Consider the following 57,671-nt stretch of genomic DNA (forward strand, 5'->3'; position numbering starts at 1 on the left):
GACAATGTTTGAATTTCACATCGTATCGATACTGTACGTTATCAGGTTCTTTATTGGGCCGACCGTCTAAATAAACAATCTTATCTTTAATCTGAAGTGTTTGTCCGGGCAGTCCGACGCAGCGTTTTACGTAGTTTTCCCTTCTGTCTACCGGACGAGACAGGATTTCCCCGAAATCTTCCGGATGTTCTTTTATATATTGTATACCGGTATGATAATAGAAATCATACGCCTGAAGCTGTTGCTCCGGTGTCAATTTCGAAAGGTCTACAGGCTGAGAAATACTCTGACCAATGGGATATGCCAGTTGGTATAATCCTTCCGCTTGTGCTTTAGCTGCCACACTGTCGCCTGCCGGGAAATTGAATACCACAATATCGTTCAGCTTTACTTCACCCAGTCCTTCCACACGCTTATAGTCCCAATGCGGATAATCGAGATACGATTTGCAATTTAGGATTGGCAACGTATGTTGTGTCAACGGCATGTGAAGCGGTGTTTGCGGAATACGTGCTCCATAACTCATCTTGCTGACAAACAAGTAATCGCCCACCAGCAACGATTTTTCGAGCGAAGAAGATGGAATCACATAGTTTTGAAAGAAGTAAAGGTTGACAAAATAAACAGCCACCAATGCGAACACAATGGCGTCAACCCATCCCATAACAGTGAGCACTGTTTTATTTTTCGATTTCTTCCACCACGTCCACGGAATTTTTTTCGTGATATAAGCATCGAAGATAAACGGAACAACAATCAGCCCCAACCAGCTTTTCAACCAAAGTAGGAATAACAGGTAAAGCACCATTACGATGCTTAACTTTATCCACTGTTTACGCGAAGCTTCTATCTTCATATCTTAAAAATGAAATAAGTCATTCATCCCTAAAAAACCTGTGTGCGTAGCGGTGTATTCTGCTGCCAACACAGCTCCCAACGCAAATCCTTTTCGGTTTTTCGCATCGTGAGTAATCACTATCGAATCGGCTTCCGATTCGTATTTTATAGTATGGATTCCGGGGACTTCTCCGCGACGGATAGCACTCACCGGCAATTCGTTGGGAGCACACTGGGTTGTACCGCTCACCGTACCGTCGGGGGCAGTCAGCGTACCCATCACCCATTTGTCTTTTCGGTCGATATTCTCCAGAATTCCCTCGGCAAGTGTGATAGCCGTGCCGCTGGGGGCATCCAGTTTATGTACGTGGTGAGTTTCTACCATCGACACCTCGTAGTTCGGGAAATCGTTCATAATCTTTGCCAGATACTTGTTTACGGCAGAGAAAATGGCAACACCCAAGCTGAAGTTAGATGCCCAAAACAGCGTTTTCCCTTCCATCTCACACAAACGGCGCATTTCATCGCCATGCTCGCCCATCCATCCGGTGCTGCCCGAAACCACTTTCACGCCCTGACGGAAAGCTTCCATGCAGTTACCGTATGCCACAGAGGGAGCCGTAAACTCGATTGCCACGTCTGCCGAACGGAATGCATCTGAGTCGAAGTCCTGACGGTTATTTATGTCAATCACACAAACAATCTCATGCCCGCGGGAAAGCGCAATCTGTTCGATTTCCTTCCCCATTTTTCCATATCCAATCAATGCTATTTTCATAATCTGTCGCTAAATTTAATCGCAAAGATAACGTTTTTCGCTATTAATCATTACTTTTGACAAACATTTACATCTTCATTAACAATGGAACAGCTCTTACATTATGCGTGGAAACATAAAATGTTCCCGCTTAATCCTCTTTATACTACCGACGGGCAGTTGGTGGAAATTATCGACCCGGGGTTGCCGAATCCGAATTCGGGACCGGATTTTTTCAATGCAAAAATCAAGCTGAACGGCATTCTATGGGTGGGAAACATTGAAATTCACGAACGGGCTTCAGACTGGCAACGCCATAATCACCAAACTGACAAGGCTTACGATTCGGTGATTCTGCATGTGGTGTCCTGCACCGACTCTCCTACTTTCCGTACAGACGGCAAACCGATACCGCAACTGGAGTTTCATTACCCGCCTCAGTTATCGGACAATTATAATGAGTTGCTTCAAACCACTCATTATCCGGCGTGTTACCGTCTGATACCTCACCTTCCACCGCTCATGGTCCACAGTTTTCTATCCAGCCTGCAAACCGAACGCTTCGAACAGAAGACCGAACAGATTTACCAACGGTTAAACATCTGTAACCAGAATTGGGAAGATGCTTTTTTCGTCACGCTTGCCCGAAATTTCGGCTTCGGCGTAAACAATGATGCTTTCGAACTTTGGGCAAAAACCATACCTTTGCAAGCCGTGGGGAAACATCGCGACAGTTTGTTTCAGATAGAGGCTTTCTTTTTCGGACAAGCCGGATTACTCGAAGACCCGCCGAGGGATGAATATACAGCGCAACTCATCAAAGAATATCAATTTTTGAGCCACAAATTTAACTTGCACCTCACCGAAAGCTGCCGCTGGAAACTGCTGCGTATGCGTCCGGGAAATTTTCCGCACGTCCGCATCGCCCAATTAGCTTGCCTGTACCACCGCTCGCAAGGATTATTTTCCCGATTAATGGAGATGCAAACGCTGAAAGAATTGCGGGATATGCTGAAAGGGGGTACTTCGATTTACTGGTTAACTCATTATGTGTTTGGCGAAACTTCGCCTTCGCGCCCTAAGACACTCAGCCAGTCATCCGTCGATTTAATCATTATCAATACGGTGATTCCGTTTCTGTATGCTTACGGAAAATATAAAGGAGACGAACGCCTGTATAACCGGGCTTCGGCTTTGTTGGAAGAATTGAAACCCGAAAATAATTACATCATCCGGCTATGGAAAGAATGTGGCTTGGAGGCTGCCCATGCAGGAGACAGTCAAGCGCTCATCCAACTGAAAAAGAATTACTGCGACCCGAAGAAATGTCTTTATTGCCGCATCGGATACGAGTATTTTAAAAGCAAAGTCCCACAAAACGGCTGACGAACAGAGTTGTTCTCGATAAACTTCACTAACTTTGCATCCGAAATCAACTTACTAACAATGAACTATTCAATAAAAGACTTTGAAATCATGGCTCCGGTCGGTTCGCGCGAGTCGTTGGCTGCCGCCATCCATGCCGGAGCAGACTCTATCTATTTCGGCATCGAGAGCCTGAACATGCGTGCCCGCTCGGCAAGCACATTTACTATCGACGATTTAAAAGAAATAGCCCAAACATGCGCCGAAAACGACGTAAAAAGCTATCTCACCATCAATACGATTATCTACGATGAAGACATTGAGCTGATGCGCAAGATTGTAGACGCAGCCAAAGAAGCGAATATCAGCGCAGTAATTGCTGCCGACGTAGCTGTAATGGCTTACTGCAACCAAGTGGGTCAGGAAGTGCATCTGTCTACGCAGCTGAACATCAGCAATGCCGAAGCACTGAAATTTTATGCACGCTTTGCCGACGTGGTGGTACTGGCGCGTGAGCTGAACCTGAAACAGGTTCGTGCCATCTACGACACCATCCAGCGTGAACAAATCAAAGGTCCGATGGGCGAGCCGGTACGCATCGAAATGTTCTGCCACGGAGCGTTGTGCATGGCAGTATCCGGCAAATGCTACCTCAGCCTCAACGAGCTGAACGCCTCTGCCAACCGGGGTGCCTGTATGCAGGTGTGCCGCCGTTCATACATCGTAAAAGATAAAGAGAGCGACATCGAATTAGAAGTGGATAACAAATACATCATGTCGCCCAAAGACCTGAAAACCATCCGTTTCATGGACGAGATGATTGAAGCAGGCGTTCGGGTGTTCAAGATAGAAGGACGCGCACGCGGGCCTGAGTACGTAAAAACCGTGGTAGAATGTTACAAAGAAGCCATCCGGTCGTATCTCGACGGAACTTTCACCGAAGAAAAGAAAGACAACTGGGATACGCGCCTGAAAACGGTATTCAACCGCGGATTCTGGAACGGCTATTATTTGGGGCAACGCCTCGGCGAGTGGAGCAAGAACTACGGTTCGGAAGCCACGGAACGCAAGGTATATGCCGGACGGGGCATCAAATATTTTTCAAACATCGGCGTTGCAGAATTTCTAATCGAAGCCACCGAAATCAAAGTAGGCGACAAACTGTTGATAACAGGTCCTACTACGGGTGCCATGTACGTAACATTAGAAGAAGCACGGGTAAACCTGAAGCCCGTAGATGTGGTAAAGAAAGGAGTGCACGTTTCCTTCAAAGTACCATCGCGTATTCGTCCCAGCGACAAGCTGTATCGGGTAGTACCTGCCGAGGAGCTGAAACACAAATAAACCCAGCTTTTCTCTTTTCTTTTCCAACCGAATCTGACAACCGCCGGATTTCTACCGCAAGAGTTACCTTACGCAAGCCGTAATCTTACCTAACTTATGAGGCTATTTCAACGTAAATTGAAACAGTCTCATAATCCATTGATAAACAAACAGATAGACATCCAAAATTATTTACCCAAACGCTACCGCTTGCGTTCTTATCTTTATGCGGATAAGTGACTCAATTCTATTCGGAGCGTTGGTCAACGCTCCGAATAGAATTTTTTAGCCCTTCCGCAAGCCATTTACAGGCAAGGAACACGCTCGAATTTTGTGTCCGGAAAATTCTTCTTCAGATAGGTACGAATATAGTCTTCCGTATCGGTTTGGATAACTTTGTCTTCTTCCTGCGGATACAGATTGTACATTACTGCATCAAGGCGGATTCCGCGACGCTGTATCGCCTCAAGGCTGAGCAATGTGTGGTTGATACTGCCCAACCTGCCTGAAGTGACCAGTATCAGCGGGTAGTTTTTCCGGGCAACGTAGTCGATGGTAAGCAAATCGCGCGTCAGCGGAACCATCAGTCCGCCTGCCCCCTCCAGCAATACGGCATCGTATTGTGTCAATAACTCTTCGGAAGCACGCTCTATCTTCGCAAAGTCGATAGCCCGACGGTCTATCTCGGCAGCCAGATGCGGCGAACAAGGATAGGTAAAGATTTCGGGCATGGTAAGGTGTTGATAATCTGCCTCCAACAGTCCGGTTCCCATAATCCGGCGGTGAAGTTCGATGTCTTCCGAGATTTCCACATTCCCGGTCTGGATAAATTTCTGAGTAATGGTACGGATGCCCTGCCGGTTCCATTCCCGTGCCAGATACCCCGTAGCATAACTTTTGCCGATATTGGTATCGATACCACTTACAAAATAAACAGTCTTTTTCATGATGCAATCTTTTTAGCAATGATATAAATAGGATGATAAGTAAGCCGGACGTTGCGGTCGGGCAGACGATAGGCAGCCGAATAACGGTCGCAGAAATCGGTCAACATTCCTTTGGTCCACCGCTGCGAACCTACTCCCGTTACGCCCGTAGCCTGCAAATGTTTCAAGACGTCTAATGGCGACGGGAAGGAAAGATGAATCAGCTCTTCGCTGACGTGCAGCAATTCATAGTGCGGGCGGAGGGTATCTTTCAGTTCCTCCAGCGAACGATACTCCAATGCGTTTCCCGTGATGGAAGCCACTTCGCAGAGATTCTGCTTGCCAAATGTGCTGAACGAAAAGTAACCGTTGTCCGTCAGTAAGTCGGAACACCGGTGGAAAAACCGTTCAGGCGAATCAAACCATTGGACAGCAGAACAAGAAGCTATCAGTCCCTGATTCCCGGGAAAATCCATCTGTTCCGCATCACCGGCACAAAAGCGAATCCGCTCATTCAATACGTCGGTCAGGCGGTTTTCCATCTCCGGACAAATGTCATTCAGCCACAGGCGGGAAGGATGCGTACGATGAAGCAACATCCGTGTAAAGACTCCCGTACCGCATCCCACTTCCAACACGTTGCGGTAAGCCGAACGGGGTACGTAGCGCACGATAAGCCGCGTCATCTGTTCGGCAATCCGGCGCTGGGCATCCGCCCGTTCCGAATAAGTGGAAGCCGCACGAGCGAAACGTCTGCGAATCAGTCCTTTGTCCATATCGCCTCCTTTCCACCGATGCAAGCGGCAAAGAAATCATCGTCATAATGCTCCATATCGCGCATCCTGACGGTTGCCTTTCCCAGCCAATAGCGTTGCTGATTGCCGGGCAGGAATATCTTATCGTTACCCCCTACCACAGCCTCATCCCAGCCAAACGCCGACTCCTGCGACTGTCTCACCATCGTTTGTAAAACGGATAACTCCTCGTGTAAACTTTCTACGCTCCGGTAAGGCTCGTGTGCCAAGAAGCGTTTTACCTCGGCTGCCGTTCCGCACATCCGCCTACGGAATCGCACCAACGTAGACTCCGAGAAGTTATTCAGCGTTCCTGCAAATACAGCTTCCGGGATGCCCAAGTTATCGTCTATCGGCAACGGCGTACCGTTTACCGCGATTCGCCGCTCCCACGGAAAGTTTTTCCCGCCAAATACTTGCGATGCAGCCCATACGCCCATTGACCATGCCAGCAGGCGAATGGAACGATAACCAGCCAGCAGTGTGTAATCGAACGTAAGCGACCGATAATCGAAACACAGTAGGTAGTCATATCCTTCGGCAACGGAAAGATTAAACAAGTGTTCGTCTGCTCCCCATCCGGCAAAAAACAACAAAAGGTGAGGATTATTTTCTTTTTTCAAAAATCGTTGTTCCATCGTTTTTAACGCAAACAGGTTATCAATTCATTCAATTCGCTTTCGTCTATGTCCGCCCGTAACGAGAAACGCAAGCGGGAAGTGCCTTCGGGGACTGTGGGCGGGCGGACGGGCAACACATAGAAGCCTTTCCGCCTCAACGCCTCCGCCTTCAGAATGGCATCCGCACTATCGCCCACAACAAGCGGCACGATATGGCTGCCGGAAACACACGGAATACCTTGTTCCGCCAATGCGTTCCGCAAACGCTGCCCCATCCTTGCAAGGTGCATACGCCGTTCTTTCCACAACGGCAAGCGTTCGAACATAAAACAAGTCCAAGCTACATTGACAGGCGGAAGCGCAGTGGTAAAGATAAACGTACGCATCCGATTCACCAAAAACTCGCGCAACTCTTTCCTGCAAACCACATAAGCTCCTACCGAAGCCATTGCCTTGCCGAATGTTCCGCATAAGAAATCAATGTCCGACACACAGTTCTGTTCTTCTGCTACACCTAAGCCTTTGTCTCCACGCACCCCGACGGCATGAGCTTCGTCTACATAAAGCATCACGTTAGGGTATGTTTTCTTGATTGCTACCAATCGGCGGAGGTCGGTCACATCGCCATCCATGCTGAAAATACTCTCTGTAACGATGATGATGCGCTCGTAGGCAGCATGATGCTTGCTTACCAATGCCTCCAACTGTCCGTAATCCTGATGCCGGTAGCGGATATACTCTGCCGAAACCAAGCGGATGCCATCAATCAGACTGGCGTGTACCAGCTTGTCGGCAAGTATCAGCGTATGGTTATCGCTCACAGCAGGCAGAATGCCGGTATTCAGGTGATAGCCACTGCTGAACGTCAACGCACTTTCCGTCTGAAACAAGCGTGCCAACAAACTTTCCAATCGTTCGCATACCGGATAATTCCCCGTCAGCAGGCGTGAGGAGGAGGAAGAGAATAAGAAATCCGCTTCATCCAACTGTTCCATGAACCGACGGCGCAAGTCTTTATCGGCAGCCAACCCCAAATAATCGTTGGAAGAAAGATTCAGTAACTTTTTGCCTCCGGCTATTATCCATTTGCCGGAATGTTCCATTTCGGGAAGCGTACGCAGATTGCCTTTAGCCTGCAAACGACTTAGCTCTTGTTCGTATCTGTTCATCATCCGATAGGTTTCTGTTCTTTTATTTCACGTATAATCTTCAACAGCGCAGAAGTCAGCTTGGTAAGCTGACTTTCGGAGATAATAAAAGGCGGCATGATGTAAACCAACCTGCCGAACGGACGTACCCATACGCCTTCTTCCACAAACCTGCGCTGCATCCATGCCATGTCCACCTCCTTGCGAGTTTCTATAACTCCGATAGCTCCCAATACACGTACGTCTGCCACTTGGGGAAGCTCCGCAGCCGGAGCCAGTTCGTTTTTCAGTTGCGTTTCTATCCGCTTTACATTCGCTTCCCACCCCGACGACAAGAGCAGTTCCACCGAAGCCCTTGCCACGGCACACGCCAGCGGATTCCCCATGAAGGTAGGCCCGTGCATAAAGGCATTCGGATAATTGTCTGAGATACGGCAAGCAACTTCATCGGTGGTCAGTACCGCCGAAAAGGTCATGTATCCGCCGGTCAATGCCTTACCGATACACATTATATCCGGCTCTACTCCCGCATGTTCCCATGCAAACAACTTGCCGGTTCGTCCGAATCCGGTGGCTATTTCATCGAATATCAGCAGCAAACCGTGTTCCCGGCACAGGCGGGCGGCTTCACGCAAGTATTGGGGATGGTAGAAACGCATCCCGCCGGCACCCTGCACGATGGGTTCAAGGATAAGTCCGGCAAGCTCGCCTTCGTAAGTCTCTATGGTTTCTTTCAGCGGAAGAACGTCTTGTTCGTTCCACTCTCCCCCGAAACGGCTCTGAGGCGAAGGCACGAAATGACGTACCGGCAAGGCTGTACCGAACAGACTGTGCATTCCGGTGACGGGGTCGCATACCGACATGGCATTCCATGTATCGCCGTGATAACCCGAGCGGATGGTTACAAAATTAGTACGTTTGGGACATCCTTTGGCGTACTGATACTGAACAGCCATCTTCAGAGCCACTTCGACTGCCACCGAACCGCTGTCGGCATAGAAGATTTTCCGCATAGAGGGCGGAACAATCCGGAGCAACAGTTTGCCCAGTTCGATGGCAGGGGCATGGGTCAACCCGCCAAACATGACGTGAGACACGCTTTTCAGTTGTTCTTCTATCGCATGATTCAGCACGGGGTGATTATAACCGTGTACGGCACACCACCATGACGACATGCCTTCGATGAGTTCCGTACCGTCATCGAGTGTGATGACGCAACCCTCCGCACGGCGCACTTTGTATGCAGGCAGCGGATGAGTGGCAGAAGTATAGGGATGCCACAGGTGTTCCCTGTCGAATGAATCGGTCATCTGTTCAAAGTTCATAGCCAGCTTGTTTTATTCGTATCACATCTTCTTCCACATTCGAGCCGAGCGTAGTCAGCAAATCGCCCACAATGGCAGCGTTCACCCCTACCCGCAGTGCGAGCCGGAGGGTTTCTTCATCCATCTGTGAACGCCCGCCGGCAAAGCGAAGGTAGGCATCCGGATTCACAAAGCGGAACATTGCCACCGTGCGAACAATCTCTTCGGAAGTCAGTGCGGGGGTATGTTCCAGCGGTGTGCCTGCTATGGGTTGCAGCAGGTTTATGGGAATGGATTTCACTTCCAGCTCACGCAGCATGAAAGCAAACTCCACGCGCTGTACGGCAGTCTCACCCATCCCGATGATTCCGCCGCAGCAAATATCCATTCCCGCCTCGCGTGCAGCCTTCAGGGTGGCCACTTTTTCCTCCTGAGTATGGGTCGTACAGAGCGTAGGGAAGAATGAAGGAGCGGTTTCCAGATTGCAGTGATAGCGTTCCACGCCTGCCCGGTGAAGCCGTTCCAACTGTTCTTTATCCGCCAAGCCCAACGAAGCGCACAGGCTTATCCCGGAATGTTCGCGCAGATGAGCGAAATGCCGGCACAGTACGTCTATTTCTTTTGCCGTGGGACGCCTGCCACTTGTAACCAGCGAGAAGCGGCGCACTCCCTGTTGCTCGTTATAACGGGCGTGGCGCAAACATTCTTCTACGGGTACGATACCGTAAGTTTCTGCATTCGTCCGGTAATGTCTTGACTGGGCACACCATTTGCAGTTCTCCGAACAATGCCCCGACTTGGCGTTAATGATGGAACATAGGTCGAATATCCGTGATGCACAGCGTTCGGTTACCTCGTGCGCCGCATCGCACAGTTCCGTGAAAGGTGCGTCTGCTATCAGCCAGCGTGCCTCGTCAAGCGATATGCTGCCGCCTGCACAAACTTTATCTTTCAGCTCTTTCAAACGATTCTCCATAACTTTTATTTTTAATGAATAAAAAAACGCAGGTTAACGCCTGCTTCACCAACCTTTTCCCGGTCAATAAAAGCCTGCATTAACCTGCGCTGAATCCCCGTAAACATGCCGTTATTACCGGCGTGCTTACGGATATGTTTTACCAATGAATACGCATATTCTTTCGCCGGACCGATTACCAACGTAACCTGCGGGCATAGTTCTCCCATCAACAGCCGGACATCCGTTTCCCCTGTATCGGGTTCTTCGCACCCCGTGTCGCTGCCAATGTACAACCCGCTTGCGCCCTGATTTTTTTCCGCATGGAACATGCCGCCCTTGTGCAGCGAAGCCTCGGCGATACTCTTCCCCACACAACCTATCGTGACATGCCGCTTCAAGCTGAGAAAAGCAGCATACGATTTGCGGCTCCATCGGCGGAACCGTATCGAACGGACGGTATAAAACGGCTGTTTCTTATACATGGTTACAAATTCGGTTGCGGCAAATGTATGAAAAATAATCCTATCGCCGGATATGGAAAGGGATTTATTTCATTTCATCAAACGATAATCCCCCCTCCCAACACGACATCGTTGCGGTAAAAGGCGGCTGCCTGACCGGAAGCGATAGAGGCAAGCGGTTCGTGAAGGAGGACGTGCAGTCTGCCGTCGTTAGTCTGCGTCACCGTACAGCGGTTGGCTTGCTTGCGGTAGCGTATTTTTACGATTACGTCGTCGCATCCCAACAGCGCGGCGGGGTTAACAATGTTCCAGTCGGTGAGATACATTTCTGTTTTTTCGAGCGACTGCAAGCGGTCGCTGACGATAACCTTGTTTTCTTGGGGAAGAATCTCTTTCACAAACAGAGCTTTGTTCAGATAGATGCCCAAACCGCGGCGTTGACCGATGGTGTAAAAAGGATAGCCCTCATGCTTGCCGAGGTAGTTCCCTTGCTCGTCGTAAAAACTGCCGGGAATGATTTCACTCGCCGGAACACGAGCTCTCAGAAACGTACGGTAATCCATCGGGCAGAAGCATACGCCCAAGCTGTCGCGCTTACGGGCTACTTTCAAGAAGCCTCGTTCGGCAGCCAACTCACGCACTCGTGTTTTCGTCAGTTCGCCCATCGGCAGCAACATCCGGCTCAGGATGGACTGGGGAAGTCCCCATAAAAAGAACGACTGGTCTTTATCGGGGTCTGCCCCCGCAGTGATGTGCCAGTAACCGTCGATAAGCCGCCGCCTTACGTAATGTCCCGTGGCAAACCGGGCAATGCCCTCGCGATCGGCTATTTGAGACAGCAAAGGCCACTTCAGGTAATTGTTGCACAATGTGCAAGGCACGGGGGTATGCCCTGCCATATACTCGCGAACGAAATAGCTGATGATGCGCTCGGCGAATACTTCGCGCACATCGTGTACCAAATGTCGAATCCCCAAACGGTTACAAAGGTCGCGCGCATCGTCGAGGTATTCCGTATCACCGTCTTTTTCATAAAACCGGAATGTAACGCCGGTCACCTCGTAGCCGGCATCCTGAAGCAGCAGAGCGGCAACCGAACTGTCTGTTCCGCCACTCATGCCCAATAAAACTGTTTTGTTTTCTGTCATCACGCGGCAAAGATAGCACTTTTCGGGAAAGAAAACAGTTTCGCCGCCTATCGAAATTTATAACCCACCTTGCCGAGTCGTAAAACCCAGCATGGTGGGTTATATAACCCGGCACGGTGAGTTATACGACCCGCCATGCCGGGTTATAAAATGTGTCGGCAAGGGGAAATCAATCCCATGCCGATGGAAAGAAAATTTTCCGGGAGGAAAAGTTTTATATAAAAAAAGCTGCCCCACCCTGATGGATGAGGCAGCCCGTATAAAATGTTATCAGATTAATTAAGAATTACTCCGCTGTCACTTGTCGATTACTCCGCTGTCACTTGTCGGATTCTGAGTCAATGTACTTCCGCTCGGATAAGAGTTGATAGCCGTCTGCGGGATGTAATAAGTCACACGGTAATCGGTAGCAGGTACGTCATCAATAGGATGCGGACCGGGATAGCGTCTGGTCAGCGTACCGCCGTTACGGAACACGTCATAGCTACGCTCTGCCTGATAAGCCATTTCCAACTGACGTTCCTTGTCCACCAAGTTAGCGGCATCAGCAGCAAAGGTTGCTTGGTCGTATCCGGCTTCTGCATTGATGGCACGTTCACGTATCATATTGACATCGGCTCTTGCTTCTTCAAGCAAGCCTTTCTTCACGTATGCCTCAGCGCGATTCAGGTACATTTCATCCAAACGGGAGATGATGGGTGAATGGAGTTGTGACTCCAATCCGTCTTCACGCGAACATTTGGTGATATAGAACATCGGATAACCGTTGTTCAAAGCAATCTGATAGTCGATTACACCGGTGTATGTTGCTCCGTTATAATTGATGGTGTAATACTCTTCTTCGGGAGTTCTGTCCGAAGAAAGCGTAATGGGATAAGTTTTATCCCCCTCACTACATTGCGTTTTGTTTGCATTGACCGGAAGCTGTACGTAAGTATATCCCGTACCGGTTGCATTGGGAGTGATGAAACGCAATACTTCGGTGTAATCTCCGTTATCGTCCGTAATATATTGCGGTTCGATAAATTTGGCACGTGCGTCTACGATTCCTGCATCACCATTTCTCCAGTCGTTACGTTTGGTTTCGTCTAACAATTCAAGGTATTTGGCACTGGCGTACATTTCGCCCCATCCCATACCCCCGATGTTGGAGTACATACCTCCGATACCATAATAGTAATCTGAACCGGGGAAGTCGGCTGCCAGACGCTTGATGACAAAGATTGCTTCGGAATAGTTTTCAGGCATTGTCCGGGCAGACTTCATATAGTCTTCACGGGAAACAAGATGGAAATCGGGCGATTCAATCACACGGTCGGCGTAATAGATTGCCGAATCAGCATATTCCCTGTTCGGATTTTCATAAGTTCCGCTCATGTACAGATATACGCGCGACAGCATGGCTTGGGCTGCTTCCTTAGAGGCATAGTCGGGACTTGAAAACGAAGTGGTAATCAATTTTTCTGCCGTACGCAAGTCATTAATGGCTTGCTGGTAGGTTTCTTTCACAGTAGAACGGTCCGGCAAAGACAAGTTCCCGATTTCGTCTTCGCTGGGAGTTCCATTAACGATAGGTACTCCGAGATTCTTGTCGGGTGCTTGGTAATACGGGCGTCCGAAAGCACGGCAGAGATAGAAATACATCATACCGCGCACGTAGTAACATTCTCCCAACTTGCTGTTAAATTCTGCATCGTCGGTCTCTTTCGCCATATTGATGATGTTTGAAGCCTGTGCAATCGCCTTGTATCCGTAGTCCCAGAAGTTCTGCAAACGGTAATTGTCCGGCGTACGCGAATAAGTGATAAATTCATAAAAAGCATCGGTAGAAGAGCCGCGAATCATCATGTTATCGCCGGCATATTCACCCAGACGGTGCATCGGGTCTGACCATGTTTTCAACTGTGCGTACATGCCATTAAGCATATTGTCAAATAGTACCTCTTGGTTGTCTGACACTTGGTCTGATTCCATGTAACTGTTAGGGAATCGGTCTATGTCGCAAGAAGTAAGCGCTCCTCCTGTGATAGCGAGGGATAAAAGTATGGTTGAAGTTATCTTTTTCATAAAATTGCGAATTAGAAGGTTAGATTAATACCGAACATGAATTTGCGTGTAGACGGATAAAGGTCTGCTCCTGCAGTACCGATTGATTTGTATGTACCGGTTGTTGAATCATAGTAAGCAGGAACTTCGGGGTCAATACCGGAGAATCCCGTAATGGTAAACACATTCTCGGCTGTAAAGTAGATGCGCATATTCTGAATGTAATACTTAGACAGGTCTAAGTTATAACCGATAGACAAAGAACGCAGTTTCAGGTAATCTCCATCTTCCAGATAACGGGTAGATGCCTTGTTTGAATTGCTTCTGTTACCGTAAGACGCAACAGGGTGTGTGGCAATATCGCCTTCTTTTTCCCAGCGTGACCATCCGTCTATCAGTTTCATCTGGTTACGGTCTGTATACGCACCGTCTGAATCGTATTCCTGACGTGAATAGTTATAGATTTTGCCACCAAGTGAAAATCCGAATGAAGCATTCAAATCTATGTTCTTCCAAACCAAAGAAGTATTGAATCCACCAAACAGCTTAGGCGATGTGGCATCTGTCATTACTTGTTTTGCTTCAGAGTAATTGCTGGTTGTTTCTCCACTGCCATCGTTCTTGTACCATAAAGGAGCTCCGTTTTTCGGGTCAACCCCTGCCCACTCACGCAAATAATATCTGTCGGTACTATAACCCACCTTCAATACCTTGTCGGCTGCTCCGGCTATTGTAGTATCATTTCCACCGCCGCCGATAATCATCATGTTCGGGTCATCGCCATACAGTTTTTCCAACTTGTTTTTGTTATAACCCATATTCAGGTCAAGGCTCCATAACCAGTCTTTGGTACGGATAATGTCACCTCCAATGGTTACTTCGATACCGGAGTTACGCATCTCTCCTACATTCTGCCAACGGCTGGTGATACCAGTCAGTCCGGAAACCGGGACTTGATATAAGATGTTAGAGGTGTATTTGTTGTAATAATCGAATACCAAGCGCAAACGGTTATCGAAGAAGTTGGCATCAATACCTACTCCGGTTGTATAAGTCTGCTCCCATGTCAAGTCTTTGTTACCTACTTGACTGATGAGGATGGCAGGAATACCGTTATAATTAGAAGATACGGAATACAAACCATATTGCGGATATTTAGAATACGGCACATTACCTACCGAACCGTAAGAGGCACGCAGCTTCAATACATCTACCCAATCAGCCTTGAACCATTTCTCACGGTTGATGTTCCATCCGGCACTGATTGAGAAGAAATTACCATACTTCTTGTCGTCACCGAAGTTAGAAGCACCGTCTCGACGGATAGATGCTTCGGCAAGATAACGGTTATCATAGTTGTAATTTACTTTGGCAAATACAGACTGTTTTGCCCATTCGGTAAGACTTCCTCCTACTGATTCGGGAGTGGCAGTGGCATCCAACACCTCAAATCCGGAAACGATACCGGTACCTTTGGCATTGATTACTTTGGATGAAGTATCCATAAACTCATAAGCCAACAATGCTTGTACGGAGTGTTTTCCAAACATCTTGTTGAAAGTCAGGTACTGGTTAGTGTAGCGCTGTATATAATTGGTTTGTTCTTCCTCTACACGTCCTTGCACTCCGGAAGCACTGTCTGTACGGGGGTCTGTATAGATAGACTGGAAATATCCCGTCCAACGATAGTTATTGACCGAAGTAAAAGTCAGCCAGTCGGTAAATCTGATATCAAAGTCGAAATTACCGGAAAATTCGTAGGTTTTCCGTGTAGTATGATTTCCGTAAGAAATGGAGTTCAGGTAATTCAAGTCAGAACTATCCACCCATCCACTGTATCGGTCGGGAACCAAATTACCCTCTTCATCATACGGACTATCCCACGGGAACATGGTATATTTGGCAGTATAGTCGTACTGAGAGTCATCTGTGTTTTTCATCGAACCTGAGATGTTCGGCTTTATGGTCAACCAAGAAAATGGTTTATAGTTAGAGCGGTAACGGAAACTATACCGGTCGTACTTATATCCCTTTACAGTTCCTTCTTCGCTATAATATCCCAATGAGAAATAAGAACTCATTTTGTCACTTCCTCCTGATAAAGAGATGTTATAGTCTTGAGTAAATCCTGCTTGTGAAGCCAATTCCCCCCAGTCGAAGTTGGAATTTCTCAAATCAGGATTCCAACGTGAGAATTTGATATCTTCTTGATTGGGAAAAGATGCATAATAATCGTATAGTTCTGCTCCGTTCATTACTTCCATCTTTCCGTTGGTCATTGTACTCACACCCAACTTAACAGAAGCGTTTATCTTCATTTTTTCACTTTTTCCCATCTTGGTTGTCACAATAATGACACCATTGGCACCCTGTGAACCGTAGATAGCAGTAGAAGCAGCATCTTTTAATATAGTCATGCTTTCAATATCCGACGGATTTAACACACCGGGGTCTTCGCCAACAATCACGCCGTCAATAACCCACAGCGGAGAGGTGCTGCCGCTCAGAGTGGCACGTCCACGAATCTGCACAGCCCCGTTAGAACCCGGTTGTCCTGATCCCGGCGCTACATATACTCCGGAAACCTTGCCATTCAACATGTTTTCAACGGTCGGCGTAGTAATATCTTTCAGCCTGTTGTCTTTCAACGTAGACATGGCACCCGTCAAACTCTCCTTTTTCTGTACACCATAACCTACCACGATAACTTCGTCCAGTGTTTCTGCATCTTCATGCAGTTGGACGGTTTGTTCGGTGGCTGTAGCCTTTATCTCTACGGTCTTATAACCTATAAAAGAAATTTGGAGGATGGAACCAACGGGAGCACTTAACTCGTATTTTCCGTCAATGTCTGTAATCGTTCCGGTTGCAGTTCCTTTAACAAGTACATTTACTCCGATAACAGGATCGCCTGTTTTGGCATCAATGACTTGTCCTTTCAATTTCTGCTCTTGTTGTTGAATTGTCAAGTTTGCACCAGCTGAGGAAGAGGTTGCAAAAGCAGGCAAAGACGTGCAGAATAAAGCACTCGCCAATAAAATGCAACTACTCTCTGAGAAACATGTTTTTAAACTCATAGTAAATCAGTGTTGATAATGGTTAATATTTTAATCGTCGCAAATATAATGTTTTTTATAAAACCTAAAATTTTAAGAATAAAATTATTACAGAAACGCTTTAAATTTTCCTTTTTCAAAGCCTGTCGTACAAATTTTTGCTCTGCCACAGTTTGAGAATTGTTTCCGGTCTGTTTTTCTGAATAGCGGGCTATCTGACGAGTGAAAACAGGAAAAAAGACAGGTAACAAACTAAAAAAAGGGCGGATGAAATCACTTTATCGGAAAATTTAAAACAGGCTCTTGCAGCTCAACACAAGAGGAAAATGAGAAATCCGATCAGCGCATGAAACATAGTCCGAATGGAAAGAACTTATCCGCATAAAATAAAGCACTAATGTCTGCGCGCCCCAATAGCCGGCTAAATTTAAACCGCGTATTTAAAAACACTTTCAAACAGTTGATTAGCTGAGCGGAAATTTCTATTTTTGCATCGTCAAACAGAAATTACGTAATTTAATTGAAATGAATCAACAATCTGAGCTTATCGCCAAAACCTTTCAGGGACTGGAAGAGGTGTTGGCACAAGAACTCACTGAATTAGGAGCCGACAACATTGAAATCGGACGCCGCATGGTTTCTTTTACCGGAGATAAAGAAATGATGTATCGCGCAAATTTTTGCTTACGCACGGCAATCCGCATCTTAAAACCTATCAAACATTTTACAGCTCAAAACGCAGACGAAGTATACGACGCGGTAAAAAGTATCGAATGGACGGACTTTCTCAACAACACCGACAGCTTTGCAGTAGATGCCGTAGTGTTCTCAGAAACGTTCCGACACTCTAAATTCGTAGCATACAAGGTGAAAGATGCCATCGTGGATTACTTCCGCGAACGTACGGGCAACCGTCCGTCGGTACGCATCAACAACCCGGATTTGGCGATTAACATACACATTGCTGAAAACCAGTGTACGCTTTCGCTGGACAGTTCGGGCGAATCGCTGCACCGGCGCGGATATCGCCAAGAGCAGGTAGAAGCTCCGCTAAACGAGGTACTGGCGGCAGGAATGATTCTGATGACGGGATGGCGCGGCGAATGCGACCTGATTGACCCGATGTGCGGGTCGGGTACTATCCCCATTGAGGCTGCCTTAATAGCCCGAAACATTGCTCCGGGGGTTTTCCGCAAAGAATTTGGATTCGAGAAGTGGAAAGACTTCGACCAAGAACTTTTCGACAACATTTATAATGATGACTCGAAGGAACGCGAATTTACACACAAGATTTACGGATACGACAATAACCCGAAAGCGAACGAAATAGCCACGCATAACGTAAAGGCGGCGGGAGTGAGCAAAGACGTTGTATTGCGTATCCAGCCGTTCCAGCAGTTTGAACAGCCGACCGAAAAGAGTATCATCATCACGAATCCGCCTTACGGTGAACGCATCTCGGCAAACGACTTGTTGGGTTTGTATCAGATGATAGGCGAACGGTTGAAACATGCTTTCGTGGGCAACGATGCTTGGATTTTGAGTTATCGCGATGAGTGTTTCGACCAAATCGGGCTGAAACCATCGGTGAAAGTGCCTCTGTTTAACGGTGCATTGGAGTGTCAGTTCCGTAAATATCAAATATTCGACGGCAAATACAAGGAATTCCGCACGGAACATGAGGGTGAAGAATTCAAGCCTAAGCGTGAAGAAGCATCGTTCCGTCCTCGCCGGCGCGGTGAAAAGGTGGAATACGGCAAACGGGAGCGCCGCGACGGATTCCGCAACGAACGCCGACGGGATGACTCACGCGGAGGACGCCGCAGGGATGATTCCCGCGAGGAACGCCGCAGAGATGATTCCCGTGAAGAACGCCGCAGGGATTTCCGTCCGTCATCGGAAGGACGCCGCCGCAAGCCCAATGTTCCGCAATACATACATCGGCGCAGACAGACGGATAAAAGCGATGAATAACAAACAACAATTAATCGGGTAAGGGCAGGCTCACGAGTCTGCCCGAATCTTCAAAAACATCAATCCAAACAACGAATCAAAATGAAACGTATATTCCAACTTTTCGTTTTATACTGTATGACTACATTTGCTTTATCTGCCCAAGAGAAAAGCCCGTACACGCTGGAAGACGTGATTCCGGGGGGAGCTAATTACTTTAATCTGACTCCGAAGAACATGCCGGGGCTGGACTGGTGGGGCGATGTATGTGTACGCGCCGACGTGGAAGACATAAAGACGGTAGACGTAAAGAGTGGCGAAGAAACCACGCTCGTTACGCTGGAAGAGGTGAATGATGCCTTGAAATCGAAAGGGCTAAAACCGCTTTACTCGCTGATGAGTGTGTATTTTCCGTGGGCGGAACAAAAAAAGATTTATTTCCGACACGACCGTCATTCTGTTGTATATGACTTCGGAAGCAAGGACATCAGTCTGTGTACGCAGCTCGGCAAAGAAAAAGAACCGGCAAACCCTGACTTCTGCCCGGCAAATAGCCATACGGCTTACACCATAGGAAACAGCCTGTTTGTTGACGGTACGCAAATCAATCCGAACGAAACGGAAGAAGGCGTGGTTTACGGTCAGTCGGTTCACCGCAACGAATTCGGTATCATGAAAGGCACGTTCTGGAGTCCCAAAGGAACATATCTTGCTTTCTACCGCATGGACCAAAGCATGGTGACGGATTATCCGCAAGTAAATACCTCTACGCGCATCGCCACGCTTGAGCCGGACAAATATCCGATGGCAGGTATGACGAGCCATAAAGTAACCGTAGGTATATATAATGTAAAGACAGCGAAAACTGTTTATCTGAAAGCAGGCGACCCGACTGACCGCTATTTTACCAACATCAGTTGGTCGCCCGACGAACAGAGCGTCTATGTTATCGAACTGAACCGCGACCAAAACCACGCACAACTGGTTCGCTACAACGCGGCAAGCGGAGAGAAAGAAGGTGTGTTATACGAAGAAGAGCATCCCAAATACGTAGAGCCTCAACATCCCATCGTATTCTTACCGTGGGACGACACGAAATTTATCTACTGGAGCCAGCGCGACGGTTTCCATCATCTGTATCTGATGGATACGAAAACAATTCTGTCGCCTGCCCAGCAAAGACGGGAAGGCTATGACGGTTCTGTAAGCGAATCGCTGAAAACTACTCAACTGACGCAAGGCGAATGGTTGGTGCAAGACATCGTTGGCTTCAATCCGGATAAGAAAGAAGTCATCATTGCAAGCACGGAGGTGTCTCCCCTGCAAACCAATATCTTTGCCGTAAACGTGAAGACGGGAAAACGTACGCCGGTGGGAAGAACAGACGGCACACACCGCGCCAAATTATCGGCAAGCGGAAAATACTTGATAGATAATTTCACCTCGTTTGAAGTGGCACGCGAAATCAGCATCCTGCCTACCAACGGGAAGAAAGGCGTTACGCTGCTGACTGCCACCGACCCGATGCGCGAACAGTTCAACCTGCCCGAAATCAGTGTAGGAACCATCAAAGCGGCAGACGGGACTACGGATTTATATTACCGCCTCATCAAACCGGTGAATTTCGACCCGAACAAGAAATATCCGGCAATAATCTATGTATACGGTGGCCCTCATGCCCAACTCATTCACAATACCCGCTTCTACGATGCACGCGGATGGGACTTATACATGGCTCAGGAAGGTTATGTAATGCTGACCGTAGACAGCAGGGGAAGCGATAACCGAGGTCTGCAATTTGAAAACTGTACTTTCCGTCATTTGGGAGTAGAAGAAATGAAAGACCAAGTAAAAGGTGTGGAGTTTCTGAAATCCCTATCATACGTAGATGGCGAACGCATCGGCGTACACGGATGGAGCTTCGGAGGATTCATGACTACCAATCTGATGCTTACCTATCCCGACATTTTTAAGGTAGGTGTGGCAGGAGGTCCTGTTATCGACTGGAAATTCTACGAAGTAATGTACGGCGAACGTTACATGGACACTCCGCAAACCAATCCCGAAGGTTACAAAGGCTCTGATTTGAAGCAGAAGGCAGGCAATCTGAAAGGACGGCTGGAAATCATTATCGGCGGAACAGATCCTACCTGCGTTCCCCAACATAGCTATACGTTCCTCCGTGCATGTATCGACGCAGGAACCCATCCCGACTTCTTTGTTTATCCGGAAGACGGACATAACATGGTAGGAAGAGACCGCGTACATTTGCACGAACACATTACGCGCTACTTTGAAGACCACTTAAAAAAGAAATAACAACAAGAAACTTTACTTTTAAACCAACATACTTATGAAACTTTTACTCTTAGGCTCAGGCGGACGCGAACATGCATTGGCATGGAAAATCGCACAAAGTCCGAAAATCGAGAAACTATACATCGCTCCGGGAAACGCCGGAACGCTTGAAGTGGGCGAAAATGTTGCTATCAAAGCCGATGACTTTGCCGCAATCAAACAGTTTGTTACGAGCAACGGCATCGACATGGTAGTGGTAGGACCGGAAGACCCGCTGGTAAAAGGTATCTACGATTATTTCAAAAACGATGAAGCGCTGAAGCATGTTCCCGTTATCGGTCCATCGAAAGCGGGCGCCGTACTGGAAGGAAGCAAAGAGTTTGCCAAAGGCTTCATGCAACGTCATAACATCCCCACAGCCGGATATAAAAGCGTAACGGCTGATAACTTGGAAGAAGGATTGGCATTTCTTGAAACTCTGGAAGCTCCTTACGTACTGAAAGCCGACGGGCTGTGCGCCGGAAAAGGTGTATTGATTCTGCCTACGCTTGAAGAAGCCAAGAAAGAACTGAAGGAAATGTTGGGCGGAATGTTCGGCAATGCCTCGGCAACCGTGGTTATTGAAGAGTTTTTAAGCGGTATAGAATGTTCTGTATTCGTATTGACCGACGGAAAAGACTATAAAATTCTTCCCGAAGCTAAGGATTACAAGCGCATTGGCGAGGGAGACAAAGGACTGAACACCGGCGGCATGGGTTCGGTTTCTCCGGTTCCGTTTGCCGATACCGAATGGATGAAAAAGGTAGAAAACCGCATCATCCGTCCCACAGTAGAAGGATTGGCTGCCGAGGGAATCGACTACAAAGGCTTTATCTTCTTCGGACTGATAAACGTGAAAGGCGAACCGATGGTCATCGAATATAATGTACGCATGGGAGACCCCGAAACAGAAAGCGTAATGCTCCGCATCAAGAGCGATTTGGTTGACCTTTTGGAAGGGGTTGCCGAAGGAAACCTTGCCGAAAAGACACTGGAAATCGACCCGCGCGCTGCTGTTTGCGTGATGTTGGTATCGGGCGGATACCCCGAAGCCTACGAAAAAGGATTCCCCATGACGGGCATTGAAGAGGCAAAAGCCGGAGGCAGCATCGTATTCCATGCCGGAACAGCCTTGAAAGACGGACAGGTAGTTACAGCCGGAGGACGTGTTATCGCCGTCAGCTCATACGGGTCGAACAAAGAAGAGGCATTGGCACAATCGTTTAACAACGCCGGAAAGATTCAGTTCGAAAAGAAATATTTCCGTTCAGACATCGGGTTCGACCTCTAACCCACTCTATTGATGATTGGAAGAAACAAATTTCAATACCGCATAGCAACGGGAAGAATCACGCTTCCCGCTGCTATCCTACTGGCTGTGATTGTCTGCCTGATAAATACCAAACAGCTGACAGACGGAATCACACTTGGCGTATGTGCGGTCATGGCGTATATGCTAATCGAAATGAATACGGCGTTTGCCCTGATACGTACACGTACCGCATTCCCTCCCGCCATGTTCATGCTTTTTTTCGCAGCCTGTCCTTTCCTTTATTCTTTCTCTACACAAACGTGGGTTCCCTTGCTCTTCTTGGCTGCGATATATAGCTTATTCCAAAGCTATGAATCGCGGTATGCCTCAACAACGATATTTCATGCTTTCCTTTGCATGAGCATCGGCAGCTTGTTTATGCCGCATATCATGTATTTCATCCCGCTATTCTACATCTTAATGGGCAGCCTGCGCTCGTTCAACTGGCGCACGTTTTTTGCCGGACTTATGGGGTTATGCGTGCCTTACCTCATGCTGCTTTGCTATCATCTTTACATTACACACACGCCAGAAGTAACCTACGCCCCCTTAGTGGAAGTGATACATTTCATGCCTGTCGATTATTCCGCACTCACACTATCACAAATCATCTCATGGGCAACAATCGCTGTAATAACCGCCGTAAGCAGTACCCAAAGTCTTACGCATACCTATCAGGATAAAGTACAAACCCGTATCCTGTTGCGCAGCCTGATTGCGATAGGCGGAGGCATCCTGCTGCTGACCGTTTTACAGCCTCAGCACCTGAATGCACTTCTTCCGATACTGCTCATTACGGGCAGCATCACCAGCGGACATTTGCTGGCACTTACATTCAACCGTTTCACCCGCATCTTCCTACCCGTAGTGCTCTCACTGTGGGGATTGCTTTTCTTATTCAACTTATGGACGCATTTATTCAATTCATGACCGACTGGGGATACTGGGGAATGTTCATATCCGCTTTCTTGGCGGGAACAATTCTTCCTTTCAGTTCCGAAGCCGTATTATTGGCATGTATCGGATTCGGACTCGACCCGGTAGGTTCTACACTCGCTACTACGGCAGGAAATGTTTTGGGAGGCCTGACTTGCTACTGGATAGGTCACCTCGGGAAAATGGAATGGATAGAGAAATATTTCAAAGTAGACCAAAAGCAAATGGAGCGTGCCAAGCGGTTTATCCACGGACGCGGTTCATGGATTGCTCTATTCTCTTTCCTTCCCGTTATCGGCGATGCCATCCTGATTGTTTTAGGTCTCATGCGAGCCAACGTCTGGATAGTAACCCTCTCGATGAGCATTGGCAAATTAGGACGTTACACCATCCTCGTGGCTACAGCTTTGGGCATTTATAAATTATTTTAGCCTCATGATACAAATCGAACAAACTGCCGACGGCAGCAATACGCTTTTCGTTCCCGAACTGAACGAACATTATCATTCCGTAAAAGGGGCACTCACCGAATCGGAACACATATTTATTAATATGGGGTTGAAACATTCCGCGGTTTCTGCCCCTCACGTACTCGAAATCGGATTCGGGACGGGACTAAACGCATTTCTCACACAGTTGGAAGCCGAACGAAGCAAACGCAGCATACGGTTTACAACCCTCGAACGCTATCCCCTTGCCGAAAGCGTCGTCCGCAGCCTGAACTATCCCGAACACATCGCGCCCGAACATGCCGCAAGTTATTATGCTCTCCACCAAGCCGAGTGGAACATCCCGGTTTCCATTTCTCCCCATTTCACACTTTGCAAAATAGAAACCGACTTCACGACTTATCATTTTGAAGACAATTACGATGTAATTTACTTCGACGCATTTGCTCCCGAAAAACAACCTGAAATGTGGAGTCAGCCTCTGTTCGAAACTCTATTCCGCCAGACCAACCGCGGAGGAATCCTAACCACCTATTGCGCCAAAGGAGTCGTGCGCCGTATGCTGCAATCCGCCGGATTTACAGTAGAGCGCTTGCCCGGTCCTCCGGGAGGAAAGCGGGAAATATTGCGTGCCGTCAAAGCATGAGGCTACCGTTAGTGTCGGCCAACACATGCGGTAGAACTGTCCGATTCTACCCATAGAACTTACCTGTTCTATGGGTAGCGTTTTTTCATACTTCCCCCAAAACCGGATAAAGCTGAAAACAAGCTCATTACGCATAAAAGCTGCAATTATCCTCTCTATTTTTTACCGGGCATCAATACAAAGAAATAAAACGACTACAAAAGAGGAATATCTCATCAAAATAGACGATTTTTCTATCAAAACGGACGATTTTGTCATAAAAAGCAACTGTATAAATTTAAATTTGCAAGTGCGTGAAAAACACATAATGCAAGTATAAATCACATTAAAAGCCTTACTTATGATGAAAACACAACTAAAACGAATGCTTTTCTGTCAAGCATTCATGAAAACCACTGCTTGCATCGTGCTTTCTGCCTGTACTCTCAGCGCAATGGCATATTCTGAAGAAAGCATGACTCAAGTCTCGGAAATTACTCAACAAAACAGAACAGTAAAAGGTAATGTAACAGACGCCAACGGTACACCGATTATCGGGGCAAACGTGATGGAAAAAGGTACTACAAACGGAACGATTACGGACATCGACGGAAATTTCAGCCTTAACGTATCGCCTAATGCCACACTGGTAATCAGCTATATCGGATATAAATCGCAGGAGGTATCGGCGGCAGAATTACAAGGTGGAAAACAAAAAATCACACTGAAAGAAGATTCAGAGATTATGGATGAAGTCATCGTGGTAGGATATGGTACGCAAAAGAAAGCCACGTTGACAGGTTCTGTATCACAAGTAGGAGGTGAGGATTTGAAAAAAGTTGCAGCGGCAAACCTGACCAATACACTTGCCGGAAAAACGGCCGGTATCATAGCCAATACCCGTTCGGGAGAACCGGGTGAAGACAATGCGGATATATTGATTCGCGGTAAAGGTACTTTGGGAAGCACTTCGCCGCTGATTGTTGTAGACGGTATTGCCGACCGCTCGTTCAGTCACCTGAATCCTGAAGACATTGAAAGCATTTCCGTACTGAAAGACGCATCGGCAGCCATTTACGGAGCGCGTGCGGCAAACGGTGTTATCTTGGTCACCACCAAACGCGGAAAGGAAGGGAAAATTTCGGTGAACTATAACGGAAGTTATTCAATCTCCCAGCCTACCAAAATCCCTGAAATGCTGAATGCATATCAATATGCTACGTATGTAAATGAGTATGATGCCGACCCGCGTCATGATCAGGCCGGTATTACATATTCCGATGAGGTGTTGCAACATTATCTGAACCATGATGACCCGATTAATTATCCGGATACAGACTGGTGGAACGAGGTTGCAAAAAACTGGGCGGGTAAAACGCAGCACAGCCTGTCTATCAGCGGAGGTACAGACAAAATTTCATTTTACACTTCCGCACAATATATGTGGCAGGACGCGATTTATAAGAACTCGGCACAAGATTACAAACAGTTCCAACTGATGTCTAATGTCGATGCCCAAATAAACAAGTCGATACGTTTTAGTTTAGACATATTGGGCAGACAGGAACAGCGCCAACGCGGAATTTATACTACTCCGTATTTGTTTACTTACTTCTTAAGTACCTTCCCCGGAAGTGCGCCTTATTACCCGAACGGACTGCCGCGAGTAGGCTATGACGGAGTAACCCGTAATGCGGCAATCATGGTAACCGATCAGCCGGGGTCGAATAACTATACGACGAATGTCATCAACATCAAGCCTTTACTGCATGTCGACCTTGACTTTATCACGAAAGGACTGTATGCCGAAGGATATGCCGCCATCGACTATACGTTTAGCGATGGCAAACAAATCAATCAGCCATACGACCTTTATTATTATGACAACGCTACACAAGAGTATCAGAACAGGCGTTCTGACACGGGACAAATCAGCCTGAACGACTGGGCTACCCGTTATTCGACCATCACCCTGAATGCCCGTATCGGTTACGAACGTACGTTTAACGACAGTCATAAAGTAAATGCTTTTGTAGCTTACGAACAGAGCAAATATAACTACCACACGCTGTCAGGATATCGTACTAACTTCTTGTCGAACACGCTGATGGATTTATTTGCCGGAAGCGACGTACCGGCTGATAAGGACAACAACGGTTCTTCAGACAAAACTGCACGTGTAAACTTCTTCGGACGTGTAAACTATTCGTACATGGACAAATATCTGGCAGAAGTAACCATGCGATACGATGGGTCTATGAACTTTGCCAAAGGACACCGCTGGGGCTTGTTCCCGTCATTCTCTTTGGGGTGGGTTATCTCTGAAGAAAAGTTCTTCGAACCGGTGAAACCTTACATCGATTTCCTTAAGCTCAAGGCTTCATGGGGACAGATGGGTAACGACAACATCACTGCTTACCAATATCTTTCACAATATGCGTTTGCAGACAGTGGAGCTTACTTCGGTACGGGCGATGCCGCTGCGGTTAACAAAGGTTTTTATCTAACCCGTACGGCCAATCCGCTGGTTACATGGGAAACAGCAAACACTACCAACCTCGGATTCTCGGCTTCGTTCTTGAACGGTAAATTTACATTGGATTTCGACTGGTTCAAATCCAAGCGTAGCGATATATTAATTACCCGTAGCGCATCTATACCGGCGTATACAGGATTGGTGCTCCCTGCCGAAAACTTAGGTAAGGTAAATAATTCGGGAGTAGAAATCGTGGCTTCTTATCACGACCGCGCCGGCGACTTCGAATGGGGAATTACCGGAAACTTTACATACGCAGAAAACAAAGTAGTTTACATGGACGAAGCTATTTCTACCCCCGAATGGCAACGGACAACGGGAAATCCGATAGACGGACTGGTATTGTACAAAGCATTGGGTATCTATCAGAATCAGGCACAAGTAGACAACACGCCTCACATGGACAATGCCGCGCCCGGCGACTTGATTTATCAGGATACAAACGGCGACGGAACAATTACATGGGATGACGCTATCCGTATCAACGCATCTGCAACGCCGAAAATTATCTACGGTTTCACACTGAACGGTTCATGGAAAGGCATCGACCTGAACATCTTCTTTCAAGGACAGGCTAAAGCCGTACAGTTAGTACAACCCACCATGAATATGGTAACAGACTTTTACGAAGGACGTTGGCGCACAGAAAACACTGCCGAAGAAAATCTGAACGCCCGCTGGCCGAAAGCCTTCATCAAACAGACTTACGGTGATACATGGAATGGAAGTGCTTCTACATGGTGGCTCCGCAACGCCGCTTTCCTCCGTCTGAAATCAATGGAAATCGGTTATACCCTACCTCAGTCGCTCACCTCGAAAATCGGTATCCAAAAGTGGCGTTTTTACGTAAACGGAAACAACTTGTTTACATTTGATAAAATGAAAATATGTGACCCCGAAGTCGGCACATCCAAAGATGAAAACGGATACGCAATCAACTCAAACGGTATCTTGGCATACCCGTTACAGCGTATGATTACTTTCGGTACTAACATTACTTTCTAAAAAAAACATCGACAACCATGAAAACAAAACATTACTTATATACATTGGCTTTGGCTTGCATGAGTTTGGGAAGCACATCGTGTACAGATATATTAGATGTCGAACCTCTCAACTCTTTCTCTGATGAAGCAATCTGGAGCGACCTCGCTCTTTCTGAAACTTACCTGAACGCACAATACGTCAACCTATGGGCAGAAACCATGAAAGGGACTCGTTTCGCTCATTTTACAGACGAGGTTTATCAAAAACATACCTACGGCTCTGAAAATGTAACACAAGGCCTGCTAAACTGCGATACATATAGTATCGGCTGGGATGAGACCATGTGGGACCCATGGGGAACATATTACGGCTATATCAAAAGCATTAACCTGTTCTTGGAACGCATTGATGAAGTGCCGGGAGATGAAGAATGGAAAAACTGGCAAAAAGGACAGGCTTTATTCCTCAGAGCTTGGAATTACCACATGTTATACAGTCTGTACGGACGTGTTCCTCTCATCGACCATACATTCGGTTTGAACGATCAGTTTGAAGAATCACGTGCCGATATGGATGATGTGGCTGCTTTCATTGTAAAAGATTGCGATGATGCTGCTTCTCTTCTCCCCGATGTTTATCCCGACAACAGCGATTTCGGACGGGCGACCAAAGGGGCTGCATTGGCTTTGAAATCAAGAGTGCTGCTTTATCAGGCAAGTCCGTTATTCGGTACGCCGTCTCCTGAAAAATGGCAAGCTGCGGCCGACGCTGCCCATGCCGTATTCGATTTAAACATATATCACTTACAGGATATCAATACGAGCAACGTAGTTACCGACCCCAAAACCGTAAGCGATGAATACGGGGCTTTGTTCCTTGATCCTGAGAATCCGGAAGTCATCTTCGAAAAACTATACGACCCTCAATACGGAGCAGGCGAGAATATGTCTTATCTCTATCAGGCTCCTTGCGGTATCGGCAACGGATTTCAAGGATGGGGGAACTTTAACCCAACGCAAGAAATTGCCGATTTCTTCCAGAACTCCGACGGCAGCGACTTCGTTCCGCAGGCAGAATATTGGGCAGCGGCAGGCGACATGCCCGATGCATGGAAAGGTCGTGAGCCTCGATTCTACGCTGCTTTCATCCTTGACGGAGATATGTGGGGGTACGGAGACGGCCGACGTGAAGTCGAAGTATTCCGTCCCGGCGAATCGGGTGTAACCGCCGGAAGAGACAGCGATCAGGGAGAATATTACTGGAATGCCAGCAATACGGGCTACTCTATGCGTAAATTCCTCGATCCGAACTATAACTCGGCAGGAACAACAATGCACACTACTCCGTGGTTCTTCATCCGCTTATCCGAAATCTATCTGAACTATGCCGAATGTCAAATCCAATTAGGTAATATAGAAGGAGCAGAAGGCGCACGAGAATACATCAACAAAGTACGTCGCCGCGTAGGTTTGCCCGAAATACAAGCAAGTGACGATATTTGGGACGCTTATTATTACGAACGCCAAGCCGAACTGGTATTCGAAGGACAACGATGGTTCGACCTTCGCCGTTGGAAACAAATGGAAGAATGTTATAGCCATCCTGTAACAGGTATCGTTATCTATAAATACGCCGATGGACACAAACAATATTATACAGGGAATACTGTTTCAACCCGTAACTTTGCAGGGGTAGCCGGAGCTGAAGCACATTACTGGCTTCCTGTTCCCCGCTACGAATTAAGACGCTCTCCGGCTATCGACGCTCAACCATACGAATAATTTAACCATACGAATTATTATGAAAACATTAATAAAATATATCAGCGCAATCATAGGAGGTACAGCGATACTCTCTTGTACGGATTATAGCGAACATGTTTCGTATAACGAACAGTATCCTTTGCCCGAGGGAAAAGAACTTTATCGTCCGTTAGAATATTCCGGTCAAGACTGGCGGGTAGATACGTTTGCCTACTGTTACAACCGAATGGCATGTACGGATAACTTGGCTATCTTTTGGGAAAAAGGATTCGGAGATGATTTGGCAAATCCGCCTCAATTAGAGGGAAACGACATGCACGTTGATTTAGAAAATCTCAAAAACAAACTCGAACAGTTTTATACTTTTTACAGAGATGACCTGAACTTTGTCAACGAAGGTTCTCTTAGCGAACGATACCGTATGATGGTGATGATTCAGTATTCACTCGAAGGTACGGCTTACGGCGGAACGTATGACAACACCATAGGGGCATTCTGGGCAGCTCCCAACCGCTTGCAGGACGAAAACCTGAACACGGTTGCCCATGAACTGGGACACAGTTTCCAGCTTCAGATGATTGCCGACGGAAGCTCATGCTGGGGTGACGGACAAGGAGCCGGATTCTATGAAATGACCTCGCAATGGATGCTATGGCAAGTTAATCCGAACTGGATAGCCGAAGAGCAATACCATTGGGACGCCTTCAAACAGGCTACGCACAAGGCTTTCTTACACGAAGAAAACATCTACCGCTCACCATACGTATTGGAATATTGGAGCGAAAAGAACGGGCAAACATTCATAGCCGACATGTATCGGCAAAGTTTATCTTACGAAGACCCGGTACAAACGTACCAGCGCATGAAGGGATATCAGGCAGGCGAGAATTATAAATTTGTGGATGAGATGTTTGATTGTTATTGTCACTTGGTAAATTTAGACTTCGAACGGGTATATGATGAAACACGTGCCTTTGCCAATTCTTTCGAAAATTTCAGTCCGTACATGGATATTCAGGATGACGGTTATTACCAAGTAAAAGCCGAACGCTGTCCGGAGAACTATGGTTTCAACGTCATCAAACTCAGTGTACCCGAAGCGGGCACAACAGTTACAGCCGACTTCAAAGGCTTACAAGGCGAAGATGTTGCGCCTAACGGATGTCCGGGATATGATAATGCGTGGTACTATATACCGTATTACCGATATGGGTTCGTAGGAGTTACGGAAGACGGAGAAACGGTTTTAGGAACTTCGGGAAGTACTGATTATTACAATCAAACGAGTACTGCTTCATGGACTGTTCCCTCAGACCAGAAACTGGCCTACTTATGGCTTGTAGTCACAGCAGGGCCTTCTACCGACCATTGGACTCTGAGCGCACTCCCAATGACACAATGGCCGTATAAAGTAAAACTGACTAATACATCCATTCAATAAATTCTGTATTTAAGGATTCGGGTATTAGTAAGTACCTTTTGGTAAAAACGAAGACTGTATCCGTCCAAGTAAAAGATAGTTTTATCTGAATTGGCGGATACAGTTGCTGTTTTAAAACCTCACACTAACTTCAAATCAATAAATATGAAACTAAAAACTTTGATCATAGGAATAGCTTTATTACTTGGATGCAATGTACACGCACAAATGTTCTTCGGAGAAGAAAAGGCAATCCCAGACTCCATTTTTAATTCGTTAGCTCAAACTCCTCCAATGGGATGGAACAGTTGGAATAAATTCGGTTGCAATGTCAGTGAAGATTTGATAAAAGAAATGGCCGATGCAATGGTTGAATCGGGCATGAAAGACGCGGGATATGAATACATCGTCATTGATGATTGCTGGCAGGTAGGACGTGACTCGACAGGCAACATCATCCCCGATCCGAAACATTTCCCTCACGGCATGAAAGCACTTGCAGATTACATTCATTCACGCGGACTTAAATTAGGAATATACTCCTGTGCCGGTTCTTACACCTGTCAAGGCCGTCCGGGAAGCCGAGGGTATCAATTTCAAGACGCACGCCAATATGCAGCATGGGGAATCGATTATTTAAAATATGACTGGTGCTCAAATGAAGGTCAAAACGCCCAAGCTGCTTATCAGACAATGAGCGATGCAATCAAACAAAGTGGTCGTCCTATCGTTTTCAGTATCTGCGAATGGGGAGAAAACCAACCGTGGAAATGGGGAAAAGGTATCGGACACATGTGGCGCGTTACTCCCGACATTCGCGATTGTTTCCAGTGCAAATTCGACTGGGGTGGTGTCGGTGTATTAGATATCATAGACATTATGGCAGACCTTTATCCATACGCCGGTCCCGGACATTGGAATGATGCCGAAATGTTAGAGATCGGAAACGGAGGTATGACAAAAGATGAATACATTACGCATTTTTCTATGTGGTGTATGTTAGCAACTCCTTTAATGGCAGGCAATGACTTACGGAAAATGAATGCTGAAACCAAAGAGATTCTAACCAACAAAGAAGTCATATCTGTCAACCAAGACAAATTGGGACAACAAGCACGCCGTTTTATGGACATGGGAGAAAAAGAAATTTGGGCGAAACCGCTTGCCAACGGTGAACTTGCTGTCTGCTTCTTGAATCGTACCGAAACCACATGGCATTTAAACTACGACTGGCACAAACAAACTATTTACTTTGCCGACCAAGTGAATATTCATAAGAAAGAATATACGATACGCGACCTTTGGAAACATCAAAACATCGGTACTACCCAAGCAAATACTGTATGCGATATTCCTCCCCACGGAGTGCTTATGGTACGATTATCCGAGAAATAAATACATTTATAGGAAAGTAACTACCATTGAACATTTATAGTGAAAACATCCGTATGCGTTGCTTAACGCATACGGATGTTTTAAGGAACTTATGGGCTTGCGTTTTGATGACTTTTACACAAAAGTGCAAAATGTTTATGATAAAATATAGTGACGTTATTTAATAATAGAACATGCGCACTTGCTATCTGGTCAAGAAGATTTCAATAAATGATATATAAAGAAAGCCGAGAGTTTTATGTATCTTTGCCCAAATACAATTTTTATATAATCATTAAAGCATGAGATACTTCTTACCTATAATAATACTCTGTCTGCTTTGTTTTACGGCATGTAACAGCAAGCAGAAACAGGCTGACGAGAAACCGGTTCTGACGGTTACTATCGAGCCTCTGCGATTTTTTACACAAGCTATTGCCGGAGATAAATATAAGGTGGTAAGCATGGTGCCGGCGGGAAGTAATCCTGAAACGTATGACCCTACTCCTCAACAGTTGATTGCGCTCTCCCAAAGTGCAGCTTATTTGCGTATCGGGTATATCGGTTTCGAACAGGCATGGATGGAACGTATCAAAACAAATGTGCCTAATATGCTTGTTTTTGATGCTTCAAAGAATGTCGAACTGATGCAAGGACACTCGCACGACAGTAAAATTGCCATAGAACCGCATATTTGGAATTCGACTCGCAATGCGCGGGTTATCGCCGGAAATATATGCCGGGCTTTATGCGAATTGGATACAGTACATACTTCTTACTATCAGGCGCGATTAGACAGTGTGATGCTTTGTATCGACCGCACTGACCAATCCATCAAGGCTTTGTTACCCCAAGCCGATAGTGCTTTTCTTATTTATCATCCGGCGTTGACCTATTTCGCCCGCGATTATGGATTGACGCAGATCTGCATAGAAGAAGAAGGGAAAGAGCCTTCTCCTGCACAGTTGCAACAGCTTATCCGTAAAGCTCGAAATGCCAGCGTGCGGATTATTTTCGTCCAACAGGAGTTTGACACTCGGAATGCTCAGGTCATCGCTAAAGAATTAGGAGCGCAGACTGTATCTATCAATCCACTCAGTTACGAATGGGAAAAAGAAATGGTAGGAGTAGCTCAAGCATTAGTTAAATAATTCAATCATGAACCGACCTATTATCCAACTAACCGGAATCTCTGCTGCATACGACCGCAAAACGGTATTGGAGCAAATTGACTTGACTGTTTATGAGTATGACTTTTTAGGCGTAATCGGTCCGAACGGAGGCGGAAAAACTACGCTGATGAAAGTTATCCTCGGACTGCTCAAACCGTCTGCCGGAGAGGTGTATTTCTTTCAGGAGGGAAAGAAAGTCCCTGAAATCAGCATGGGATATCTGCCGCAATACAATTCCATTGACAAGAAATTTCCTATCTCTGTGTACGAGGTGGTGCTTTCCGGACTTAACAAGCAGAAATCGTTGTTCCGACCGTTCACTAAAGAACAGCATGAACAGGTCCGCCGGATTATCTCACGCATGGGGCTGGAAGGGCTGGAAGAACGTCCTATCGGGCAACTCAGCGGCGGACAGCTCCAGCGGGCTTTACTGGGGCGTGCATTGGTGTCCGACCCTCAAGTAATCATACTCGACGAACCTAACACGTATATCGACAAGCGTTTCGAGGCTAAACTGTATGCACTGTTAGAAGAAATCAACCGCGAGCGGGCAATTATCCTTGTCAGCCACGACATTGGTTCGGTACTTCAAAACGTAAAGTCTATCGCTTGTGTAAACGGTACGTTGGATTATCATCCCGACACGGAAATCCCTACCGAATGGATTGAAGAACATTTCGGTTGTCCCATTGATTTATTAGGACATGGCAACCTGCCCCACCGGGTATTGAAATGTCATAACCATACATCTAACCTTAAAAACACAGAAGCATGAAAAACAAACTCTTTGCATCGGCTTTGCTCATTATCGCAATGCTTGCTCTGATGCCGCTACGGGCGCAAGTTTCTTTTGGCGATGCCCGTAAGTTCAACGACGGATGGCTGTTCTGCCTTTCCGATGATTCACTCAGTCTGCGCAACGATTATGATGACGGGAAGTGGCGCCGGCTTGACCTGCCACACGACTGGTCTATCGAGGCACAGCTCTCACCTTCGCTGGCAAGCTGTACGGGGTATCTTCCGGGTGGCATCGGATGGTATCGTAAACATTTCACGGTGACAGACCGTGCGGCTCGTCACTATATCTACTTTGAAGGCGTTTATAACCGGAGCGAGGTTTACTTGAACGGACACCTGTTAGGGAAACGTCCGAATGGGTATATCTCTTTTCTATACGACCTTACCCCTTACTTGCAGGAAGGCGATAACGTAATAGCCGTGCGCGTAGACCACAGCCGGTATGCCGATTCGCGCTGGTACACGGGGTCGGGTATTTACCGCGATGTTTGGATGATTTCCGCTCCGCAAACCCATTTCGCACAGTGGGGAGTGGCTTGGCAAGCTGCTTCGATTTCCGACCGGCGTGCCACCGTAACGGTAGACATGGAGGTAAAAAAGCATGAAACGGAAAAAGGAAGGCTGGAGGTATCGGCTACTTTATACGATGCAGAGGGGAAACAAGTTGCCCAACGCCGTTCACGCTTGTCGGACAATGCAAAAGGCATTACCAAACAGACTGTTTCGCTCAATGTGCCGAAACCACACCGCTGGAACTTAACCGACCCTTACCTTTATACATTGAAAACAGAAATCTACCGCAACGGTGAACGTATTGATGGCTGCGAGACAAATGTCGGACTGCGTACGCTTCAGTTTGATGCCAACAAGGGCTTTGCGCTGAACGGACAGTGGATGAAGGTGAAAGGGGTTTGCCTGCATCACGATGCGGGAGTGTTGGGTGCGGTAGTTCCTCCGGAGGTATGGGAACGCCGCCTTACAAACCTGAAAGCAATCGGTGTCAATGCTATCCGTATGAGCCATAATCCGCAAGCTCCTGTACTCTACGATTTATGCGACCGTCTAGGATTTTTAGTGATGGACGAGGCTTCTGACGAATGGGAGTTCCCGAAACGGAAATGGGTAAAAGGATGGAACGTGGGCGAACCAAGTTACGATGGCTCTTTCGACTTTTTCGAAGAATGGATAGAGCGCGACGTGACCGACATGGTACGGCGTGACCGCAACCATCCGTGCGTTTTCTTATGGAGTATAGGCAATGAGGTGGATTACCCGAACGACCCGTATTCACATCCGGTGCTGGACGGAACCACCATTAATCAGCCCATGTTCGGCGGATACAAACCTGAAGCTCCCAGTGCTATGCGTATCGGTGTCATTGCCAAACGACTTGCCGCATGTGTACGTGCCGTCGATACCTCGCGTCCTGTTACCGGAGCTTTGGCAGGCGTGGTCATGTCGAACCAAACGGAATATCCGGAAGCTGTAGACGTAGTGGGGTATAACTATACCGAAAACCGATATGACATCGACCACGCCACCTACCCCGACCGCGTTATCTATGGAAGCGAAACAGGTGTGGGCATCGAGGCTTGGCACGCCGTTCGTGATAAGGATTTCATCTTCGGCCAATTTCTCTGGACGGGGACGGATTATTTGGGCGAAGCCGGACGCTGGCCTTCACGCGGGCTATATACCGGGCTGCTCGACTTCGGCAGTTTCCCGAAACCGCGCGGTTATTTCCGTGCCTCGCTGTGGAGCGAACAACCGATGGCGTATATTGGTACATACCCCATCCGTAAAGGAGAAAACTGGTTGTCGATGGACGCATGGGATACTTGGAATTATGAACCGGGCGAGTTGATTCGCGTAGTTTGCTATACCAATGCTCCACAAGCCCGCCTCTTGTTAGACGGCAAAGAAGTGGGCGAAATGAAGCCTTACGATGACAAGACAGGTATCATTTTTTGGGACATTCCATACCGCCCCGGAACGCTATGGGTAGAAGGGTGTAACGCTAACGGTAGTGTTGCCTCGTCCTACCGCATAAGTTCATCAACGCATCCGTATGCGTTACGGGCACGTGCAGACCGCAGTAATCTTTCGGCAAATAAAGCCACTGCACACATCACGGTAGAGGTAGTAGACAAAGAGGGTACGGTAGTGAAACTCAGCGACAACGACATCACCTGCCGCATCGAAGGTCCTGCCCGACTGCTGGGATTGGAAGGCTCGAATAACAGTGACATGAGCGACTATACCGACAATCACCACCGGGTTTTCCGCGGACGTTTGCTGGCGTATATCCAGACCACGGGCGAAAAAGGAACCATCCGTGTATCTTTCTCTTCGCCTCTGCTGAAAGGAGCTGAGGTGGTGCTGACGGCAGAATAAGTGTTGTAAGATTCGGCAAGATTTCATATCTTTGTTCGTACCTTATTATCTCCGTTGCATGAAAAAGTACCTATTTTTTATCCTATACATCCTCTGGGTTACTGTATCGGGACGCGCTCAGCAAATGTCATATATGCAATTAGACCGCCTCCCGATGCAAACCGATGCCTCGACCATCGGTTGCATCCTGCAAGACAAAAGCGGGCTCATCTGGATGGGGTCAAATGCGGGGCTGTTCAGCTACGACGGGTATAATTTACAGCCGCACTTTGAATATGGAAAGAGTAACAACGTACGGATTTATTGCGGCGTAACGGCGGGAGATTCCATCTTCCTCGGAACAGATAACGGCTTGTTGGTTTACAATTACCGCACCGACCAGTACCTTACTCCGGACGTCGATTTTCCGGGCGATGTGCGCAGCCTCGTTTTCCATGAAAACGACCTGTGGATAGGTACATTGAACGGACTTTACCGATACAATTCCGAAACCCGCGAACTAAAAGCATTTACTCCGCATAACAGTCAACTCCCTCACGCTGCGGTTTACTCGCTGCTACACACTTCGGAAGGTGAGCTATACATCGGGACTTACGACGGATTTTGCAGGCTGGATGAAACGGGAAACAATTTTTACCTTATCGGCATCCCTGCCGCCCGCCGAGAGAAAAATTTCTTCGCCAATACGATGCTGGAAGATAAAGAGCGCAAGTGTTTATGGATAGGAACCGAAGGCGAGTTAATCTGTTACAAGCTAAGATACGGACAGACGGAAAGCATTTCGCTGTTTCAAGATAATTCCGTTAAATCATTAGTATTTGATGCCGACAAGAATCTGTTGATAGGAACAGATAACGGGTTATATATCTATAATCCTGCCACCGGGCGGCATACCCATTTGTTTCATGACTCACGAAACAACCGCTCGCTGTCGAACAACATCGTGTGGAGTATTTTTTCTGACAGAGATTCCAACATTTGGTTAGGCACTGACAACGGGGTTTCGCTTGCCCGCAACACGCATCCTTACCTTTTTATCCCGATTTGGCAACTGACTAACAGCGGCGAGGGTAACTTGTTTTACTCGGTTTATCGTGACCGCAAAGGCAACCATTGGCTGGGTGGCACAGACGGACTGTTGTTTGTTGAGCAAGGCTCAATAGACCACAACCCGAAAACGCGCTGGTATAAGATGAGCAAAAAAGACTATCCGCTTTCGCATAACCGCATCCGCCACATCTACGAAGACCGCACAGGTTATCTGTGGATTGCAACGGACGGTGGCATAGAACGGTACGATGAAGCCTCGAAACAATTCATTCCTTATACGATAGTAGACCGCACCCGCTCTTACAATGCGAACTGGGCATACTATATGTTTGAAGACCATGACGGAAATATGTGGATAAGCACCTGCTTAGGCGGATTATTCGTTATCCGGAAAGACAAACTGTTACATTCTGCGTCGGGTTACTGCATTGCCGATAAGAACTATACAACTCAAGACGGATTGAAAAGCATGTTCATCAATCAGGTAGTGGCAGACCATAACGGCAATGTCTGGATAATGCTATATAATAACGGTATTCAGAAGCTGGACACGAAAACCGGAAAATTCACGACCTTCCGCCTCCCAAGAACCAACGAGGAGGTAAGTACCGACTTTCTGATGGACGATAGCGAAGGTTACCTCTGGGCAGGTTGTCACAATAAGGTGTTACGCATCGACCCCGCCACAGATACAGTTACAGAAATATACCTCAATCAGGAAAACTGCAACATTCTTTCCATGACCGAAGTAGAAGACAATATCTGGATTTCTACCACCAAAGGGTTATGGAGCATCGGGAAAAACAGTATCAAGGTTTCCCGAATCCCCATCGGAGACCAAAGATTTACCTGCGTTTATTACGACAAGACCGACCGCCGCGTATTTTTGGGCGGTTACGATGGAATCGGGCTTTGTACGCCTGCTGTCATCAATGCCACAGAGAAGTTTCCTCCCATCCATCTCACGGCTCTATCTGCCAACAATCACAAAGTAAATACTGCGTTAAGCATCCGCTACGCCACATCTGTCGAGTTAAGCCACAATGAAAATAACTTGGCTTTTGAGTTCTCAGACTATTCGTATGCCAATATAAGGAAAAATACTTTCGTATATAAACTCGAAGGACTGGATAAGAATTGGCATCAGGTAGATGAGCGTTCGAACCGCATCCTTTATACCAACCTTCCTTACGGAACGTATAATCTGATGATACGCCACACCGAAGACACGGAAGAGGCAGCTTCCATGCTGTCGGTCACCATCCTTCCGCCGTGGTATCAAACCTTGTGGGCAAAAATCGCTTATTTTTTAATAGCCGGTGGGCTGGTAGGTTGGATTATCAATTTCTTCACCGTAAAAAACCGACTGAAACTGGAGCAATTAGAGAAACGTCAGATATTGGAACAGACGCAACAGAAACTGGACTTCCTGTCGAATATCTCGCATGACCTGAAAACTCCGGTCAGCATGATCGTTACTCCGATAAGCAAACTGTTGGTCGATGTAAAAGACCATCGGCAAAAATCTATGCTGGAGGTCGTTTACCGGAATGCAGTCAACTTAAACGATCTGATTCACAAGTTGCTTGAGTTTAATCGCATCAACCGGAAAGAAGATTCACTGCTCATCGTGTCGCGTATCGAACTGGTATCTTTCATCAAAAACATCTATACCACGTACAAAGAAGCAGACGTGGAAGAAAAATACCAATGGAACATCTCGTGTAACACCGACTCACTGTATATGGATATGGATGTAATCAAGCTGAAATCCATCTTGGGTAATCTCCTGTCGAATGCCACGAAATACACATCGCAAGGAGGAAGCATCGGCATAACCCTCGAATACGACAAGGATTTGCAAACAGTTGACATCCGGATTTCGGATACGGGAATAGGCATCACAGCAAACGAACTTCCTTATATTTTCCAACGTTTCTACCAGTCTCCACGTACCAAGAAGCAATACGAAGGAACCGGCATCGGACTTTATTTAGTAAAAACATACACAGAGCTACATCATGGCAAAATAAATGTAACGTCTGATGTTCATGCAGGGACGACCTTTACTCTGACGTTCCCCGTTGACAAGACCCTCAATCAACCAATCGCTGCAACCGAAGAATCAGACGCGCAACAGACAACAGACGACAACGCATCCAAACCGCTGGTACTGATTGTGGATGACAACCCGGAGATGCGTGACGTTATTCAAACCATTTTAGCAGACGGATATAGGTGTATCTTCGCTTCAAACGGAAAAGAAGGATTGGATGCAGTGGCACGTCAACAGCCCGATTTAATCATTTCAGACTTAATAATGCCCGTAATGGACGGTATTGAAATGAGCCGCATCTTAAAAAAGAACCTGACCACCGCCGTTATTCCCATCATCATGCTTACAGCAAAAGATGACAAGCAAACAGAACGGAAAAGTTTACAGTCGCAGATCGATGCTTTCATAAGCAAACCTTTCGATGCAGAGATTCTTTACTTCAAAGTTTCTCAATTACTGCATAACAAAGTAGCCTACGAAACAAAAGCGCGGATGGAAAACATCGCTGCTCCCAAACCTGTGGAAGAGGTAGCCTCGCAAGACGAAAAGTTTTTAATCACCATTACCCAACTGATAGAAGACCATATATCAGATTCCGACTTGAACGTAAATGCGCTTTGCAATCTTTCCGGCATAGGAAGCAAACAAATCTACCGAAAGGTGAAACAACTTACCGGCATGTCTCCGATAGAGTATATCAAATCTATCCGAATGAAAAAAGCAGCCATGCTGTTGCAACAAAAGAAATTTACCGTATCGGAGGTAATGTATATGGTGGGCTACTCCAATGCCTCTTACTTCTCCAAATGTTTTCAAGGCGTGTTTGGAAAGGCTCCAAAACAATATGCATCTGAAGCATAAAAAGCTGTTTTACAACACTTGTCCAATTTCTTTTGTTATATGTCCGATATGTTTCTTTGAGGCTGCAAGGCATATTCTACCTTTGCCTGCGAACAAAAAAACATAATACGCAACATGAAAAACAACATTCTTACTCTGTTGAAGGTATTTTTCCTCACCCTGCTAATCATAGGAAGTGGAAATACATTCACGCTTTCCGCACAGCAAAGCGGAAACCGAATCATCACCGGACAAGTTATCGATGATGAGAATCAAGAACCTCTTATTGGAGTCAGTGTGCTGGTGGTAGGAACTACCATTGGTACAATCACCGATTTTGATGGGAACTATTCGGTAGAACTTCCCGCCGGAAGCAAACAACTTCAGTTTTCGTACATCGGGTATAAAACCCAAACGGTTAATGTATCTGATAAAGTATTAAACATCCGACTGGAATCAGACTCTGAAATGTTGGGCGACGTGGTGGTTATCGGTTACGGAACTCAACGCAAAAGTGATTTGACCGGCTCGGTTACCAACGTATCCAGCGAAGATTTCAACACCGGTCTTGTCAGCTCGCCGGAGCAACTCATCAACGGAAAAATCTCCGGTGTACAGATTATGTCGAACAGTGGTTCGCCCACGGCAGGAAGTACCATCCGTGTACGTGGCGGAGCTTCACTGAATGCCAGCAACGACCCGCTTATCGTGTTAGACGGTGTGCCTTTGGAACAAGGAGGTATCAGCGGAAACGATGGAAACTTCCTCAGTCTGATTAACCCGAACGACATTGAAAGCATGACCATCCTGAAGGATGCTTCCTCAACGGCTATCTATGGTTCGCGCGCTTCTAACGGTGTCATTATCATTACAACCAAAAAAGGGAACTCGGATAAGCTGAAAGTCACATTCAGCACCACCAATTCCATCCAGACTCGCACGAGAATGGCAGACATGCTGAGCTATGACCAGTTTGTCAACGTAGTAAACACGCAGGGAAGTGCAGCACAAAAAGCCCTGCTGGGTACGGCTCATACCGATTGGAATGACTATGTTTATCACAATGCGTTCGGTACGGATAACAACCTGAGTCTGGCAGGACGGATTGCCCCCAACTGGCCTGTCCGCGTATCTGTAGGTTATTACAACCAAGACGGTCTGCTTAAAACAGATAACGCAAACCGCTTTACGGGAAGTATTTCGCTTTCTCCTTCTTTCTTCGATGACCATCTGAAACTTACTCTGAATGCTAAAGGTTCACTCAACAAAAACCAGTTTGCCAATACCTCGGCTATTTGGGGAGCCTCAACCATGAATCCTACTATACCTATCTATTCGGGGAACGATGAATTCGGAGGATTTACCGAAGCTATAACCGGCGATGGAAACCCTGTAACGGGTGGCGTGTTGAATCCGTTGGGATTATTGGAACAGCGGGACGCTCACAGTAAGGTAGTGCGCTTTATCGGTAATTTCGATGTAGATTATCGGGTACATTTTTTACCTGATTTAAAACTCCACGCTACATTGGGATATGATTATGCAGAAGGTAAGGGCTCGGAATATGTTGCTCCCGAAGCTGCTCAATATTACACAACAGGCGGTTATTACTATCCTTACGGACCGCAAAAGAATGAAAACAGACTGCTTACCTTATATGCCAACTATAACAAGATGGTGGATGCCATTAACAGCAGTTTCGATGCCACAGTCGGATACGATTACCAGTATTGGAAATCCACTACTCCGGCAACAGCGCAAATGAATGCAGCGGGAGATGTACAGACTCAATACCGCGCTTCCGACCAGCGTCATGTATTGCTTTCATACTACGGACGTTTGAACTATTCTTACGGTTCACGCTATATGCTGACTGCAACTGTACGACGGGATGCTACTTCTCGTTTTGCCAAGCCTCAGCGCTGGGGTACTTTCCCTTCCGTAGCGTTGGGATGGAGGGTTACCGAAGAGTCATTCATGAAAGACCAACAAGTATTGAGCACCTTGAAACTGCGCGCAAGCTACGGTGTCACCGGTCAGCAAGACGGTATCGGGAACTATAACTATTTGCCGATTTATACCATCAGCCAAGACGGGGCACAGGGTATTGTAGGAGGTACTCCCATTTACACATATCGTCCGGAGGCTTATGTATCCGACTTGAAATGGGAAACCACTACGTCGTGGAACTTTGGTTTTGATTTCGGATTCTTGGAAGACCGAATCACCGGTAGCTTCGATTATTATACACGTAAAACCAAAGACTTGATTGCCACAGTTCCTGCTGCTGCCGGTTCTACGTTCGACCGTAACATTACGACCAATGTGGGTAACGTAGACAGTCAGGGTATCGAGTTGTCAGTAAATGCAACGCCTATTCAAACCAAAGACCTTACGTGGAATGTAAGTTTCAACATGACTTGGCAGCAAATGAAAGTCAAAAACCTGTCTATCGTAGAGGGTGGACAGGCCACCAATACGAGTGTAGGACCGACTGTAGACGGGCAGTATGTACAAACACTGTCGGAAGGATATGAACCGTATATGTTTTATGTGTACAAACAGCTATACGATGCAAATACCGGAAAACCCATTGAGGGAGCTTATGCCGATTTGAATAATGACGGGATGATTAACGAAGGTGATTTGTACCGCTACCACTCTCCTGCCCCCGATTTTATTATGGGATTAAGCACTTCATTACAATGGAAGAAATGGAATCTGGGGATGAGCTTCCGTGCCAATATAGGCAACTATGTTTACAATGGAATGGCAATGACTACCGGAGCTTTTGAAACGATGAGTTACAACGCTTACCAGTTGAACAATCTTTCAACGAGCTATCTGGAAACCGGATTCCAGACCCGCCAGCATCTGTCTGATTATTATGTTGAGAATGCATCGTTCCTGAAAATGGATAATCTGACATTGGGGTATAACTTCGGAGAAATCTTCAAAGGATGCAATCTCAACGTCAGTGCGATGGTTCAAAACGTATTCTGCATCACCAAGTACAGTGGCGTAGATCCGGAAGTACCGAATGGTGTAGACAATACGTTCTATCCGCGTCCGCGTACTTACTCTTTGAACATCGGACTTAATTTCTAACCCTCAATTCCATAAAACCATGAAACGAATATTATATACAGCATTGATTTGCTGCGGATGCCTCCTTACTCCTTCTTGTGTAGGAGATTTGGATCAGTTTCCACATACTGAAACTACTTCCGAAAACATTTATAACAGCGTAGACAGTTATTATCAGGTATTAGCTAAAATATATACGGCGATGGTCACTACCGGACAGGAGCAGAGCGGCAGTGAAGACCTCTCAAGCAACAAAGGGTTTGATTACATGCGTTGTTACTTTAACCTGCAGGAAGTAGGTACTGACGAGGTTGCCTACACATGGCTGTCGGGCGAAACACTGACCGACATCAGCAACCTTTCATGGGATGCCACCGATGTATGGGTATCCGATATGTATTACCGCATCTATTATAACATTGCGCTTTGCAATGAGTTTCTACGCCACGCTACGGATGATGCCATAGCTTCATTCAGCGGAGAAGAACAGGCTACGCTGCGCACTTACCGTGCCGAAGCGCGTTTCCTCCGTGCCTTGTTCTATTATCATGCGCTTGATTTCTTCCGTAACATTCCGTTTGTTTCTGAAAACGACCCTGTGGGCAGCTACATTCCTCCGCGTTATACAGCCCAACAAATATTCGAATTTATCGAATCGGAGTTAAATGACATTACCGGAGACGAAGGCGATTTGCTGAACCGCGACGAATGTCCTTACGGACGGGCTTCGCAAGGAGCGGCTTATACGCTGCTGGCAAGAATGTATCTGAACGCCGAAACTTATATCGGCGAGGCACGATATACCGAATGTATCACGGCTTGTAACCATGCCATCGAACAAGGTTATACGTTGGAGCAGGATTACAGTAAGCTGTTTAATGCCGATAACGACCAGCGTACGAACGAAATCATCTTTACGCTTCCCGTAGATGCTACTACCACTGTTTCATGGGGCGCTTCCACATACGTGGTATGCGGAGCCGTACCCACCAGCATGGCACAGAATTCGGTCGGAGTTGCCAGCGGTTGGGGTTCCATGCGAATGCGCGGTGCCGCTTCTGCCCAATTCAATAACGACAACAGGGGCATGTTTATTACCGACGGACAGACACAGGAGATTTCCGACATGACCAACGAGGGTGAAGGATGGGTAGTTACCAAATGGTCGAACGTTACCGACGCCGGAGAAACGGCATCCAATACGGCACAATCCGGTGTGAATACCGACTTCCCTTTATTCCGATTGGCTGATGTGTATCTGATGTATGCCGAGGCTACGGCACGCGGCGGACAAGGAGGCAGCATGGATCAGGCATACCGGTTTGTAAACGAACTGCGAGACCGTGTAGGTGCAGAACCTATCCCGAATTGGGCAGCCATGACCAACGACGGTTGCATCTTCTTCCTTGCCGAACGTTTGCGCGAGCTTTACTGGGAAGGTACGCGCCGTACGGACTTGATTCGCTTTAACCGCTTTACCACCAATACGTATGTATGGGAATGGAAAGGAGGAACGCAGGCTGGCACAGGCGTAGACGACCGCTATAACATCTACCCCATCCCGTCTACCGAACTCACAGCCAACCCGAACTTATATAATGAAAACTATTAACGCTTAAACTCTTTTGGTATGAAAACTATAAAAAGTCTGTTTGTCACGCTGCTTGCCTTGCTCTCCTTTTCGGCTTGCGAGAAAGACGGCGACAAAATATACTTGCAAAGTTTAGAAGGCAATGAGCTGATGGCTACTGCCGACAAGGTTGAACTGAATGCTGACTTGGCTCAAAATATCGTATTGTCGCTGGCTTGGACTGAACAAACCATCCAGCTAAGTGATTCGTCGGTAGGAACAACTACCACAGTTACCAATTACGTGGAAGCATCGCTGTCTGAAGATTTCACGGCTTCTGTTTACCAAACCGAAGCAACCGGACTCTCCATCGCTTTTACCGGACTTGAATTAAACTCACTGGCAAGCCAGATTGGAGCTACCAACGGACAGGCGAACACCATTTATTTCCGCTTGGCGGGAACTACCGGAATCAACATTCCTGCGGCATACAGCAACGTGGTAAGCGTCAGTGTTACGCCGTATGAGATGGATATGAATACGGGCATCGTTCTCTTGTCGAACGACCAGACCGAGAACTTGGGAGAAACCGGAGTTACCTTCCATTCTCCGGATGCCGACGGTATTTATCACGGGTTTATTGCCATCCCCACAGCGTGGTATCACATTCTGTTCAAGGAAGGCGACGGCTCGATATGGGGAACATCGGGAAGCGAAGGAGCGTTCCACCTTACCAACGATGCGAACAACTCGCTTCAGAATATGTGGTTCCCCGGTACGGCAGGATGTTACTACGTTATCGTCGATACGCAGGCAGCGCAATGGAGTGCGCTTCATATCAGCTCGCTCTCTGTCAGCGGACTGACAAGCGAAAGCATCGACCTTACGTTAGACCAAACCACAACCCAATGGGTTGGCACATTTACTGCCGACGTTGCCGGAAGCCGTACGATAACCATCAACGGGCAGGGAGAACAGTATAATGTGGAAACCGGAGACGGCTCGGGCACAGCCACCGGCATTGCGTTTGCCGCCGATGGAGAGCATGTCGCATTAGCCGAAACTGCCGGAAACATTACGGTTGATGTGCCGCAGGCAGGAGAATGTACCGTCCGACTGAATCTGTATGACCCGACAAACTGCACGGTCAGCGTAGAGGCAGGAGCAGCCGAACTGCCGGGCGGAGGAGACTCCGGTGAAGAGACTCCCGTCACGCTTCCCGAATCGCTCGACGTGGTTTCTTATTCCACCGGTTCCGAAGTCATCCTGACTACACTCTACCCTACCGGCAGCGAAAGCGGTGTGTACACAGGCACTTATTCCGGAGAAGTAAGAGACCAAATCAACATCGTAGACCGGACGAACTCGGTATGGTATGGATGCGACCCGGATGAAAACTCGCAACTGTCTTCACAAGACGACAAATGGAATATATGGTTCGACGGAACCGGAGCGGTTACCCTTACCGTCGACCTTACTAACATGACTTGGAATTACACAGCAAACTAAAAAACGAAACAACCATGAAAAAGATAAAAAACTGGTGGATGGGCTTACTCCTTTTGGCGGGGGTTGCCATCACTTCCTGCAACGACGATGATAAACCGGTATTCCCCGAAACTCAGGAAGAGACATACGATATGACGGGATTTGCCCGCGGTGCCGATGTAAGCTGGCTGACCGAAATGGAAGCCGAAGGACGCACATTTTACGATGCCGACGGAAAAGAGCGGGAATGTATGTCTCTGCTCCGCGAACTCGGCATGAACGCCATCCGCCTGCGCGTATGGGTGAACCCTGCCGACGGATGGTGTAATCAGAACGACGTAATAGCAAAAGCATGGCGGGCACACAATTTGGGATACCGGCTGATGATTGATTTCCATTACAGCGACACTTGGGCAGACCCCGGAAGTCAGACCAAGCCCGCCGCGTGGGAGAATTACACGTTCGATGAGCTGCGCCAAGCCGTAACCACACATACCACCGAAGTATTGACCGCACTCAAGAATCAGGGCATCGACGTTGAATGGGTGCAGGTAGGCAATGAAACCAGCAACGGCATGTTATGGGATGAAGGCATGGCAAGCACCAACATGGCAAATTTCGCCGCTTTGGTCAATGCGGGTTACGATGCAGCCAAAGCCGTTTATCCCGATGCGCAAGTCATCATTCACTTAGACCGAGGCAACGAGTTGACGCACTACACGTGGATATTCAACGGATTGCAGGAGAACGGAGCGAAATGGGACATCATCGGCATGTCGCTCTATCCGGGCGAAGACCCTGACGACAGCAACGGACTGACCGAATGGAATCCGGTGGATGAGAACGGACAGACATGGCAGGAGCAGAACGATGCCTGCATCGCAAACATGCAAAGTCTCATCGATACCTATCAGACTCAAGTCATGGTGTGCGAAATAGGTGTTCCGTGGAACTATGAGCAGGCAGAAGCCTTTTATACCGACTTCGTAACCAAAGCCAAACAGGTAGACGGATGTTTAGGGGTGTTTGCTTGGGAACCCGAATGTTACGGTGGATGGAACGGCTATCAGAAAGGGATGTTCGACGATACGGGAAAACCGACCGCTTCATTTAACGCATTTGCCCGTGATTGACTCAGTAAACGGGAAAGAGACACCGGTTCAGAGGTGGCAGAATCAGACGTTCGGACTCCACTGCCGGAGGGTGAAAAACGCTACCGTTAGCGTTACGCATCCCATGCGGTAGAATTGCCTTACGCTACCCATAGGATTCACCGGTTCTATGGGTAGAAATTCTCAAGCCTCAAAACGAGTGTTGGTCCGGAATCTCTTTCCCTTATTAACAGCTTAAAAATCAAACGATATGAGACTCCAGAATCTTTTTATATTCATCCTATTTTCAACGTTTGCCGCAACATCCCTCTCTACGCGAGCGCAACGCAACGAACAACTCTTAGAAGAAGGATGGCGGTTTACCAAAGGCGATGTGACAGATGCCGCAACTCCGGGATTCGACGACAGCCGATGGGAGTCGGTAACCGTTCCACACGATTGGGCAATCTACGGGCCGTTCAGCCGCGAAAACGACTTACAGAACGTGGCAGTCACACAAAATTTCGAAACGCAGGCATCCATCAAAACCGGACGCACCGGCGGACTGCCTTACGTAGGTGTGGGATGGTATCGTACCACGTTCGACACAAAGCCCGACCAAGAAGTGACACTGGTTTTCGATGGTGCCATGAGCGAAGCCCGCGTTTATGTGAACGGACAGGAGGCGTGTTTCTGGCCTTGCGGTTATAACTCATTCTACTGCAATGTAACCCGCCTCATCAATCCCGACGGACGCAACAATACGCTGGCTGTACGGCTGGAGAACCGTCCGCAATCATCGCGCTGGTATCCGGGTGCCGGTCTGTACCGCAATGTACATGTCATCACTACCAATCGGATTCACATCCCCGTATGGGGCACGCAAATCACCACCCCCCACGTGGCGGATGATTATGCCTCTGTCTGCCTTCGCACATCCGTTGAAAATTCAGGACAAAAAGAGCTGACTTTGGTAACGGAAATCCTTTCTCCCGAAGGCAAAACCGTAGCAACGAAAGAAAACAAGGGATTCATAAACCACGGGCAACCGTTTACCCAGAACTTCATAGTGGAACGCCCTGCACTTTGGTCGCCCGAATCGCCCTCGCTCTACCGTGCCGTCACTAAAGTATACGTGGAAGATAAGCTGACCGATACCTACACCACCCGTTTCGGCATCCGCTCCATCGAGTACGTGGCTGACAAAGGTTTTTACCTGAACGGGAAACTGCGCAAATTTCAAGGCGTATGCAATCATCACGACCTCGGACCGTTAGGAGCTGCCATCAATGTCAAGGCTTTACGCCATCAGCTCACCCTGCTGAAAGACATGGGGTGCGATGCCATCCGCACGGCACATAACATGCCTGCGCCCGAACTGGTAGCACTTTGCGACGAAATGGGTTTCATGATGATGATAGAACCTTTCGACGAATGGGACATTGCCAAATGCGACAACGGTTATCACCGCTTTTTCAACGAATGGGCGGAACGCGACATGGTAAACATGCTCCGCCATTACCGGAATCATCCCTGCGTGGTGATGTGGAGCATCGGCAACGAAGTCCCCACCCAATGCAGCCCTGAAGGATATAAAGTAGCAAAATTTTTACAAGACATCTGCCATCGAGAAGACCCGACACGTCCCGTAACCTGCGGAATGGACCAAGTAGATTGCGTACTCGACAACGGGTTTGCGGCAATGCTCGACATTCCGGGATTCAACTATCGCGCCCACCGCTATACTGAAGCCTACGAACGCTTGCCGCAAAATCTGGTATTAGGTTCGGAAACCTCGTCGACGGTCAGTTCGCGCGGCGTGTACAAATTCCCGGCACAACGAAAAGCCGATGCCAAATACGACGATCACCAATCGTCTTCCTACGACTTGGAATACTGCTCGTGGTCGAACATCCCCGACATGGATTTCGCTCTTGCCGACGATTACAACTGGACGTTAGGGCAATTCGTATGGACAGGATTTGATTACTTGGGCGAACCCAGCCCTTACGATACGGACGCATGGCCTAACCACAGTTCGATGTTCGGCATCATCGACCTTGCTTCCATTCCTAAAGACCGGTACTATCTTTACCGCAGTCTGTGGAACCGGAATGAAGAAACACTCCACATTCTCCCCCATTGGAACTGGGAAGGACACGAAGGAGAAAAAGTACCTGTATTCGTTTACACCAACTATTCCTCTGCCGAGCTGTTTGTCAACGGCAAAAGCTATGGCAAACAGACCAAGAACAACCAGACGGTAGAGAACCGTTATCGCCTGATGTGGCACGATGTGGTTTACGAACCGGGCGAGGTAAAAGTCATAGCTTACGACCGCAATGGGAAAGCAATGGCGGAAAAAGTAATCCGTACCGCAGGAAAGCCTCACCACATCGAGCTTTCCACGCCTCACCATACGCTGAATGCCGACGGCAAAGACCTTGCTTATGTAACGCTTCGCATCGTAGACAAGGATGGTAATCTCTGTCCTACTGACGGGCGTTTGGTGAACTTCAACGTAAAAGGAGCGGGGCGCTATCGTGCTTCAGCCAACGGAGACCCTACTTGCCTCGATCTCTTCCACCTGCCGCGTATGCACGCCTTTAACGGAATGCTGACGGTTATTCTTCAAGCCTCCAAAGAGGCTGGTACGATGGAACTGAAAGCCTCGGCTAAAGGTCTGAAAAGCGGTAGCATACAAATTGATGTAAAATCTCTAAACCAACAACCATGAAGAAATTATTATCCATAGTGTGTGCCCTTTGGAGCTTCTTCTCCGCCTACGGACAAACCGATACGACTTTTTACAAAGGAGCCGATATCAGTTGGACGACCCAACTGGAAGCCGAAGGACACCGTTTCTACAACACACAGGGCGAAGAACGTGAATGTACGGCTCTGATGAAAGAATTAGGACTTAACGCCATCCGTCTGCGCGTATGGGTAAACCCGGAAGACAAATGGAGCAACAAAGAAGATATGCTCCGGATGGCAAAACGAGTCAAAGAAAACGGCATGGAGCTGATGGTAGACTTTCATTACAGTGATGTATGGGCCGACCCTGCCCACCAGACCATCCCCCGCGAGTGGCAGAATCTGTCTTTCGAGGATCTGAAGAAAGCTGTGGCAACGCACACACGCGATGTTCTGCTATTGCTTAAGAACAACAACATCGAGCCGCGTTGGGTACAGGTGGGCAATGAAACCAGCGACGGTTTCCTTTGGGAGGCAGGACGCGCCAGCACCAACATGTCCCAATATGCAGCACTGACCACAGCGGGATACGATGCCGTAAAAGACATCTTCCCGAACGCCACGGTCATCGTCCATCTTGATAACGGATTCAACAACGACCTTTACAACTATATCTTCGACGGACTGAAAGCCAACGGTGGCAAGTGGGATATGATAGGCATGTCGCTCTATCCCTACTGGTCAATCATGTACAAACACGTAAAGGATGCCGATGAAGCAATCACGCGCTGCATGGACAACATTCGCCGGGTAAGCAGAAAATACAACTGCCCCGTCATGATTGTTGAGACGGGAATGGAATCGGCAAAACCGGAAGAGGGAAAAGCATTGCTCGCCCGCATCATCCGCCAAGCCCGCACGGAAACCGAAGGCAAATGCCGAGGTGTGTTTTACTGGGAACCCGAATGTAAACCCACCCCATACGTGCTGGGGGCTTTCACTGCCGACGGATATCCTACGGCGATTATGGAAGCGTTTGGGGAGAATTGAGGGATTACGCAGTTACCCCGCGTCATAATTCTTCCTAAGTCAAATTTGACTTCATGTTTCATCCTCTTGCACAAATGTTTCAATGCAACATTTGTGCAAGAGGATGAAACATTATTACATAGTAATTCAAGATGTTAGCCATACATTTGCAGCAAACAAAAAATTTATTTTCATGCAACAATATTAATGCTATGAGAACCAAAAAGAAATTTACTCAGCAATGGTAATCGCTATCTTTGCGATACTGATGCTGTCTGCCACTCCCATCGAGGAAGAAGAAAGCGACCGTGCGTCGGGATTTGCCGATTGTTTCAGGCTGTTGGGCAAACCTTTCATCTTACTCTCGTTTCTCGGTATTATGTGTCATGTGGGCATTGATGTGGGTACAAACACCACTGCCCCTAAACTCTTGATGGAAAGGGTAGGCATGGACTTGACGGAAGCCGGGTTTGCTACCAGCCTTTACTTCATCTTCCGTACATTAGGATGTTTTTCGGGAGCGTTTATCCTGCGGATATTGCGGGCTAAGGTGTTCTTCCTGATTAGTGTAATATGCATGTTGCTGGCTATGGCGGGGCTGTTTACGTTTCATTCGCTGACTGCTATTTATATCTGCATCGCACTAATCGGATTTGGAAACTCAAACGTATTTTCTATCGTTTTTTCGCAGGCTTTGTTCGCTCAGCCCGACAAGAAGAACGAGGTTTCAGGACTAATGATTATGGGACTTTTCGGCGGAACGGTATTCCCGCTGCTGATGGGGTTTGCAAGCGACGCCATCGGACAAGACGGAGCAGTTGCCGTTATGACCATCGGAGTTATTTATTTGTTTTTTTATACCTTTAAAATCAAAAAGTAATCACAGCATATTATCAAACACATCATTTACAACAGGAGATATTATGAATAATATTGTAGTAGGCATGGGAGAAGCACTATGGGACGTGCTTCCCGAAGGTAAGAAAATAGGCGGAGCACCTGCTAATTTTGCGTATCATGTTTCACAGTTCGGATTAGAGAGCCGCGTGGTCAGCGCCGTAGGCGAAGACAAGTTAGGCATGGAAATCTTAGAGAATTTCCGTGCAAAAAAGCTGAATTGCATGATTGAGACAGTACCTTATCCCACAGGAACGGTACAAGTGGAGCTGGACGCTGAGGGAGTTCCTTATTACGACATTAAAGAGGGAGTGGCATGGGACAATATTCCGTTTACTCCGGCACTGGAAGGGCTGGCCAAACAAACGCGGGCAGTATGTTTCGGCTCGCTGGCACAACGCAGCGTGGTATCGCGCGAGACAATCAACCGTTTCCTCGACACGATGCCCGAAGGCGAAGGACAGTATAAAATATTCGACATCAACCTGCGTCAGGGGTTTTACACAAAAGACATCCTCTGCAACTCAATGCAGAAGTGCAACATCTTAAAGATTAACGATGAAGAGTTAGTTACCGTAAGCCGCATGTTCGGTTATCCGGGCATCGACCTGCAAGACAAATGTTGGATTCTGATTGCCAAATATAACCTGAAGATGTTGATTCTTACTTGCGGAGTAAACGGAAGCTATGTGTTTACGCCGGGAAACATTTCATTCGTCGAGACGCCGAAAGTAGAAGTTGCCGACACTGTGGGTGCAGGCGACTCGTTTACCGCTGCTTTCGTTTCATCCATTCTGAAAGGGAAATCCGTAAACGAAGCACACCGGCTGGCGGTAGAAGTTTCGGCATTTGTTTGTACGCAGAATGGAGCAATGCCTCTCCTGCCCGACTACCTGACACAAAAATAAGCGTCAATAAAGTTATTTTCATCGGGTTGAGCCTTTCCGGACACATAAGGTTCAACCCGTTTTTTCTTTTTTCCAACGCTCCCCGATGGAAGGTATCGCTTCAGCCCGTAAGCAGCTCATCGTATGGATAGAATCACCTAACCGTCTCCACAGAAAATGTTACCTACATTCCGGCATTTATTTGGGCAATTACATCCATTTTATATCTCTCATTCTGACAAATATTAATATATTTGTACCCTTACAAACCGAAATACCATGAAACAATTTTTCGCATTATGTTTTACTTTTCTCTTTCTGTGTTCTTCCTGCTCGCAGAAAGATGAACATTATTTAATCGGGGTGTCTCAATGCAGTGAAGACGAATGGCGCACACAGATGAATAAGGAAATTACCCGCGAAGCCTTATTTTATCCGCAAGCAGAGGTAAAAATCAAAACTGCAAAAGATGATAACTGGAAACAAATTGAAGATATTAAAGAGTTCATCCGTGAAGGTGTAGACTTGCTGGTGGTGGCTCCGAACGAGGCTAATGCCATCACACCGGTTATCGAGGAAGCGTTCGATGCCGGAATCCCGGTAGTATTGGTCGACCGGAAAATTCATTCTTCAAAATACACGGCGTATGTAGGAGCAGACAATTACGAAATAGGCAGGCAAGCCGGAATGTACATTGCAAACCGTTTACATGGGAAAGGGCAAATTGTAGAAATTACCGGACTAAAAGGTTCGACTCCTGCCGTAGAACGGCATCGAGGCATGATGGAATCGCTTGCCGAAACACCCGACATTAAGATTATAGCTAAGGCAGACGCAAAGTGGTTTCAGCAAGACGCCGAAAAAGCGGTTGACAGCATTCTTCTTCAACATAAACAAATTGACTTGATATTCGCACAAAACGACCGTATGGCTATCGGGGCCTACCAGTCTGCTGCCCGTCAAGGGCGAGCCAAAGACATTGTTTTCGTAGGTATTGATGCTGTGTGGAGCGAAGGTTACGGGGTAGACCGCGTGGCGGCAGGAGAACTGGATGCCACATTCATTTACCCCACGGGAGGCGACCGTGTAATGCAGGTGGCAATGGCTATCCTGCAAGGAAAGCCGTATGCGCGCGACACTAATTTATCCACGGCGCTGGTCAACCGTTCGAACGCACGCATCATGCAGATGCAAACCGAGCATATCCTCCGATTAGACCAAAAGATAGAAATATTAGACAACCAGTTGGATGCTTACTTCCTTCGATACTCTGCCCAACGGATGTTTCTTTATGCTTGCATTATTATTTTAGTATTGGTGGGTGCATTGCTGGTATTAATGACAAAGGCCTTTTGGACCAAGAACCGGATGAATGCAGAGCTGTCGAAACAGAAATCGCAATTAGAGGAACAGCGTGACCAGCTTATCAGTTTGTCTCACCAGTTAGAAGAAGCCACACATGCAAAATTGGCTTTTTTCACCAACGTGTCACACGATTTCCGTACGCCGCTCACATTGATAGCCGACCCTGTCAGTCAGCTGGAATCAAGCACGAACTTAAACGAGCATGAACGTGCTTTGTTAAACATCGTACGCAAAAACGTAACCGTGCTTCTCCGTTTAATAAACCAGATACTCGACTTCCGTAAGTTTGAAAACGGCAAATTAAGCCTCCATCTTTCTGAATTTAATATTGACAAAGAGATGAAAGAATGGACTGAGGCATTTCGCACTTTATCGTACCGCAAACATATACACTTCGAGGTAACGACCGATAACTCCCCAAAGGATTATCAAATGATAGCCGATGCGGAAAAGCTGGAACGCATTACGTACAACCTACTTTCTAACGCCTTTAAGTTTACACCCGAAAACGGACACATCAGTGTGGCCTTATCGCAGTTTTCCCATGAGGGGAACGACTGGCTTCGCCTGCAAGTTACCGATTCGGGCATAGGCATGTCGGCAGAGCATGTACAACACATCTTTGAGCGTTTTTATCAGATAGACGTTCATCATGCCGGCTCAGGAATCGGACTGGCATTGGTGAAAGCATTTGTAGAAATGCACCACGGACATATCCAAGTAGAAAGCGGCGAAAAAAAAGGTACGGCATTTACCATCGAAATTCCCATGAAGCAAGCCGGAACTCTCGCCGAAGGACTGGAAAGAAACGCCGTTTTAACCAACCTGAAAGAGGGTGCAGTATTGGATGCCGACCTTGAAACCATACGGAGAAATACCGAGACCGTAATGTCTGGAAACAAAGAGACTATATTGGTGATAGACGATAATCAAGACGTGCGTAATTACGTGAAGTTGCTGCTACAAACACAATATACGGTTATCGAAGCGGCAGACGGACAGGAGGGAATAAAACAGGCAATGAAGTACGTGCCCGATGCAATCATCTGCGATGTGATGATGCCCATCATGGACGGTATGGAATGTTGCCGGAGACTGAAAAGTGAGATTCAAACGTCGCATATCCCGATAATGATGCTGACCGCTTACGCAATGGACGAACAAAAGATACAAGGATACGAATGCGGGGCGGATTCGTATATCACCAAACCATTCAGCGCCCAAATGCTCAAAGTCAGGCTGCGCAACCTGATAGAGAACCGTCACCGCTTGCAAACCTTTTTCGGCGGCCAAACCTCTCCTACCCAAAAAACGCCGCTCAACGAAACAGACAAAGGGTTTGTGGAAAAGCTGCGCCGGCTGATAGAAACCAACATGGCGAATGCCAGCGTAAGCGTGGAGGATTTGGGGGAACAAATCGGATTGAGCCGCACGCAACTTTATCGTAAAACCAAAGCGCTCACCGGATATTCGCCCAACGAATTGCTCCGCATTGCCCGCCTGAAAAAAGCGGCTGCACTGTTGGCTTCTACCGAAAAAACAATTTCCGAAATTACATACGAGGTGGGGTTCACCTCCCCTTCTTACTTTACCCGTTGCTATAAAGATTACTTCGGAGAAAGCCCGACCGATTTCCTGCGGCGGAAGAAAGGAGAATAACCATTCTGACTCTTACCAAATCGCAGAGGCGGGACATTTATACACATCTGCTTGTGTAGAATGTCCCGCCTCTGTTTTATACTTTAATGTATAAGGAGTACACGGTTATTTCTTCCTTTTCAGGACAAATCCTACATATCCTCCTAAACATCCCGTAAGCAGTGTGGCGATAACAATAATCACCCCTTCGTGCACTCCGAGCCACCGCAAGAGCAAGGTAAGTCCGATATAGAAGAGTGTACACACTATCACATAAATTATCAACTTCAGTATTATCAAGCCATACATAAGCACATAAATTCTAAAAACCGATGCAAATTTAAAAATAAAATCCTTTCGCGAAAAAATGAAAACACCACTTTCTTCGGGCGGAGTTACCCGGACTTACAGTGAGCTTATTTTAAGCCTTTTATGGTTTGGCAAAAACCGTGAAAAACTCTATGGGAAGCGTTGCCCCGTCCTATGGGTAGAACCGGTCAACACTACCGCATGAGATGACTGACGCTTGCGGTAGCGTTTTCCGGGGCATAATGAAGGTGATTTCAAAACAATTCGAAGCCGGTGCTCAACAATTAGCAACCCAAAAACGTTCACAGATTCTCCGTATATAAAACAACAGCAATACTATCGGCTGCTTTCGAATACTCCCATTTTTTTGTATTTTTGCAACCGGTATAAATTTAAATAAATCAATGGATTTTAAGTACGACGTAATAGTAATCGGTGCGGGACATGCGGGATGCGAAGCTGCGGCTGCGGCTGCCAATCTCGGCTCGAAAACGTGTCTCATCACGATGGATATGAATAAAATCGGGCAAATGAGCTGCAACCCGGCAGTAGGCGGTATCGCCAAAGGACAAATCGTTCGCGAAATAGATGCACTGGGCGGATACATGGGCTTGGTAACCGACCGCACTGCCATTCAGTTTCGGATGTTAAACCGCTCGAAAGGACCGGCTATGTGGAGTCCGCGCGCACAATGCGACCGGCAGAAGTTTATCTGGACGTGGCGTGAGATTCTTGAAAACATTCCCAACCTGCACATCTGGCAAGATACGGTGGAAGAACTTATCGTTGAAAACGGAGAAGTGACAGGACTGGTTACGTGTTGGGGAGTTACGTTTCGCGCCAAATGTGTCATCCTTACGGCAGGAAC

At 47.3% G+C, this 57,671-nt stretch carries 38 protein-coding genes and 1 pseudogene (2 of these 39 running past the window's edge); 26 read left to right on the plus strand and 13 right to left on the minus strand.

The window, feature by feature from the left end:
* Both lepB and dapB read right to left on the minus strand, forming a co-directional pair.
* Positions 1-856: the 5' portion of a signal peptidase I gene (gene lepB / locus M3085_RS09595; protein ID WP_249052881.1), read on the minus strand. 674 nt of this gene lie to the left of the window's left edge; the window shows 856 of its 1,530 coding nt (coding positions 1-856); it begins with the start codon at positions 854-856; its stop codon lies beyond the left edge, outside the window.
* A gap of 3 nt (positions 857-859) precedes the next feature.
* Positions 860-1,615 (minus strand): 4-hydroxy-tetrahydrodipicolinate reductase, encoded by a 756-nt coding sequence (gene dapB / locus M3085_RS09600; RefSeq protein ID WP_249052882.1) that lies wholly within the window; start codon positions 1,613-1,615, stop codon positions 860-862.
* An 84-nt stretch (positions 1,616-1,699) separates the two neighbouring features.
* Between dapB and M3085_RS09605 the strand changes: the two genes are divergently transcribed.
* Complete coding sequence (locus M3085_RS09605) at positions 1,700-2,980, plus strand: DUF2851 family protein (RefSeq protein ID WP_191710189.1); 1,281 nt, start codon at positions 1,700-1,702, stop codon at positions 2,978-2,980.
* Between the two features lie 60 nt (positions 2,981-3,040).
* The gene (locus M3085_RS09610; RefSeq protein ID WP_178256504.1) at positions 3,041-4,303 is read left to right on the plus strand and encodes a peptidase U32 family protein; all 1,263 of its coding nucleotides are present in this window, start codon (positions 3,041-3,043) and stop codon (positions 4,301-4,303) included.
* Between the two features lie 284 nt (positions 4,304-4,587).
* On the opposite strand, the gene bioD is transcribed toward M3085_RS09610, so the two are convergent.
* From bioD to M3085_RS09660, 10 genes are all read right to left on the minus strand, one after another.
* Positions 4,588-5,229 (minus strand): dethiobiotin synthase, encoded by a 642-nt coding sequence (bioD, locus tag M3085_RS09615; protein WP_204499425.1) that lies wholly within the window; start codon positions 5,227-5,229, stop codon positions 4,588-4,590.
* Positions 5,226-5,984: a malonyl-ACP O-methyltransferase BioC gene (gene bioC, locus M3085_RS09620; protein WP_249052883.1), complete on the minus strand. Its 759-nt coding sequence runs from the start codon at positions 5,982-5,984 to the stop codon at positions 5,226-5,228. Before bioC ends, bioD begins: the two co-directional genes overlap by 4 nt.
* Entirely contained in the window at positions 5,969-6,640 is a 672-nt protein-coding gene (locus M3085_RS09625; RefSeq protein WP_249052884.1) for a DUF452 family protein, read from the minus strand. The genes bioC and M3085_RS09625 overlap by 16 nt, the downstream gene beginning before the upstream one ends.
* Positions 6,641-6,645: 5 nt before the next feature.
* Positions 6,646-7,794, minus strand: coding sequence for an 8-amino-7-oxononanoate synthase (locus M3085_RS09630; protein WP_249052885.1), 1,149 nt, complete (start codon positions 7,792-7,794; stop codon positions 6,646-6,648).
* Positions 7,791-9,095, minus strand: a complete 1,305-nt coding sequence (bioA, locus tag M3085_RS09635) for an adenosylmethionine--8-amino-7-oxononanoate transaminase (RefSeq protein WP_249052886.1) — start codon at positions 9,093-9,095, stop codon at positions 7,791-7,793. Before bioA ends, M3085_RS09630 begins: the two co-directional genes overlap by 4 nt.
* Positions 9,085-10,050, minus strand: a complete 966-nt coding sequence (bioB, locus tag M3085_RS09640; RefSeq protein WP_249052887.1) for a biotin synthase BioB — start codon at positions 10,048-10,050, stop codon at positions 9,085-9,087. Before bioB ends, bioA begins: the two co-directional genes overlap by 11 nt.
* Positions 10,051-10,061: 11 nt before the next feature.
* Positions 10,062-10,514, minus strand: a complete 453-nt coding sequence (locus tag M3085_RS09645) for a hypothetical protein (protein WP_178256511.1) — start codon at positions 10,512-10,514, stop codon at positions 10,062-10,064.
* Positions 10,515-10,591: 77 nt separating this feature from the next.
* Positions 10,592-11,641, minus strand: a complete 1,050-nt coding sequence (mnmA, locus tag M3085_RS09650; protein WP_204499414.1) for a tRNA 2-thiouridine(34) synthase MnmA — start codon at positions 11,639-11,641, stop codon at positions 10,592-10,594.
* Positions 11,642-11,938: 297 nt separating this feature from the next.
* A complete protein-coding gene (locus M3085_RS09655; RefSeq protein ID WP_249052888.1) occupies positions 11,939-13,708 on the minus strand; it encodes a RagB/SusD family nutrient uptake outer membrane protein in 1,770 nt (589 codons plus the stop codon).
* Positions 13,709-13,719: 11 nt separating this feature from the next.
* Complete coding sequence (locus tag M3085_RS09660; RefSeq protein ID WP_191710182.1) at positions 13,720-16,764, minus strand: SusC/RagA family TonB-linked outer membrane protein; 3,045 nt, start codon at positions 16,762-16,764, stop codon at positions 13,720-13,722.
* Positions 16,765-17,268: 504 nt separating this feature from the next.
* Here M3085_RS09660 and M3085_RS09665 point away from each other — a divergent pair.
* The 23 genes and pseudogenes from M3085_RS09665 (at position 17,269) to M3085_RS09775 (ending at position 56,515) form a co-directional block, all read left to right on the plus strand.
* Positions 17,269-18,717, plus strand: a complete 1,449-nt coding sequence (locus M3085_RS09665) for a class I SAM-dependent RNA methyltransferase (RefSeq protein ID WP_249052889.1) — start codon at positions 17,269-17,271, stop codon at positions 18,715-18,717.
* An 81-nt stretch (positions 18,718-18,798) separates the two neighbouring features.
* The gene (locus M3085_RS09670) at positions 18,799-21,015 is read left to right on the plus strand and encodes a S9 family peptidase (RefSeq protein ID WP_249052890.1); all 2,217 of its coding nucleotides are present in this window, start codon (positions 18,799-18,801) and stop codon (positions 21,013-21,015) included.
* Positions 21,016-21,049: 34 nt separating this feature from the next.
* Positions 21,050-22,324: a phosphoribosylamine--glycine ligase gene (purD, locus tag M3085_RS09675; RefSeq protein WP_249052891.1), complete on the plus strand. Its 1,275-nt coding sequence runs from the start codon at positions 21,050-21,052 to the stop codon at positions 22,322-22,324.
* A gap of 12 nt (positions 22,325-22,336) precedes the next feature.
* Complete coding sequence (locus tag M3085_RS09680; protein WP_178256517.1) at positions 22,337-23,275, plus strand: hypothetical protein; 939 nt, start codon at positions 22,337-22,339, stop codon at positions 23,273-23,275.
* Positions 23,251-23,712: a YqaA family protein gene (locus M3085_RS09685; protein WP_178256518.1), complete on the plus strand. Its 462-nt coding sequence runs from the start codon at positions 23,251-23,253 to the stop codon at positions 23,710-23,712. Before M3085_RS09680 ends, M3085_RS09685 begins: the two co-directional genes overlap by 25 nt.
* Before the next feature lie 7 nt (positions 23,713-23,719).
* Positions 23,720-24,376, plus strand: coding sequence for a tRNA (5-methylaminomethyl-2-thiouridine)(34)-methyltransferase MnmD (gene mnmD / locus M3085_RS09690; RefSeq protein WP_249052914.1), 657 nt, complete (start codon positions 23,720-23,722; stop codon positions 24,374-24,376).
* A gap of 343 nt (positions 24,377-24,719) precedes the next feature.
* Positions 24,720-27,896: a SusC/RagA family TonB-linked outer membrane protein gene (locus M3085_RS09695; RefSeq protein ID WP_249052915.1), complete on the plus strand. Its 3,177-nt coding sequence runs from the start codon at positions 24,720-24,722 to the stop codon at positions 27,894-27,896.
* A gap of 17 nt (positions 27,897-27,913) precedes the next feature.
* On the plus strand, positions 27,914-29,659 hold the full coding sequence (locus M3085_RS09700) for a RagB/SusD family nutrient uptake outer membrane protein (RefSeq protein ID WP_178256519.1): 1,746 nt from the start codon (positions 27,914-27,916) through the stop codon (positions 29,657-29,659).
* Positions 29,660-29,678: 19 nt separating this feature from the next.
* Positions 29,679-31,082, plus strand: coding sequence for a DUF6055 domain-containing protein (locus M3085_RS09705; protein WP_249052892.1), 1,404 nt, complete (start codon positions 29,679-29,681; stop codon positions 31,080-31,082).
* A gap of 144 nt (positions 31,083-31,226) precedes the next feature.
* On the plus strand, positions 31,227-32,456 hold the full coding sequence (locus M3085_RS09710) for a glycoside hydrolase family 27 protein (RefSeq protein WP_249052893.1): 1,230 nt from the start codon (positions 31,227-31,229) through the stop codon (positions 32,454-32,456).
* A gap of 281 nt (positions 32,457-32,737) precedes the next feature.
* Positions 32,738-33,586, plus strand: a complete 849-nt coding sequence (locus tag M3085_RS09715; protein ID WP_249052894.1) for a metal ABC transporter solute-binding protein, Zn/Mn family — start codon at positions 32,738-32,740, stop codon at positions 33,584-33,586.
* A gap of 7 nt (positions 33,587-33,593) precedes the next feature.
* Positions 33,594-34,382: a metal ABC transporter ATP-binding protein gene (locus tag M3085_RS09720; RefSeq protein WP_249052895.1), complete on the plus strand. Its 789-nt coding sequence runs from the start codon at positions 33,594-33,596 to the stop codon at positions 34,380-34,382.
* Complete coding sequence (locus M3085_RS09725; protein WP_249052896.1) at positions 34,379-36,799, plus strand: sugar-binding domain-containing protein; 2,421 nt, start codon at positions 34,379-34,381, stop codon at positions 36,797-36,799. Before M3085_RS09720 ends, M3085_RS09725 begins: the two co-directional genes overlap by 4 nt.
* A 58-nt stretch (positions 36,800-36,857) precedes the next feature.
* Positions 36,858-40,766 (plus strand): hybrid sensor histidine kinase/response regulator transcription factor, encoded by a 3,909-nt coding sequence (locus tag M3085_RS09730; RefSeq protein ID WP_249052897.1) that lies wholly within the window; start codon positions 36,858-36,860, stop codon positions 40,764-40,766.
* Between the two features lie 114 nt (positions 40,767-40,880).
* Positions 40,881-43,853 (plus strand): SusC/RagA family TonB-linked outer membrane protein, encoded by a 2,973-nt coding sequence (locus M3085_RS09735; RefSeq protein WP_249052898.1) that lies wholly within the window; start codon positions 40,881-40,883, stop codon positions 43,851-43,853.
* Positions 43,854-43,872: 19 nt separating this feature from the next.
* Positions 43,873-45,444, plus strand: coding sequence for a RagB/SusD family nutrient uptake outer membrane protein (locus tag M3085_RS09740; RefSeq protein ID WP_178257297.1), 1,572 nt, complete (start codon positions 43,873-43,875; stop codon positions 45,442-45,444).
* Between the two features lie 18 nt (positions 45,445-45,462).
* A complete protein-coding gene (locus M3085_RS09745; RefSeq protein ID WP_249052899.1) occupies positions 45,463-46,911 on the plus strand; it encodes a DUF5114 domain-containing protein in 1,449 nt (482 codons plus the stop codon).
* A gap of 14 nt (positions 46,912-46,925) precedes the next feature.
* A complete protein-coding gene (locus M3085_RS09750; protein ID WP_249052900.1) occupies positions 46,926-48,023 on the plus strand; it encodes an arabinogalactan endo-beta-1,4-galactanase in 1,098 nt (365 codons plus the stop codon).
* Positions 48,024-48,252: 229 nt separating this feature from the next.
* Complete coding sequence (locus tag M3085_RS09755) at positions 48,253-50,718, plus strand: glycoside hydrolase family 2 TIM barrel-domain containing protein (protein WP_249052901.1); 2,466 nt, start codon at positions 48,253-48,255, stop codon at positions 50,716-50,718.
* On the plus strand, positions 50,715-51,728 hold the full coding sequence (locus tag M3085_RS09760; RefSeq protein WP_249052902.1) for an arabinogalactan endo-beta-1,4-galactanase: 1,014 nt from the start codon (positions 50,715-50,717) through the stop codon (positions 51,726-51,728). The genes M3085_RS09755 and M3085_RS09760 overlap by 4 nt, the downstream gene beginning before the upstream one ends.
* Before the next feature lie 220 nt (positions 51,729-51,948).
* Positions 51,949-52,587: pseudogene (locus M3085_RS09765) on the plus strand (MFS transporter); the annotation flags it as partial.
* A 43-nt stretch (positions 52,588-52,630) separates the two neighbouring features.
* Positions 52,631-53,512, plus strand: a complete 882-nt coding sequence (locus M3085_RS09770; protein ID WP_249052903.1) for a carbohydrate kinase family protein — start codon at positions 52,631-52,633, stop codon at positions 53,510-53,512.
* A gap of 258 nt (positions 53,513-53,770) precedes the next feature.
* Positions 53,771-56,515 (plus strand): substrate-binding domain-containing protein, encoded by a 2,745-nt coding sequence (locus M3085_RS09775; RefSeq protein WP_249052904.1) that lies wholly within the window; start codon positions 53,771-53,773, stop codon positions 56,513-56,515.
* Positions 56,516-56,620: 105 nt separating this feature from the next.
* On the opposite strand, the gene M3085_RS09780 is transcribed toward M3085_RS09775, so the two are convergent.
* Positions 56,621-56,803: a hypothetical protein gene (locus M3085_RS09780; protein WP_178257290.1), complete on the minus strand. Its 183-nt coding sequence runs from the start codon at positions 56,801-56,803 to the stop codon at positions 56,621-56,623.
* Positions 56,804-57,207: 404 nt separating this feature from the next.
* On the opposite strand from M3085_RS09780, the gene mnmG reads away from it, so the two are divergent.
* A protein-coding gene (mnmG, locus tag M3085_RS09785; RefSeq protein ID WP_204499377.1) for a tRNA uridine-5-carboxymethylaminomethyl(34) synthesis enzyme MnmG crosses the window boundary here: on the plus strand, positions 57,208-57,671 show its start. The gene runs 1,408 nt beyond the window's last position; 464 of the gene's 1,872 nt are visible here — the first part of the coding sequence; its start codon is at positions 57,208-57,210; its stop codon lies off the right edge, out of view.

This window comes from Bacteroides caecicola (genome assembly GCF_023337095.1).
Taxonomy (GTDB): Bacteria; Bacteroidota; Bacteroidia; order Bacteroidales; family Bacteroidaceae; genus Phocaeicola; species Phocaeicola gallinarum.

Coding starts and splice junctions, on each gene's coding strand:
- dapB (WP_249052882.1), bottom strand. CDS start 1,615: ATGAAAATAGCATTGATTGGATATGGAAAAATGGGGAAGGAAATCGAA.
- M3085_RS09605 (WP_191710189.1), top strand. CDS start 1,700: ATGGAACAGCTCTTACATTATGCGTGGAAACATAAAATGTTCCCGCTT.
- M3085_RS09610 (WP_178256504.1), top strand. CDS start 3,041: ATGAACTATTCAATAAAAGACTTTGAAATCATGGCTCCGGTCGGTTCG.
- bioD (WP_204499425.1), bottom strand. CDS start 5,229: ATGAAAAAGACTGTTTATTTTGTAAGTGGTATCGATACCAATATCGGC.
- bioC (WP_249052883.1), bottom strand. CDS start 5,984: ATGGACAAAGGACTGATTCGCAGACGTTTCGCTCGTGCGGCTTCCACT.
- M3085_RS09625 (WP_249052884.1), bottom strand. CDS start 6,640: ATGGAACAACGATTTTTGAAAAAAGAAAATAATCCTCACCTTTTGTTG.
- M3085_RS09630 (WP_249052885.1), bottom strand. CDS start 7,794: ATGATGAACAGATACGAACAAGAGCTAAGTCGTTTGCAGGCTAAAGGC.
- bioA (WP_249052886.1), bottom strand. CDS start 9,095: ATGAACTTTGAACAGATGACCGATTCATTCGACAGGGAACACCTGTGG.
- bioB (WP_249052887.1), bottom strand. CDS start 10,050: ATGGAGAATCGTTTGAAAGAGCTGAAAGATAAAGTTTGTGCAGGCGGC.
- M3085_RS09645 (WP_178256511.1), bottom strand. CDS start 10,514: ATGTATAAGAAACAGCCGTTTTATACCGTCCGTTCGATACGGTTCCGC.
- mnmA (WP_204499414.1), bottom strand. CDS start 11,641: ATGACAGAAAACAAAACAGTTTTATTGGGCATGAGTGGCGGAACAGAC.
- M3085_RS09655 (WP_249052888.1), bottom strand. CDS start 13,708: ATGAAAAAGATAACTTCAACCATACTTTTATCCCTCGCTATCACAGGA.
- M3085_RS09660 (WP_191710182.1), bottom strand. CDS start 16,764: ATGAGTTTAAAAACATGTTTCTCAGAGAGTAGTTGCATTTTATTGGCG.
- M3085_RS09665 (WP_249052889.1), top strand. CDS start 17,269: ATGAATCAACAATCTGAGCTTATCGCCAAAACCTTTCAGGGACTGGAA.
- M3085_RS09670 (WP_249052890.1), top strand. CDS start 18,799: ATGAAACGTATATTCCAACTTTTCGTTTTATACTGTATGACTACATTT.
- purD (WP_249052891.1), top strand. CDS start 21,050: ATGAAACTTTTACTCTTAGGCTCAGGCGGACGCGAACATGCATTGGCA.
- M3085_RS09680 (WP_178256517.1), top strand. CDS start 22,337: ATGATTGGAAGAAACAAATTTCAATACCGCATAGCAACGGGAAGAATC.
- M3085_RS09685 (WP_178256518.1), top strand. CDS start 23,251: ATGGACGCATTTATTCAATTCATGACCGACTGGGGATACTGGGGAATG.
- M3085_RS09695 (WP_249052915.1), top strand. CDS start 24,720: ATGAAAACACAACTAAAACGAATGCTTTTCTGTCAAGCATTCATGAAA.
- M3085_RS09700 (WP_178256519.1), top strand. CDS start 27,914: ATGAAAACAAAACATTACTTATATACATTGGCTTTGGCTTGCATGAGT.
- M3085_RS09705 (WP_249052892.1), top strand. CDS start 29,679: ATGAAAACATTAATAAAATATATCAGCGCAATCATAGGAGGTACAGCG.
- M3085_RS09710 (WP_249052893.1), top strand. CDS start 31,227: ATGAAACTAAAAACTTTGATCATAGGAATAGCTTTATTACTTGGATGC.
- M3085_RS09715 (WP_249052894.1), top strand. CDS start 32,738: ATGAGATACTTCTTACCTATAATAATACTCTGTCTGCTTTGTTTTACG.
- M3085_RS09720 (WP_249052895.1), top strand. CDS start 33,594: ATGAACCGACCTATTATCCAACTAACCGGAATCTCTGCTGCATACGAC.
- M3085_RS09725 (WP_249052896.1), top strand. CDS start 34,379: ATGAAAAACAAACTCTTTGCATCGGCTTTGCTCATTATCGCAATGCTT.
- M3085_RS09730 (WP_249052897.1), top strand. CDS start 36,858: ATGAAAAAGTACCTATTTTTTATCCTATACATCCTCTGGGTTACTGTA.
- M3085_RS09735 (WP_249052898.1), top strand. CDS start 40,881: ATGAAAAACAACATTCTTACTCTGTTGAAGGTATTTTTCCTCACCCTG.
- M3085_RS09740 (WP_178257297.1), top strand. CDS start 43,873: ATGAAACGAATATTATATACAGCATTGATTTGCTGCGGATGCCTCCTT.
- M3085_RS09745 (WP_249052899.1), top strand. CDS start 45,463: ATGAAAACTATAAAAAGTCTGTTTGTCACGCTGCTTGCCTTGCTCTCC.
- M3085_RS09750 (WP_249052900.1), top strand. CDS start 46,926: ATGAAAAAGATAAAAAACTGGTGGATGGGCTTACTCCTTTTGGCGGGG.
- M3085_RS09755 (WP_249052901.1), top strand. CDS start 48,253: ATGAGACTCCAGAATCTTTTTATATTCATCCTATTTTCAACGTTTGCC.
- M3085_RS09760 (WP_249052902.1), top strand. CDS start 50,715: ATGAAGAAATTATTATCCATAGTGTGTGCCCTTTGGAGCTTCTTCTCC.
- M3085_RS09770 (WP_249052903.1), top strand. CDS start 52,631: ATGAATAATATTGTAGTAGGCATGGGAGAAGCACTATGGGACGTGCTT.
- M3085_RS09775 (WP_249052904.1), top strand. CDS start 53,771: ATGAAACAATTTTTCGCATTATGTTTTACTTTTCTCTTTCTGTGTTCT.
- M3085_RS09780 (WP_178257290.1), bottom strand. CDS start 56,803: ATGTATGGCTTGATAATACTGAAGTTGATAATTTATGTGATAGTGTGT.